This window comes from Bartonella vinsonii subsp. berkhoffii ATCC 51672, from assembly GCF_902825225.1.
Lineage (GTDB): Bacteria > Pseudomonadota > Alphaproteobacteria > Rhizobiales > Rhizobiaceae > Bartonella > Bartonella berkhoffii.
The window spans coordinates 173014-217356 of the sequence record NZ_CADEAK010000002.1; the positions used below are offsets into that span (position 1 = coordinate 173014).

At 39.9% G+C, this 44343-nt stretch carries 35 protein-coding genes, 1 tRNA gene and 2 pseudogenes (1 of these 38 only partly in view); 9 read left to right on the forward strand and 29 right to left on the reverse strand.

What is annotated here, in order from left to right; translation table 11 throughout:
* Positions 1-1512: the 3' portion of a cobaltochelatase subunit CobT gene (cobT, locus tag J7R10_RS01750; protein WP_010705875.1), read on the forward strand. 387 nt of this gene lie to the left of the window's left edge; the window shows 1512 of its 1899 coding nt (coding positions 388-1899); its start codon lies off the left edge, out of view; it ends in the stop codon at positions 1510-1512.
* Between the two features lie 122 nt (positions 1513-1634).
* On the opposite strand, the gene J7R10_RS01755 is transcribed toward cobT, so the two are convergent.
* Together J7R10_RS01755 and rpmB are read right to left on the reverse strand one after the other, a co-directional pair.
* Positions 1635-2321, reverse strand: a complete 687-nt coding sequence (locus J7R10_RS01755) for a VUT family protein (protein ID WP_010705876.1) — start codon at positions 2319-2321, stop codon at positions 1635-1637.
* Between the two features lie 121 nt (positions 2322-2442).
* On the reverse strand, positions 2443-2748 hold the full coding sequence (gene rpmB / locus J7R10_RS01760) for a 50S ribosomal protein L28 (RefSeq protein WP_010705877.1): 306 nt from the start codon (positions 2746-2748) through the stop codon (positions 2443-2445).
* A gap of 272 nt (positions 2749-3020) precedes the next feature.
* Between rpmB and J7R10_RS01765 the strand changes: the two genes are divergently transcribed.
* Positions 3021-3806 (forward strand): SURF1 family protein, encoded by a 786-nt coding sequence (locus tag J7R10_RS01765; protein WP_010705878.1) that lies wholly within the window; start codon positions 3021-3023, stop codon positions 3804-3806.
* Between the two features lie 813 nt (positions 3807-4619).
* On the opposite strand, the gene J7R10_RS01770 is transcribed toward J7R10_RS01765, so the two are convergent.
* The 5 genes from J7R10_RS01770 to htpX all read right to left on the reverse strand — a co-directional run bounded on the left by J7R10_RS01770 (position 4620) and on the right by htpX (position 10910).
* The gene (locus tag J7R10_RS01770; RefSeq protein ID WP_010705879.1) at positions 4620-4772 is read right to left on the reverse strand and encodes a DUF1127 domain-containing protein; all 153 of its coding nucleotides are present in this window, start codon (positions 4770-4772) and stop codon (positions 4620-4622) included.
* 145 nt (positions 4773-4917) lie between these two features.
* Positions 4918-6534 carry a bifunctional phosphoribosylaminoimidazolecarboxamide formyltransferase/IMP cyclohydrolase gene (purH, locus tag J7R10_RS01775; protein ID WP_010705880.1) on the reverse strand — a complete coding sequence of 539 codons (1617 nt, stop codon included), beginning with the start codon at positions 6532-6534 and terminating at the stop codon, positions 4918-4920.
* 164 nt (positions 6535-6698) lie between these two features.
* Positions 6699-8414, reverse strand: a complete 1716-nt coding sequence (locus J7R10_RS01780) for a heparinase II/III family protein (protein WP_010705881.1) — start codon at positions 8412-8414, stop codon at positions 6699-6701.
* A gap of 46 nt (positions 8415-8460) precedes the next feature.
* Positions 8461-9828: an RsmB/NOP family class I SAM-dependent RNA methyltransferase gene (locus J7R10_RS01785; RefSeq protein WP_026501437.1), complete on the reverse strand. Its 1368-nt coding sequence runs from the start codon at positions 9826-9828 to the stop codon at positions 8461-8463.
* Between the two features lie 41 nt (positions 9829-9869).
* Positions 9870-10910 (reverse strand): zinc metalloprotease HtpX, encoded by a 1041-nt coding sequence (htpX, locus tag J7R10_RS01790; RefSeq protein ID WP_010705883.1) that lies wholly within the window; start codon positions 10908-10910, stop codon positions 9870-9872.
* Between the two features lie 83 nt (positions 10911-10993).
* Here htpX and J7R10_RS01795 point away from each other — a divergent pair, with 83 nt between their 5' ends.
* Entirely contained in the window at positions 10994-11209 is a 216-nt protein-coding gene (locus J7R10_RS01795; protein WP_010705884.1) for a DUF1674 domain-containing protein, read from the forward strand.
* 111 nt (positions 11210-11320) lie between these two features.
* Here J7R10_RS01795 and rpsP read toward each other — a convergent pair whose 3' ends face one another.
* From rpsP to J7R10_RS01815, 4 genes are all read right to left on the reverse strand, one after another.
* The gene (rpsP, locus tag J7R10_RS01800; RefSeq protein ID WP_010705885.1) at positions 11321-11686 is read right to left on the reverse strand and encodes a 30S ribosomal protein S16; all 366 of its coding nucleotides are present in this window, start codon (positions 11684-11686) and stop codon (positions 11321-11323) included.
* 33 nt (positions 11687-11719) lie between these two features.
* On the reverse strand, positions 11720-12028 hold the full coding sequence (locus J7R10_RS01805; protein ID WP_010705886.1) for a chorismate mutase: 309 nt from the start codon (positions 12026-12028) through the stop codon (positions 11720-11722).
* Between the two features lie 24 nt (positions 12029-12052).
* The gene (gene ffh, locus J7R10_RS01810) at positions 12053-13621 is read right to left on the reverse strand and encodes a signal recognition particle protein (protein WP_010705887.1); all 1569 of its coding nucleotides are present in this window, start codon (positions 13619-13621) and stop codon (positions 12053-12055) included.
* A 249-nt stretch (positions 13622-13870) separates the two neighbouring features.
* Complete coding sequence (locus J7R10_RS01815) at positions 13871-14515, reverse strand: carbonic anhydrase (RefSeq protein ID WP_010705888.1); 645 nt, start codon at positions 14513-14515, stop codon at positions 13871-13873.
* A 256-nt stretch (positions 14516-14771) separates the two neighbouring features.
* Between J7R10_RS01815 and J7R10_RS01820 the strand changes: the two genes are divergently transcribed.
* Positions 14772-19460 carry an NAD-glutamate dehydrogenase gene (locus J7R10_RS01820; RefSeq protein WP_010705889.1) on the forward strand — a complete coding sequence of 1563 codons (4689 nt, stop codon included), beginning with the start codon at positions 14772-14774 and terminating at the stop codon, positions 19458-19460.
* Between the two features lie 187 nt (positions 19461-19647).
* Here J7R10_RS01820 and J7R10_RS01825 read toward each other — a convergent pair whose 3' ends face one another.
* From J7R10_RS01825 to J7R10_RS01840, 4 genes are all read right to left on the reverse strand, one after another.
* A complete protein-coding gene (locus tag J7R10_RS01825; protein WP_244427528.1) occupies positions 19648-20634 on the reverse strand; it encodes a DUF2125 domain-containing protein in 987 nt (328 codons plus the stop codon).
* Between the two features lie 216 nt (positions 20635-20850).
* The gene (locus J7R10_RS01830) at positions 20851-21597 is read right to left on the reverse strand and encodes a glutamine amidotransferase (protein ID WP_010705891.1); all 747 of its coding nucleotides are present in this window, start codon (positions 21595-21597) and stop codon (positions 20851-20853) included.
* A gap of 134 nt (positions 21598-21731) precedes the next feature.
* Complete coding sequence (locus J7R10_RS01835; RefSeq protein ID WP_010705892.1) at positions 21732-23255, reverse strand: heme biosynthesis protein HemY; 1524 nt, start codon at positions 23253-23255, stop codon at positions 21732-21734.
* Positions 23256-23266: 11 nt separating this feature from the next.
* Positions 23267-24448 (reverse strand): membrane protein, encoded by a 1182-nt coding sequence (locus tag J7R10_RS01840; protein ID WP_010705893.1) that lies wholly within the window; start codon positions 24446-24448, stop codon positions 23267-23269.
* A gap of 382 nt (positions 24449-24830) precedes the next feature.
* Between J7R10_RS01840 and tsaD the strand changes: the two genes are divergently transcribed.
* The 3 genes from tsaD (at position 24831) to J7R10_RS01855 (ending at position 27600) form a co-directional block, all read left to right on the forward strand.
* Entirely contained in the window at positions 24831-25925 is a 1095-nt protein-coding gene (gene tsaD / locus J7R10_RS01845) for a tRNA (adenosine(37)-N6)-threonylcarbamoyltransferase complex transferase subunit TsaD (protein ID WP_010705894.1), read from the forward strand.
* Positions 25926-26157: 232 nt separating this feature from the next.
* Positions 26158-26619: an EVE domain-containing protein gene (locus J7R10_RS01850; protein WP_010705895.1), complete on the forward strand. Its 462-nt coding sequence runs from the start codon at positions 26158-26160 to the stop codon at positions 26617-26619.
* Between the two features lie 297 nt (positions 26620-26916).
* Positions 26917-27600 (forward strand): response regulator transcription factor, encoded by a 684-nt coding sequence (locus tag J7R10_RS01855; protein ID WP_010705896.1) that lies wholly within the window; start codon positions 26917-26919, stop codon positions 27598-27600.
* Between the two features lie 298 nt (positions 27601-27898).
* Here J7R10_RS01855 and J7R10_RS01860 read toward each other — a convergent pair whose 3' ends face one another.
* The 5 genes and pseudogenes from J7R10_RS01860 to argH form a co-directional block, all read right to left on the reverse strand.
* The gene (locus tag J7R10_RS01860; RefSeq protein ID WP_035000854.1) at positions 27899-28663 is read right to left on the reverse strand and encodes a class I SAM-dependent methyltransferase; all 765 of its coding nucleotides are present in this window, start codon (positions 28661-28663) and stop codon (positions 27899-27901) included.
* Between the two features lie 248 nt (positions 28664-28911).
* Entirely contained in the window at positions 28912-31347 is a 2436-nt protein-coding gene (locus tag J7R10_RS01865; RefSeq protein WP_010705898.1) for a TIGR02302 family protein, read from the reverse strand.
* A gap of 390 nt (positions 31348-31737) precedes the next feature.
* A complete protein-coding gene (gene lysA, locus J7R10_RS01870; protein WP_010705899.1) occupies positions 31738-33012 on the reverse strand; it encodes a diaminopimelate decarboxylase in 1275 nt (424 codons plus the stop codon).
* 8 nt (positions 33013-33020) lie between these two features.
* Entirely contained in the window at positions 33021-33200 is a 180-nt protein-coding gene (lptM, locus tag J7R10_RS01875; RefSeq protein ID WP_010705900.1) for an LPS translocon maturation chaperone LptM, read from the reverse strand.
* A gap of 94 nt (positions 33201-33294) precedes the next feature.
* Positions 33295-34656: pseudogene (gene argH / locus J7R10_RS01880) on the reverse strand (argininosuccinate lyase).
* A gap of 33 nt (positions 34657-34689) precedes the next feature.
* On the opposite strand from argH, the gene J7R10_RS01885 reads away from it, so the two are divergent.
* The gene (locus J7R10_RS01885) at positions 34690-35355 is read left to right on the forward strand and encodes a TlpA disulfide reductase family protein (RefSeq protein ID WP_010705901.1); all 666 of its coding nucleotides are present in this window, start codon (positions 34690-34692) and stop codon (positions 35353-35355) included.
* 1 nt (position 35356) lies between these two features.
* Here J7R10_RS01885 and J7R10_RS01890 read toward each other — a convergent pair whose 3' ends face one another.
* The 7 genes from J7R10_RS01890 to J7R10_RS01920 all read right to left on the reverse strand — a co-directional run bounded on the left by J7R10_RS01890 (position 35357) and on the right by J7R10_RS01920 (position 42018).
* Positions 35357-35851 (reverse strand): YaiI/YqxD family protein, encoded by a 495-nt coding sequence (locus J7R10_RS01890; RefSeq protein WP_010705902.1) that lies wholly within the window; start codon positions 35849-35851, stop codon positions 35357-35359.
* A 13-nt stretch (positions 35852-35864) separates the two neighbouring features.
* Positions 35865-36719 carry a YihY/virulence factor BrkB family protein gene (locus J7R10_RS01895; protein ID WP_010705903.1) on the reverse strand — a complete coding sequence of 285 codons (855 nt, stop codon included), beginning with the start codon at positions 36717-36719 and terminating at the stop codon, positions 35865-35867.
* 251 nt (positions 36720-36970) lie between these two features.
* Complete coding sequence (locus J7R10_RS01900; RefSeq protein WP_010705904.1) at positions 36971-37903, reverse strand: prephenate/arogenate dehydrogenase family protein; 933 nt, start codon at positions 37901-37903, stop codon at positions 36971-36973.
* A 344-nt stretch (positions 37904-38247) separates the two neighbouring features.
* Positions 38248-39288, reverse strand: a complete 1041-nt coding sequence (gene holA, locus J7R10_RS01905; RefSeq protein ID WP_010705905.1) for a DNA polymerase III subunit delta — start codon at positions 39286-39288, stop codon at positions 38248-38250.
* A 4-nt stretch (positions 39289-39292) separates the two neighbouring features.
* Positions 39293-40087 (reverse strand): ABC transporter ATP-binding protein, encoded by a 795-nt coding sequence (locus J7R10_RS01910; protein WP_010705906.1) that lies wholly within the window; start codon positions 40085-40087, stop codon positions 39293-39295.
* Positions 40080-40976, reverse strand: a complete 897-nt coding sequence (locus J7R10_RS01915; protein ID WP_010705907.1) for an ABC transporter permease — start codon at positions 40974-40976, stop codon at positions 40080-40082. The genes J7R10_RS01910 and J7R10_RS01915 overlap by 8 nt, the downstream gene beginning before the upstream one ends.
* Before the next feature lie 64 nt (positions 40977-41040).
* Positions 41041-42018, reverse strand: a complete 978-nt coding sequence (locus J7R10_RS01920) for an ABC transporter substrate-binding protein (protein ID WP_010705908.1) — start codon at positions 42016-42018, stop codon at positions 41041-41043.
* Positions 42019-42213: 195 nt separating this feature from the next.
* Here J7R10_RS01920 and J7R10_RS01925 point away from each other — a divergent pair.
* A tRNA-Gly gene (locus J7R10_RS01925) sits at positions 42214-42288 on the forward strand.
* A 372-nt stretch (positions 42289-42660) separates the two neighbouring features.
* Here J7R10_RS01925 and J7R10_RS01930 read toward each other — a convergent pair.
* Together J7R10_RS01930 and J7R10_RS01935 are read right to left on the reverse strand one after the other, a co-directional pair.
* A pseudogene (locus J7R10_RS01930) lies at positions 42661-43487 on the reverse strand (DNA adenine methylase).
* Between the two features lie 140 nt (positions 43488-43627).
* A partial coding sequence (locus tag J7R10_RS01935) for a phage late control D family protein (RefSeq protein ID WP_208436371.1) occupies positions 43628-44343 on the reverse strand: 716 nt, incomplete at its 5' end.

Consider the following 44343-nt stretch of genomic DNA (forward strand, 5'->3'; position numbering starts at 1 on the left):
CAAAATCTTGATGGAATGCTTGCTGATAAATATCAAAGAGCCCATTATCAAAAGATCAGTAGCCAAAGTGAAGCTCCCATCCAAGAAGCCATTGCACTTTTATTGCGCGAAAAAATAACAAAACGCCCTCCCCCCAAAGAATCTGGACCTGTCTTAGAGTTATGGCGTCAAGAAATCGAACAAAAAGCCGCAGCAGAACTGAACGAATTGACACATCATATTCACAACCAACATGCTTTTGCACGCATTGTTCGTCAAATGCTTTTTGCCTTAAAAATGTCAGTCCAACGAGAAGAAACGTCCGACAACGAAAAAAATAAAATAGTAAAAAACGAGGGTGAACTTCAAAATCAATCAGAAGAAGAAAGTAATAACGAAAAAAAAACACAAAGTGACGAACAAACAACAACAGAACATGAAAGCAATGCGCAAGACGAAAGAAAAACGCAAACAACACAATCAAATGACAATGATAAAACTGACGAAGAACAAGACCTAAGTCCTTGGCAAGAAAAATCGAGCCGATCTAAACGCCTTTTCGCCATTTCAGAACAAATGGAAAAGCTCAACGATTATAAAGTTTTTACCCGACAGTTTGATGAAGTTTTGGAAGCGACAGATTTTTGTTCTGAAAGTGAACTGGATCACCTACGCCATTATCTTGATAAGCAAATCAATCATCTTCAAAACATTGTTGGACACTTAGCAAATCGCTTACAGCGCCGCCTTATGGCGCAACAAAACCGCAATTGGAATTTTGACCTTGAGGAAGGATATCTTGATACAGCGCGACTCCCCCGCCTTATCATTGATCCCACGCAACCACTTTCTTTCAAAATGGAAAGCAACACAAAATTCCGTGACACAGTTGTTTCACTCCTGATTGACAATTCGGGATCAATGCGTGGCCGACCAATTACTGTTGCAGCAAGTTGTGCAGATATTCTAGCACAAACTCTTGAACGTTGTGGTGTCAAAGTTGAAATTTTAGGCTTTACAACAAAAACTTGGAAAGGTGGGAAATCACGCGAACATTGGCTTAGCCAAAACAAACCCCATAATCCAGGACGCCTCAATGATTTGTGTCATATCATCTATAAAAGTGCAGATACCCCATGGCGCCGTGCACGGCGCAATTTAGGTTTAATGATGCAAGAAGGGTTGCTGAAAGAAAATATTGATGGTGAAGCGTTGATTTGGGCGCATCAACGGCTTTTATCACAACGTGAACAACGCCGCATTCTCATGGTCATTTCTGATGGAGCCCCTGTTGATGATTCAACACTATCCGTGAATTCTAGCAATTATCTGGAAAAACATTTACGCGCGGTGATTCGAGAAATCCAGACCCATTCTCCTATAGAACTCATTGCCATTGGCATTGGTCATGATGTCACACGCTATTATCAACGCGCTGTCACAATTATGAACGCCGAAGAGCTTGGCAATGCTATAACAAAACAATTAGAAACGCTTTTTAGCAATAAAAAATCTTCTAAACGAAGAACATGAGATCATATGTAGACATGAAGACAGCTATCGAAAATACCTCCAAGCATAACCCTAAAATGCTACTTTCATAAAAGACACAACACGCAATCTTTTTATCTGCAAAAATAAAAAGATAACGTTTCTTATTTGCTCCCAACAAAGGAGGATTTATCTTTTGCATGACTTTTATAAAGAGGACGTCTGATAGTTTTAAGAATTGTTCCATAAGGGACAAGCATCAAAAAACTCATAATAACTTTTATAGAAAAATCACCAAAAGCAAGCGAGAGCCAAACTGGAATCTCAAGCCCGAAGAAAAACACACTTCCAAAGAGCGAACTATTCGCATAACCTGTCATCTGATCGATAAAAGTAAAAAGGTCACAAAAAGCAAGAGAAAAGAATAAAATTGTATCCAGAGCTGAACCAACCAATGCTGCTGCTAAAGGTGCTTTCCACCATGCTTTACGCCGCAAAGGAGTAAAAACAACAATATCGAGAAGTTGTCCAAATAAGAATGCTAAGCTAGAAGCAATTGCAAGCCGCGGTGTTGCCAAAATCCAAGAAACAAAAACACCAGAACAAAAACCAGCATAAACCACACGCCGCGCTGCTGCTGGACCATAAAAACGATTGGTTAAATCATTGATCAAAAAAGCAATCGGATAAGTAAAAGCACCGTAGGTCAATAATTCATTCAAATCAAACCAATAGACAGGATACTGAACCAAAATATTAGAAGCAGCTACCGTAAAGCACATGGCAAAAATAGAGAAAGCAATAAAGTTTCTCTCTTGCTTTGGAAATAAAAGACTGGGCGCTGAAGACATTTTTTTAACCTGGGATATGGAACCAATAAAATACAGCGATCAAATAAGTAAAAATCCAAAAAAACAACGCACCCTCAGCATAAGGAAGTGTTGATCTCACTCTGTCGATAAACAAAGAGAATTAGGCAGTTTGCTCAGCTGCATATTCAGCTTTTTTCTTAACAATTTGGCGTTTTAACAAACGCGCACGTTGCGACAATTCCTTATCATCGGCTTTGATCAAAAAGCTATCAAGGCCACCGCGATGCTCAACAGAACGCAAAGCACTTGCCGAAACGCGCAAGCGATAACTTTGCTGTAACACTTCAGAAATCAGCGTCACATTACAAAGATTTGGTAAAAAACGACGACGGGTTTTATTGTTCGCATGGCTCACATTATTACCATAAAGAACAGTTTTCCCTGTCAATTCGCAAGCACGAGACATAAACTTCACCCTTAAACTCTAAGAAACTCTTAAATCTCAATAGCCGAAAAACAGAATAAACGCAAAAAGCGCATAACACTCCCTTAAACAGCATTATTGAGAAGTTGTGTTTTAATAGGGTTTCGATAACAAAAGGTCAAGTCTTTTATAAAGCCTTTTGCATCTCCTATTTGCTAATTTTGCATAATTTCCCATGAAAGATATAGAAAATATTTTTTTTAACGCGCAACCGTGCTAAAAGAATATGAGTATTCTAAAAGGAAGCGTTAATCATGAGCAAAACCGTCCCCTCCATGACAGAGCTTCAACAAAAACACATCCGTTTATCTTCACTTTTGTTTGGTATTTTATGTACGTGTTTTTTTCTTCTCTTTAGTGCACTGGGTGTATGGCAAATACAACGCTTAAACTGGAAAACCAATCTTATTACCAGTGTTCATCAGCGTGTTCATTTGCCTCCCATAAAAGCACCACCGCAAAATCAATGGAAGCACGTTACTTTTGAGAAAGATGAATACCGTCCGGTCATCATTACAGGAAAATTTTTGACAGATAAAAATATTTTTGTCACTGCTGTCGCTCAAGATACCACGGGCTATTGGGTTTTAACCCCTCTACAAACAGCCGACAACACACTGACCTTTGTAAATCGTGGTTTTATCCCCATGGATGCACGCCACGACTTTCAAAATGCAGAGCAATCACACACAGATGCCTCTCCTCAACAATATTCTGCGAAAAACACCGAACAAACCACGGTTATAGGTTTGTTACGCATGAGCGAAAAAAATGGATTCTTTCCACGCAAAAATAATCCGGATACCAATTTGTGGTATACACGCGATCTTCCTGCTATGGCACAAAGACTTGGTTTATCCAGCGTTGCCCCTTATTTTATTGACGCCGGAAAAAAAACAGCTCCGCAAAAAAACTTACCCATTGCTGGCTTAACTATTGTACACTTTCGAAATAATCACCTTGTCTATGCCCTTACGTGGTTTACCTTAGCTGCTGGTGTTCTAGGGGGCTCTCTTTTCCTGCTACGACAAAAAAGTTAAAAAGGATACAAAACAAAATCCCCACCTCATGAAACATATGTAGTTAAATGACTTTTCGATACATACACATCTTTTTCTAAAAGCAACACCCTACCATTGATTTTCGAGTGAGTGCTTTTATAGGAAGCAAATAAACAGGTTGATAAGCACTCCTGATATTCAGTCTTCAAAAAAGCATACGTTTCATACCAGAGCATATCTTCACTCTATTTGTTGAGAATTTCACACACCCCTGTGCTTTTTTTCTCAAAAAAAGCGCGTGGTAGAAATTATTGTCAACGCATTAATTTATTTTTAAAGATAAATCATCGTTTTCAACTTCTATCATAACCCTGAATATTGTAAGATTTTCTCCTCTCAAATCCTCTCATATTGAGTCAAGGTAAATCACTTGCTTACACATCACAAGCAAAGCTAGCATCAAATAAAAAAACGTTTGAGATAAGGAGTAAAATGTCTCCTCTGAACAGCCTGAATCCCGCCTTAATTCAAGAACTATCGCAATATTGGGAGCTGAAAAATAGAATATAGAATGATGACACCAGCTTGCACACATCATAAGCGTAAAGATGGTAGCACCCGATAGCTTCACGGTTATACCATTCACGGGCTTTTCGTGAAATGAACTTGAAAACATTGAGAAATATTTCTTTAAAAAAAAGCCCGTGAATTTTAAACAGACAAATGCCCCTCTTACAGGTGCTTTTTTTTAATATACTCAAAATGAAGAAAAAATACCCAACTAAAAACTCTCCCCCTCCTCTCACAAAGTAGCCTCTTAAATGCTCTCACAAAAAATTGAGAAAGCAAATTTTAAAAAGACTTACGTGAATAATACCGCGCAATCGAATTAATATTGCCACGGTAAATGCCAAGATCATTAAGCTCATCTGTTGAAAGATGGCTCAACGCACTAACTGTCCGCCGGTAACGGCGCCAATTACTGTAAGAACGTAGAATACTCATAATTATTACTCAACCTTTAATACAATTTCCCCTAAGAGATAAGGTAAAGCAAATTACAAAAAAGAGTCGTGCTATAACCTCATAACAGATATGCACTTAACACATAAGAAACTTCTCTCATTCAAAAGAAGCAAAATCGCAAACATTAATGGCGAAAATGCCGCACACCTGTAAAAACCATGGCTAAACCATGTGCATCAGCTGCTGCAATGACTTCTTCATCACGCATTGAACCACCCGGTTGAATCACTGCTGTTGCACCAGCTTCAACAGCTACCAAGAGACCATCTGCAAAAGGAAAAAATGCATCTGATGCAACCACAGACCCTTTTGCCGGAGATTCTGTTAAGCCTGCTCTTTGAGCGCTTTCTTCAGCTTTACGCGCAGCAATTTTCGCAGAATCAACACGGCTCATTTGGCCAGCACCAATCCCAACAGTTGCGCTATTTTTTGCATAAACAATAGCATTTGACTTCACGTGCTTCACCACCCGAAAAGCAAATTGAAGATCACGCATTTCCTCTGGAGTTGGTGCTCGCTCTGTCACCACTTGCAGTTTGAGATCATCAACCACCATATTATCACGCGACTGCACTAACATACCACCAGAAAGCGTTTTAGCAATGAAACCTTCGCAACGTGGATCAGGCACACCCCCTGTTACCAACAAACGGAGATTTTTCTTCCTAGCAATAATTTCACGTGCCGCCATTGTTGCATCAGGAGCAATAATCACTTCCGTGAAAATTTTGACAATCTCTTCTGCACATTCTTCATCAAGGGTTTGATTTAACGCAACAATTCCACCAAAAGCCGAAAAACTATCACACAGAAGAGCTTTCAAATAAGCCTCTTTCAAACTTTGCCCTTCTGCAACACCACAAGGATTTGCATGTTTAATAAGAGCAACAGCAGCAGTTTTTTGAGGATCAAATTCTGCGACAAGTTCAAATGCCGCATCCGTATCATTCATATTGTTATAAGAGAGTTCTTTGCCTTGCAAAAGTTTGGCTGTTGCAACGCCAAAACGTTTTTCTCTATTACGATAAAATGCTGCTCGTTGATGCGGATTTTCCCCATAACGCATAACGCTTTTAAGATGACCCGAAAAACTTTGCCACGATGGCACTTCAACCTTTAACTCCTGTGCAAACCACGCCGCTATCGCTGCGTCATAAGCAGCTGTATGTGCATAAGCGCGCATTGCTAATTGACGTCGCATAAACAAACTTAAACAGCCATCATGCTTCTTTAATTCCGCAAGAACCAAATCATAATCACGCACTGCTGTAACAACACCCGTATAAGCATGATTTTTTGCCGCAGCGCGAATCATTGCCGGTCCACCAATATCAACATTTTCCAGTATTGTTTGTCCATCGGCTCCAGATTGAGAAATCTCTTCAAAAGGATAAAGATTAACCACCAGAAGATCGATTCCATGGATAGCATGCTTTTCCATAGCAGCAGCATGACTAGGATCTTGTCTTACACCTAAGAGAGCTCCATGAATTAAAGGATGGAGTGTTTTAACACGCCCATCCATTATTTCCGGAAATCCAGTCACTTCAGCAACATCTTTGACAGCTAAGCCACCATCCATTAAGGTTTTCGCTGTTCCTCCTGTTGAAATCAATTCAACGCCATAAGCATGAAGTGCTTGTGCAAATGGAACCAAACCCGTTTTGTCCGATACGGAAAGAAGAGCACGACGAACCCGATGAAAATCAGGTATGGGAAAATTTTTTGCAACAATACCCATAAGAGGAATCCTAAAAATAAAAACGGTGATCATTCGAGAAAAACGCGCTTAAGTCATATAGCACATGCCTTTATCAAAATACACTAAAAGAAAAGAATATCTTTTTTAACGCACAAAGAATGACTTTATTTTTATTCGTGTAAAGAATCGCATCATTGTTTTCATTAACGACATGTAAAACGCCAACGAACTTTTTCTTGGAATGCAGGACGAAAATACAAAACGATCTGTTGTGTGCGCTGTGGACCTATAAGTTCAGCAAAATCAATTGAATCTTCAAGAAAAATATCAGCGTCAGGTGATATAAAATACCACTCCTGTCCGCTTTTAGCAGCTAAACATACGCCATTGCCATCATAGTTGACTTCAATGTGCGGATGAAGATGAAACCGAACAGCAACATTATTCTGCTCATTTTGATCTAGCTGATGTCTTTTTGAAAGCCCCTTTGGTGGTGTAAAAAAGCGATCAAAACCCTCTATCATTGTCCCATCTGTTGCTAAAATAAGACCACGCTCATGAATAAAATTAAAAGATTGCACATAGCCATCATGGCTTGCAATAAAACCAGTTTTCTCTGAATCCTCTAGACGGCGTACTTTAACATTCGTTGGTCCGTTAAGCAAAAGTGAAGTGCCCCGTTTCCTTTTTTTATGAAAAACGCCCACCGAACAATCATTAAGTGTTGCCGTCGAATGTGCTGCGGTAACACGTCCTAAATGTCGATATTCCTCACGCCCATAAGGATTAACACCCGTATTAATAATAAAGCGGCTTCCTCGTGAAGACATTTCAAAAGATAAACAGCCAGACCCAGCATGTTGCGCAACAGAGCGTGGTGGAAATTTTCCTGTATCGGCAAGCACTGTCGTTTGATTGGCTTGTAAACGCTGAAACCCCGAATAACGTGCATAACTAAAAGGATGCCCAGCTGTTTCATCAAGCGCTAAAACTGTCGATAACCGTTCAGAAACCAGTGGTCCAACCCCATTAAAATGCGCCAATGTTTGGTCTTCATGGATAAAAAACCGTAATGCTGGTAACATACGCTCAACAGAATCAATGAGAAGTTGCGGTGCTTTTTCATGACTATGCATAAAAAGATGACGTAAAGACAATAAATCCGATAACAAGTCGAGTAAGAGAGCAGGACTACGTGATATATGACCACCATCAATCAAGATCTGACACGAAAGTTCTTCTATAAGAAAGGTCTGCACCTTCTTTTTCATTCGCGCAGAAACAGGCAAAGCAAGAGATGCAAATGTTAAAGCAACAGCGGCTTGTAAACGTTGTTCATTGTTTTCCATACTACAAATCGTTATGCGCAAATAACGAAATTGAAAACCAAGTGCACGCAAAAAGCGTTTTTCAAACCGCTCACTTGCCCCTTGCAACAACATTTTCGAATGACAAATCCACGAAATTAAACGCCGTGCCACAACTGGAGCACTCCAAGCAAGCCCTTTGACTTTTTTGCCACCATGGTCAAGCCAATCTTCTAAGAGAGAACGCGCATGTGCTACAGCTAAATCACTCTCCGCTGCCGCCATATGCCTCAACCAATGAAAATCATGAAGAGCTTCCTCCCATTCCGGTGTTGGTGGTACCAACGAAAAAGGTGAATCCGCACCAGCGTGAACAACATGACCAGCAAAAGCAAAACGACCGTGATAAAACTCGTGTGCCAGCGTTGGATTCGCTAAATGCAAATCAATGGGATGCGCTAAAATTTTTTGGGGAAGAAACCCCGAAAACCGCCAACGAAACAGGGGACCAACCGATAAACGCCGTACAAATTGGTGTATCATATACACAAAGTCTGACGACTTTGCCTGAGGACCTTTTAACGCAATCGCCACAATCTCATCTCCGTACATACCGAATCGTGGACAATCTCAGCCATTTTAGTAAATGAACCGTTAATTAAGCTACTTTTCGTAAGCGCGCTGCAAAAAAACCATCCATACCTAAAAACATGTTTTTCTCAACGTTAGAATTTTCATAACAAAAATCTGCAGGCGTTGTTCGTAAAGTCCCCTGAAGTGAGAGCAAATGAGCCAGTGGGCCCATTTCTTTCCTATCAATAGGCTCTAAAACAACATCATCCCGTTCTGATAAAATTTTTTCAATGAGATCTTCACCTTCTTCTCTTGCTAGGGAACAATTGGAAAAAACAATAAGCCCTCCCTTTTTTACCAAAGTAATTGCCGCTACAAGAAAATCATATTGCAATGCCGCCAATTTGGCGATACTATTCATTGATTTTGTCCATAAAATATCTGGATGACGACGTATTGTTCCAGTAGAAGAACAAGGAGCATCAAGAAGAACAGCATCAAAAAGCTGTTCGGGTTGAAAATTTCTTACATCTCCCTGCCGAATATCAACTGAAAAATGAAGCCGCTCCATATTTGCCTTTAAACGCGCTACCCGATTAGCAGAGAGTTCAATTGCTGTCACTTCAGCCTCTTGCAAAGCCAGTTGTGCTGTTTTTCCCCCAGGGCTTGCACAAAGATCAGCAACCTTTTTACCCCGTATATTTCCAAGTAAACAAGCAGGCAACGCCGCAGCAAAATCCTGAACCCACCAAGCCCCTTCGCTATAACCTGGTAAATCAGTAACAGAACAATCCAACTTGCTTAACCGAATGGAATCATTAGGCAAAATAACACCCCCAAGCCGTTTAGCCCACCCAACACTATCGGATTTTACTGTCAAATCGAGAGGAGGCTCAACACTTTGAATGTCCACAATTTGATCAGCTTTTTCTTTTCCGTAAGTTGAAACCAAAAGCTGTCCAAACCATACCGGTACTCCTTCAATGGTGGGGACTTGTTGACGTAAAAAGTCTGCCTCACGTGCAACATTTCGTAAAAGAGCATTCACCACCCCTGAAAAACAATGCATTCGGGGATCAAGTTTAGCCACACGCACGGCTAAATCAAGCGCAGCATGATCAGGAACATCAAGGTAAAGAATTTGTGCTACACTGATATGCAAAAGATGCTGAAGTGAAAGTGCCTGAGAGGGCAAAGATCGCTTTAAAAAGCGTGATAAAGCAGCTGTAATCTGCCCCCGATGACGCAATGCTGCTACCAAAATGGCTCGGCATAATAAGCGATCTCGATGTGAAAGTCCTAAATATTGTGGATGTCCATGTTCATTATCCGTTAAACCAGAAAGAGACGCATGCTTATCAAGCACAGCTCCTAGAAGACGAACACACAACTGCCGAACAGCCAATCCGGGAACATTTTTTTCGGACACACGCCCGGCTTTCCTGTGGTTCAAAACAACACCTTTATGCTTTTGCTCTCTTAAGAGCTGTATGATCACGATCTCTTTTTATCTTCATAACGAAGCCAAGAAGGGCGTTTTGTAACGCGCTGAATAGCATTTTTTTCCAGACTCTCTGAAACATCAGCTGGAGCACTCTGACAAAAATCTCCATAATCCAAGCCTCTGCTTTTTTCATACAGACCGCCCTCTTCATTCCATCCCATAGTTTTAACCATGTTTCCCTTCATCTCTTCTGCTTGCCGATAAAGAGCGGCAATGCGATTTGCTGTCGCCGGATGGGTAGAAAAAAGGCTATCGGCTCCTTCTCTGCTTAAGGGATTGATAATAAACATATGTGCTGTTGCTGGATTATGCTCTGCCTTTTCATTGTATACCCCATGTCCACCATCGGCAATTTTACGCAATGCCGAAGCCAACCATAATGGATTACCACATATTTCCGCTCCCCGACGATCAGCAGCATATTCACGCGTGCGACTAATAGCCATTTGCACTAGCATTGCTGCAAAAGGTGCCACAAGCAGAGCAATCACACCGCCAAGCCCTCCACCATGAGAATGTTCTGAAGAATCACGCTGCCCCCCCATAAAAAAAGCGAAATTCCCAAGCATAGAAATTGCTCCCGCAATTGTTGCAGTCAACGTCATTGTTAAGGTATCACGATGTTCAATATGTGCTAGCTCATGTGCCATAACGCCGGCAATTTCCTCTGTACTCAATTTCTCCAACAATCCGGTACTTGCAGCAACAGCCGCATTTTGAGGATTGCGCCCCGTAGCAAAAGCATTTGGCTGTGCGCTCTCGATAACATAAACTTTTGGTTGAGGAAGAGAAGCTTTTTTAGCTAAATCGCTTACGATTTTATAATAAATCGGTGATGAATGCTGGTCAACTTCACGCGCACTATACATGCGTAAAACAATTTTATCCGAATTCCAATAAGAAAAAAAATTTAAACCGCTTGCCATCAAAAATGCAATGATCATACCCCCGCCCCCTCCAACAAGATAACCACCTCCCATAAAAAGAGCGGTCATAAAAGCCAAAAGCATGGCCGTACGCATTATGTTCATTACTCAAAAAACTCCATGATAAAATACAATTTATATTATATGATGGGGTTTTCTTTCTGCTTCTTCAATAGAATAAGGATAAAATGACGAAAAAAGACCAACAAACGAGCAAATCAAAAGCAACAGTTAATAAACAGCAATTCCTCTGCGCCGCAGCACAACGTGCCTTAAACGAAGCTGAAGAAAGACGTAAAAGTGAAACTCACGAAGAAAAGCTTGTAGAAAATGGTGGACGCGGCGGCAAAGACCCTTCACGCTATGGAGACTGGGAAATTAAAGGCCGCGCTATTGATTTTTAAAAAAATCAAACACCCTTCAAAGAAGTTCCGTTTTTGAGAAACAAAAACGGATAACAATCACTCTTCTTTATAAAAGCTTTTAAAGGCACAATTGATTATATTTTACAATCATCACGCTTCTTCTGCTCCTGCAGCAGTAGCTTCTTCAGCAGCTTGCTTTGCAGCAGCTATACGTTCTTGTGCTTTTTTGCCAGGCTCACCTTTGCGCGGATTATTGCGCGTTGGACGCTTTTTCAAGCCAGCTGCATCTAAAAACCGTAAAACGCGATCTGTTGGCTGTGCGCCTTGTTCAAGCCAATATTGGATACGTTCTTCATCAAGTTTTACACGCGGCCCATCTTTAGGCAACATCGGGTCCCATGCACCAACACGTTCAAGAAAGCGCCCATCACGCGGACTACGAACATCCGCAACAACAATATGATAGTAAGGACGTTTTTTTGAACCTCCACGGGACAAACGAATTTTTAATGCCATATTTTATCTCCTATTGTCAGTTCTGGCTTTCGTTTAAATTGATTTACTTTTTTGTCCTTCAGCAATAATTTCATGCTGACGCACAACCTCTTTAATGACAAACTTCAAAAATCTTTCAGCAAAATCGGGATCGAAATGGCTCTCTTTCGCCAATTTTCGCAACCGCGCGACTTGGCTCTGCTCACGCAGAGGATCAACTGTAGGCAAATCATAACGAACTTTTAAGTGCCCAACGGCTTTTGTACAACGAAACCGCTCTGCCAAAATATGAATCAACGCTGCATCAAGATTATCAATGGATGCTCGCAAATGCGCTAATTCATCCAATATTTTTTCCTGCATTATCTTTCCTTCCCTCTTTGCATCTTATTTTTTCTTGGGATGCTGAGGAAAATTTCCCCTATCTGCACTGCCACTGGAAAGACCAGGAAATGTAAGTCCACGCCCTGGAAGACCAGGTAAGACCTTGCCTCCATTACCACTTTCAATTTGTTTTTGAAGTGCTGAAAATTGCTTTGAATCAAAACCCGATAAATCAGGGAGTGCTCCAGAATCCCCGCCAACAGCTCCCATACCACCAAGTCCCATTTTAGAACCAAGTGCTCCGAACATTTTCCCCATCAAACCACTCTTGCCTTTACCTCCTATGGCTTTGACCATATCAGCCATTTGGCGATGCATTTTCAAAAGCCTATTAATATCAGCAGCACTTGTGCCAGATCCTTTAGCAATCCGTTGCTTACGGCTATGTTTTAAAACTTCAGGATGAGCGCGCTCTAAAGGTGTCATAGACGAAATAATAGCCAATTGACGATTAAACAAACGGTCATCAAGTCCCGCAGCAGCAATTTGATCTTTTACCTTCCCTAAACCCGGCAACATTCCCATAATACCGCCCATTCCGCCCAGTTTTTTCATTTTCTGCAATTGTTCTGCAAGGTCATTGAGATCAAATTTTCCAGCCTGCATTTTTTTTGCAAAAGCAGCGGCTTTTTCATGATCCATTGTCTCAGCAGCTTTTTCAACCAAAGAAACAATATCGCCCATTCCAAGAATACGATCGGCAATACGACGAGGATGAAACTCCTCCAAAGCCTCTATTTTTTCACCGATTCCAATTGCTTTAATAGGTTTTCCCGTAACAGCACGCATTGAAAGAGCAGCACCCCCGCGGCCATCACTATCCATACGTGTTAAAATAATACCTGTGATTCCCACACGCTCATCAAAAGAACGGGCAAGATGAACAGCGTCTTGTCCCGTAAGACTATCAGCAACCAACATAATTTCATGAGGAAGGGAACAAGCTTTAATTTCAGCCAATTCAAGCATTAAAGCTTCATCAATATGGTTACGTCCCGCTGTATCAAGAATCAGCACATCATAACCACCCAATTTTGCTGCCTGTACAGCACGTGACGCAATATCAACGGGAGACTGCCCCGCAATAATAGGTAAACTTGCAAGTTCTGCCTGTTCTCCTAGTTGGCGCAGTTGTTCTTGCGCCGCAGGACGGCGTGTATCCAATGACGCCATGAGAACTTTTTTATTATTTTTGTCAGTTAACCGCTTTGCAAGTTTTGCTGTCGTTGTTGTTTTTCCGGAGCCTTGCAAACCAATCATCATGATAACAACAGGTGCTGGTGCATTTAAATCACTTAGAACGCCTTCATTTCCAAGGACATTAACCAATTCGTCATGAACAATTTTAACAACCATTTGGCCAGGTTTAATTGATTTAACAATTTCGGCTCCAACAGCTTTTTCACGAACCCTATCGGTAAAAGAACGTGCAACATCAAGTGCAACATCGGCTTCTAACAAAGCACGACGAATTCCGCGCAAGGCTTCTGTTACATCCTGATCTGACAAAGCTCCACGCCCTGTCAAATGAGACAGTATGGAACCAAGCCGCTCTTGTAAGGATTCAAACATTCTCTACCTCATTGCTGCATAACAAACAAACCAAAATGACATCCGAGAACGCACCGCGCCGTCGGATGTTGACCTCTGAGATCTCTTTATACCCTTCAACTGGGGTCTCAGTCGGTTGCTCCAAATTAATTTGGTCACTGAAAACTTATTCTTTCAAACAATAAAACCCTACCTTTGTCAAGATTTATCATATAATAGCTTCACTTTTAAAGTTATTTTACTAAAGAAAGAGAAGGTTACACTTCAAAATTACCAAACCTCAACACGCACAAAACAACCTGTTTTTTGTTCTATACTCCACAATTCACCGCTTGAGATATCGAACCAAACCCCGTGTAATGTCAAAACACCCTGATCTTTGCGCGTCTTTATCCACGGAAATGTCTCTAAATTTTTTAACGAATGATGAATAGAAAGCTGCTCTAATGCGATCTGCTGTTCTGGCATAGCGAGTAATTTATTCCTTACAACCGTTTGTGCAGCTGGTGCCAAAAGATCAATCCATTGACCAATAAAATCTTTTGATGATAAAGACTTATACGTCTCTTTAAGAGCAGTACTCACCCCTCCACAATGAGCATGACCAAAAACAACAATATGTTTAACTTCAAGCAATTGTACAGCATATTCAAGAGCTGCAGATGTTGCATGATATTGGTTATCAGGAGAAAAAGGCGGAACCAAATTTGCCACATTGCGCAGTGTAAAGATTTCACCAGGTTTGGCATCAAAAATCGTTTCTGGTACCGCCCGCGAATCACAACATGCAATAACCAAAACTTCAGGTTTCTGCCCTTCAAGCGCCAATTGTTGATAATGTGTCCTTTTATATGAAAAGTGATTTTTTATAAAGGACCGGTAACCGCTTAAAAGTCTTTCTGGCAAACGCGTCATTCTTTACTTACTTTCATTGTGTCTCTTTTGAAAAACAAACTCTTAACATACAAAAATATTAAAAATATCCTTTCATCTATGCACAATGACTCCTTTAAGATAACAGATTATTACTATACAATAGAACAAACAAGTTTACCCTTTCTCAGAAGAAATAACTATTCTCTTTGGGCAGAAGATGTTACAGTGGAAAAAATGATATAATGGTCTTCTTCCACGAAGAAAAGACTCTAAAAAGCAAAAAGGGAAGGTTATTGTGTTACAACAAAAAGCAGCAGAAACAAAAAACAATCAAGATAAAATAGAACAAATCCTTTTTGCTCATACCGATAAAGAAGATATTGCCTGTTACGTAAACGATGAACTCAAAAAAGCTACAACCACTGCCATTAAAGCTTTTAATCTCCATCAGGCAGGAAAAACAATCATTTGCTTTGAACAAAATTTAACGCGTAACAATAAGCCTATAACTATTATTACGCTCGTAAATGATAACAAGCCCTTCTTGCTCGATTCTATTTTAAATGTCTTCAATCAGAACAAAAACCATATTTATTTGATTGCACATCCTGTTCTTGATTGTGTCTCCGGACAACGCATCAGCCTCATGCAAATTCACATCGAGTCCTTAAATGAACAACAAATACAAAAACTCAAAGGGGAGCTCACTCTCGTCCTTGAACAGGTCAATACAGCTGTACAAGACTGGAAATCTATGCTTGAAGAAATTAAAAAGCATATCCGCGCCTATCAAACAAGCCTCCCACAACACTACAAACAAGAAGGTGAAAAAGCCATTGAATTTCTTAACTGGCTAATGGACAATAATTTCATCTTCCTTGGCATGCGCACTTATCATTTCATCAAAAGTCAAGAACCTACAAAAGCCTTTATAGCAAGTGATATTGAACTTGGTATTCTCACAGATGCCTCAATCCGCATTATCGGTGATTCCCGTGTAGAAGAACCTTCCCAAGAAATCTTATCCTTTATGGAAAGTGATAATTTGCTTATTGTCACAAAAGCAAACAGTCGTTCAAAAATTCATCGTCCTGTTTGGCTCGATTATATTGGACTTAAAATCTTTGATAAAGAAGACAAGCTGTGTGGAGAATTACGCATTGTAGGATTGTTTACCTCCTCCGCTTATACGCGTTCTATTTTGCAAATTCCTTTCTTAAAAGAAAAAGCCAAAACCATCATTCAACGCCTTGGATATAACCGCGCAGACTATTCTGGAAAAGCACTCATTAGTGTTTTGGAAACCTATCCAAGAGATGAAATGTTTCGTTCCGACGTTGAAACATTGACAGAAAATGCCAAACTTATTCTGCAATTAGATGAACGCCCTCGTTTGCGAGTCCTTGCACATACTGATTCTTTCGGACGCTTTGTTTCTATACTTGTCTATGTACCCCGTGATCAATACAGCAGCAACATTCGCGAAAAAATTGGCGAATATTTTGTTGAAATCTACAAAGGCGATTTCTTTGAATCCTATCCGTTATTTTTAGAAAGCACACTCATCCGCGTTCATTATATCATCCATTGCAAAGGAAGCGAAAGCGCCCCTGTCATTGAGCGCATGACACTTGAAAAAAACGTTCGTTCCATAGCACAAAGTTGGGAAGACAGTGTTCAAACCATAGCTCAAACCCGCAAAGCGACAGACCAACAAATGCGTTTGGCGAGCCAATTTCCCAACAGCTACCGTGATTTATTTTCAACGGAAGATGCCATTGAAGACGCAGGACATATTTTAAGCCTTGATGATAAAAAGCCTCTTTTTGTTACTTTTTATCATACACACAAAAAAGAAAAACGAAATATTTCTCTCCGGCTTTTTCACCGCCACGAAGCTCTTGCCCTTTCTAAACGTGTACCACTTCTTGAAAATATGGGGTTTCGGGTCATTGCTGAACAAACGCTTGAATTACCAGATGGCAACGGACACTCTGTGTATCTTCATGATATGCAACTGGAAAGCGCTTTCCAACTCTGTATCGATTTTGATAAAAACAGTCAAAAGCATGCTGAAACATTCGAAGCCATTTGGTCTCAAAATGCGGATAATGATGCCTTTAACGCTTTAACTCAGACAGCAGAGCTTGATTGGCGTGAAATTTTTATTTTGCGCCATTATGGACGTTATCTCCAACAAGCTGGAATTCCTTATTCACAAGACCGCGTTGCCCAAACTTTAAACGCTTACCCTGATATTACACAAGATCTTTATGCTTTGTTTCATTTGAAATTTCATCAAAGCCATACAGAAAAAGAACGGGAAAAAAACCAGCAAGTTATTCAACAACGCATCGAAGAAAAATTACAGAACGTCTCAGGGTTAGATGATGATCTCATTTTACGCCGTTATCGTAATCTTATTGAAGCAAGTTTACGAACCAATGCCTTTACTCCCCTAGCAAATAGCACCGCACGGCGTATTTTAGCAACCAAGTTAAACCCGCGCCAAATTGAAGGCTTGCCTGAACCACGTCCCTATCGGGAAATTTTTGTTTATGGGCCAGAAGTTGAAGGGGTTCATTTGCGCTTTGGTCCTATTGCCCGCGGCGGAATCCGTTGGTCTGATCGTGCACTCGATTATCGCACTGAAGTTTTGAGCTTAGTTAAAGCCCAACAGGTTAAAAATGCTGTCATCGTTCCCGTTGGTGCAAAAGGGGGATTTTATCCTCATCGCCTTCCCCAAACAAATGATCGTGCTGTCATAATAGAAGCTGCACGACAAGCTTATATTGACTTTATCACAGCGTTGCTTTCCATCACCGACAATCTGGTTAACGGCGAAATAAATACTCCTCACAATATTATTTGTCATGATGGTCATGACCCCTATTTTGTTGTTGCTGCCGACAAAGGCACAGCAACATTTTCTGACACAGCCAATACACTCAGCCAAGCAAATCACTTCTGGCTTGATGATGCTTTTGCCTCTGGAGGTTCAGCAGGCTATGACCACAAAGCCATTGGAATTACCGCAAAAGGTGCGTGGGAAGCCGTTAAAAGACATTTTCGAGAATCCTTTAATCACGATATTCAAACAACCCCCTTCACCTGTATTGGTGTTGGTGATATGTCTGGTGATGTTTTTGGCAATGGAATGCTTCTTTCCAAACAAACAAAACTTATTGCTGCCTTTGATCACCGCGATATCTTTATCGACCCAAATCCAAACATAGCTGAAAGCTATGCAGAACGTATGCGTCTCTTTCAACTTCCTCGTTCAAGTTGGCAGGACTACGATCAAACAAAATTATCAAAGGGTGGTGGTATTTTCTCACGCACAATGAAGACCATTACCCTCTCACCCGAAGCAGCACAAGCTATTGGTTTTGAAAAACAAACAGGAACTCCCTTTGAAATTATCTCTGCACTTCTCAAAGCACCTGTTGATCTTTTATGGTTTGGTGGTATTGGCACTTATATCCGTGCAACAACAGAAACGGATGCGCAAGTAGGGGATCGCGCAAATGATGCAATACGCATTACGGGTGATCAAGTTCGTGCAAAAGTTATTGGTGAAGGAGCCAATCTTGGTGTTACCCAACGTGGGCGAATTGAATATGTCTCAAATGGTGGACGCTGCAATACCGATGCCATTGATAACTCCGCAGGTGTTAATTGTTCAGATGTTGAGGTCAATATCAAAATTGTTCTAGCATCAGCACTTCGAGCAAAAACGCTTACGCGCGAAGCCCGTAATGAACTCTTGAAAGAAATGACTCCACAAGTTGAACAATTAGTTCTACGCAACAATTATCTACAACCCCTTGCTCTTTCTTTGGCTGAAAACCAAAGCATTGCGGATTTGCCTTATCAAATACGCTTTATGCATGATTTAGAACAGAAAAAAATTCTCGATCGGAGAGTGGAAATTCTCCCTGATGAACAAACTTTGCGGCAAAGAACAACACAAGGCCAAGGACTTCTCCGTCCAGAACTCGCCGTTCTTTTTGCATATGCTAAATTAACTCTCAAAGAAGAAATCGTCCATAGTCCCATTGTCGATGAACGTTATTTTGATGCAATCTTGTTACATTATTTCCCAACGCAAATTCAGACAAACTTTGAGAAAGAAATCATTCATCATCAGTTACGTCGTAATATTATTGCAACCCTCATTGCCAATGATATTGTGAATCGCGGTGGACCTACTTTTGTTAGTCGCCTCCAAGATGCAACAGAACAAAAGATTGAAAATATTATTCGCGTTTTCATCGCACTGTGCGATGGTTTTGAAATACCCCAATTGTCTGATCAAATTGATAAGCTGGATAATAAAATACCAGGTCTTGTCCAAAACAAATTTTATGCAGCCATTACGTCAATGCTCTTTGAAACAACAAATTGGGGATTACACAATATGGATCTCTCGATTCCCTTAGAAGAGCTTGTGAAAACAATGAAGCAAGCCCGTACGGTTATTGAAAAACTGCTGTCATATTCCACTGATAAGGATATTAATCAGAAAATTAAAGAAAAAACGACATATTATAGAGAAGAAGGAGCGCCTGAAGCTTTAGCAAAACAATTGGCTCTCCTGGAAGCTGCTCCCATAATTTGTGACATTTCTTTGATTGCAAAACAAAGCAACAGCGACCTTATTAAAACCGCAGAAATTTATTTCTCACTTGCTCAAATCATCCGGATAAACCGCATTAATGAAGCAAGTCAAACAATTCCTGTCCTTGATTATTATGATAGTATGGCCTTAAGCCAAGCTAAAGAAAATATTGCTGAAAGCTTACGAAAAATTGTTATGAAAATCCTGAAAGATTACGGAACAAAAGAAGATCCGTTCGCAACTTGGAGCCAAACAAAAGAAGAACAAATTCATAATGTAACAAATCGCATTGGTGCACTCATTGAAAGTGATCTTAACATTTCTCGCTTTACCTTTGCAGCAGGAATGATTGCACAACTTTAAAATACACCTCAGACTGAAAAGAGAGCAAGACAGTCAAGTTTTAAAAACCCTCATTTTTCCACTCAGGGATAATCACCAAGGGGAGAATGAGGTTTGCCATCTGCACTGTTAGGCATAGCATAGCACTTAAAAGACTCTATCTTAGCAGGTAGATTGATGGCATAATTTTAAAACTCAGCTTGCAAACTTAAAGCGGTGGAAAGCGGCCAAGTTTTAAAAACCCTAATTTTGCCCATCCATGATTAATGACCAAAGAGAGAACGGGGTTACCATCTGCACTTTTAGGCATCACACCTAAAACAAAAAACAAAGCCTGCAGATTGTTAGCTTGCTCGGGAAACAAGCGTTGCATGGTCGTAAGAAGCTCCATATGCCGAACAAAGACAAGCTCAAAATTTGCTGTCAAATATCCTTCATTATCGAAAGAAAAAGGTCCACTAACACGCAATACACCCCCTGTATGAAAAATCAATTCACCGTGCTCTAAAAGTCCATTTTTCCCATATAAACGCTTTTTCCAACTGTCTTTTCCATTTTCAAACAGATGATCTACATCATTGAAAATCCATTTCAAATCGCCATCAATTTTTGGAAAATCAATAAAATAAGGTGCAAAAAACAGAGAAGAGTCAAAATCATCGAAAGTAAGATGCCCCGATAAATGATTTTTTTCATGTTTAAGATCAAGACGCAAAAATTCTGCTGTTATTTTTTGCAGCACATTTTTTTGATCTAACGGAGGAAAAATCACATCCTGAGCATCTTTCAAAGATGCTTGTTCTCCAGCCTCCTCCTGCATTGCCCTTTTGTTTTTCGTTTGTGGTTCTAATTTTCCTTGAAATTTTTGTTCTTCAAGAGGTGAATTTATAGTAGAAATTTCAAGTCCTTCAACCATAAGTTTAAATGTCTTACCCGCTTTCCAATAAGGTTCCGTTTCAATCACCAGATTGCGCCACTGTGATGCGATAAGCGCTTTCCCGGCCAAAACAATTGATGTAGGGGAATGAACATTAAACTCTACAAAACGAGGGGCATAAATTGATGCACCAACCGTTAAACGCTCCGTTGATAAGGAAATCCCATGCAAAGGCCAAGCAAACTGAAATTGATCACAAACAACACCAATACGTAAGGGATAACCATTCTTGTGGAAATGCTCGCACACAAGCGTCATATCATGAGCGGACGCCCTAGCGAATAGATTGGAAATATGATCCTCTATTTTACGTGAAAAAAAAACCAGAGTGAGGTATAAATAAGTATCAGAACAAGACAAAAGAGCCCGCCAAGCAAAGTGCTCAAAGAAAGGCTTTTTCGCAATGATGTCAAGTAAGAGAGCATAGACAAAATGAAAGCTTTCCTTATCTCAAATGAACAAATTTCTTAATTCTCACGCATGTAGAACAGGTGCACAAAAGATTTTTTGCAATGCATTTTCAAACCATTGACTTAAAGCCTGATCATAGATCAAACGACCTTTCAAATGTGCAGAAGCAGGCTGAGCACCTTTTTCGGTCAATTTATGTGCCGAACGAACCACTAAACGCCGCATCATAGCACGCGTGAATTCGGCATGAAATTGCAAACCCCATGCATTTTTTCCATAACGGAACGCTTGTGTAGGATATGTATGTCCTGTTGCTAAAAGCAACGCCTCCTTAGGTAAATCATAAATCCCTTCATCATGAAAATGATAAACCATTTCTGGCCAATCCATCAATGCCTTTCCTTGTGAGGTGGCTTCTAGTGGATACCAACCAACTTCGACAATTCCATCACTTCTTGTACCAACACGCCCTCCTAGATTTCGTGCTAACATTTGTGCGCCAAGGCAAATACCCAAAAAAGGTTTATTTTCCTTCAATGATAGGGAAATCCAATCAATTTCCTCACCAATATAGGCTTCGTTGTCATTCACACTCATCGGGCCCCCTAAAATAACAACACCAGCATAGTGTTCTAATGTATCAGGAAGTTTTTGTCCCAAAAGAGGGCGGTAAATATCAAGCACAAAACCACTTTGTTGCAAGAATTTTCCCAAACGACCAGTATATGTAGAGTGACGATGCATAACCACTACAATTCTTGGTTTACACTTTCCTTGCTTTTTATCAAGACACCTTTGATGTAAAAACATTTTTTAACCAATCACTTCTGCAATCAAATAAAATTCCATTTTTCAAATACAAGAAAATAATTTTAGCAAATAATATTCACTACGACTTTCTTCATTTAAAAGAAACGAAATTTCTTTCTCGACAAAAATGCACCTTATTCTTCTGTTTTAATCCCTGGATCATCAACATTTAAGTGAACTTTATTGAATATCTTGATATCCTGATCTTCTGTATCTTGTTTTTTTACTTGTGGATGATGCAAAAGAGTATCCTCTACAGGAGGTAATTCTTCAAGTATCTTAACTTCAACATCAGCACTTTTTTCCACAATATCTTCTTCATCTTGTTTTTTGGACACAATATCGGTAGCCTCCAATGTAAGAGGAGGAAGGTAGGGTGGCGCTTTCCACTCAAAACAGCCCAAACGACCACTTATTGGAGAAACCACTGACCAAGAAGGGAAGACAACCCCATCACACATCCACACCGGATCACGTTCAGCACGAAGTGCCAAAGAAAGCAATTGACGCACTGCTCCCTGATTATTTTCTTGTGCCTCTTCAATGTCTGCCAACAATAAATAAACACTTTCCCGTGGGTGATATTGAAGTGCTTTTTCTGCCTGTTCCTTTGCCAATACTGTTTCACCAGCATCCAAAGCAGCTTTGGCAATAAGGAAAGCCGCTTCAAATGTATCTTTATTATAAGAAGCAAGTGTTTTAGCCCTTTTCAATCGCCCAACAGCTCCTTTCTCTCTTTCAAGATAAAGCGCTGCTAAATCAGGATGTGGTTCCTTTTTCCAAGCTGTAATAATCATTTTATCAGCTTTGCGCATTTCATTGAGTTTATAAAGAATATCAGCAGCGATAACTATGATTGGAACAAAATCAGGTACCAATTTATGTGCTTTCAAAATGGCTGCACGCGCTGCTACAGGGTGTGTTTCAAACAAATGAAGCGCCTGCCCACTGAACAGCAAAGCCTGTATATGTTGACGCTCCGCAGTTGAACGAGTTGAGCGCGGTAAAGCTTTTTGCGCGCGTTCAAAAACAGCCAGTGCTTTATCCCACCGACCCTCAACACTCAATCGATCAAGCACAGCTTGATGCGCCCACAAAAGTGCTGGTGATAAAGCCAATGCTTCTTCTGCATATTGTTGCGCTGCTTCATAAGCTTTGCTCTTGAGAGCTTCACGAAACAATCCATAAAGCCCCGCCAATTTTGTTGACGTCTCTTTTCTCATCTCCTCATAAAGACTGATGGCAGAAGCAGAATTATTTTGCAAAGATAAGGTTTGAGCTTGTAAGAGTTTTGCCAATGGTTCCTGTTTGCCTGCAAGATATTTGGCAACACGTGCCTCCATTTGTTGTGCCAAAACACCATCGCCCGCAAAAACAGCAAGAATCCCCTGTGAAAGAGCTTGATAACCACGCTTTTGATGACGTTGATAAAAATAATGAGATAAAGCACTGGGTACTAAAAAAAGGACAGACAAAAACCACCATAAAAGCGCTAAAATTCCAAGAAATAAAATAAGCGCGCACAAAACTGTTAGAAATGAAACAGAAAACCGCAAGTGCAAAAATGTTATGACAAAGACACCGTTATGATTAGCAACCCACCCAAAAGCCAGTCCGATCACACATACAAAAAAACAATAAATAAAAACACGTATCATCTTAAGCCTATTTACCTCTTCGTTGCCTTAAGAGATCCCTGTTGCACAGAAATCAGCAACTGTTGAAGAAGTTGATGAACAGCAATATGTCTTTCAAGTTGATGAACAAAATCCACCGAAATATCTTTTGCATTTTGAGGTAATGTTTGCCATTCACTCAAAGCTTTTTCGTAATCACCAGCTTGAATAGCAACTTCCATTCGTGCTGCAATTGCTCCCAGCGTCATGCCTTTAACATTTCCAACAGGACGTGACACAACTAAGCCTTTTATCCATGCCAAAACCCTTTCAGAAAAACCGGCATCTGAAGCAACTATATTTTGCATACGAACAATTTCATCTGCAACATTAGCAAAATTCGCAGCAAGTTGTGCAGAACTTGGAAAACCTATAGTGGCTCTTTCTTGCAATAAATCAAGTCCATCAAATGAAGGAGATAATTTCTGTACTGTTTTCAATTCATTGCTATAAGATCCCCCACGCTCTACAGCATTTTTTAGAGAACTGATTGCAATAAATAGCGCAGTGTTGTTTTCGTTTTTCTCACTATTTTTAACAGCAAGTTCTTTTTGCAGAGTTTCTAAACGTTGCTTTAAAACAGCAAGAGCATTTGCATTATTCTGTCCAACGGACAAAGCCGTTTTTATATCTTTTGATACTTCAACGAAAGATTGCATAGATTCTTCAAGACTTTTCACTTTTTCTTCTAAAGCAGTTAAAGCTTTTCTGCTTTCTTCTTGCGATATTTCATCAGTTTGAATTGTTTCAACCTGTTGTGATAAAAAAGAAGAAAATTTCGTTTTCAATGTATCAATTTCTTGAAGCACATGCGCCAATTGCTTTATTGTTTCTTCACCTTGACTCTTTGCAATTTCAGCAATTCGCAAAGCTTTTTCTCCTCCAACACGATTTTCCACGAAAGAAGAAGGAAGCACACGCGCCCATTGCAACCCCATGAAAAGACTTAAAGCAATGAGACCACCTAAAATTCCTGAAAGAAACAAATATAGCCAAGTCATAGGGGATATGGATTGAAGCTGCATATTGTTGTTCTGCTTGTCTCTTGCATCCAATTCTACTGAATTTTTTATGTGTTCTGAATCAGGATGCACAGTTTCATGCTCAATCACAGGCTTTTTACGGCGGGTACCAACATAATGTGGTTTAACTTTTGGTTTTGAAGAATCTACCATTTTAGTCACTTTTTGAGCACATTTTCATATAACGATAAAAGAATAAAATAAAAAAAGTTTTAAAAATGAAGTTTTTCTCAAACATCATAGCTTGTTTTATAATCTTTTTACAAAGAATATAACTTTACAGAAATTTTCAACACTACATTTTTATCCGCAACATTTATAAATATATACTTTAACCAACAAATTTTTAGAAAAGTCTTAACATTTTATACTGAAAAATACAGCATCCCTTTTTGGTGAACAGTGCTTTTCATATAGAGAAAGCATTACAACGGATTTTTTATAGAGGTATCAACTCCAAGAGAATTTCTTTGCATCTTTTCCTATCCATGATACGCAGACAACAAAGAAACTTCAACATAAGGTTTTGTTTGAAATGCATTTGTTGGGAATAGAAACAAGTTGTGATGAAACTGCTGCTGCTGTTGTTGAATACAACAATGAAGAAAGCAGCCGAATTCTTTCGAATATTGTTTGGAGTCAAATTGATCATCATGCACCCTATGGCGGTGTGGTTCCTGAAATTGCCGCCCGTGCTCATGTTGAAATTCTTGATAGTTTAATTCTAAAAGCACTCACAGAAGCAAACACACCATTAGAAGATATTGATGCCATTGCTGCTACAAGTGGTCCTGGTTTGATAGGAGGACTTTTAGTAGGCGTTATGAGTGCAAAAGCACTCTCTCTTGCCATGAGAAAACCTTTTATTGCCGTAAACCACCTAGAAGGGCATGCTTTAACAGCCGTACTAACGCATAATGTCCATTTTCCCTATTTACTGCTGTTGGTTTCAGGTGGACATACACAAACAATTCTCGTCCACGGGATAGGCAATTACCAGCGTTTAGGAACCACTATTGATGATGCATTAGGAGAAGCTTTTGATAAAACAGCTAAACTTTTAGGACTTCCTTACCCTGGTGGCCCAGCACTTGAAAAAATGGCTCTCTTGGGTGATAAAAATCGTATTCCTCTTCCACGACCTTTAAAAGGTGAAAAACGATTAGACTTTTCTTTTTCCGGCCTTAAAACCGCTGTCCGGCAAGCCGCAACAGCTATGGCTCCTCTTACAGAAAGGGATGTTGCTGACATTGCAGCAAGTTTTCAAGCAGCTGTTACCGATACCGTGCATGATCGCATTCATTTAGCTCTACAATGCTTTACTCACCATTATCCACTCTCTCATTACCAAGGGCGCCGTCCTCCTGCTTTAGTTGTTGCAGGCGGAGTTGCTGCCAACCAAGCTATACGATCGACATTACAAGAACTGGCACATCAACATGGTTTTGAATTTATAGCTCCACCTCTTTCCTTATGTACCGATAACGCTGCAATGATTGCTTTTGCTGGTGCACAAAAACTTGCACGAGGGGAAATAAGTTCTCTTGACATTGCTCCTCGTTCACGCTGGCCATTAGATGAAAAATCCCCCCCCTTAATTGGAATGGGACGCCGCGGAACAAAAGCATAAGAAAAACAAATTGGCTGCTTTTGTTATTCACACAGCGTTTTCACGCACCCTATGAGGTAAAAAAATTACCCATTTTTCTATCACAAAATGTGTCTCTAAAAAAGGAAATAAATTGATAATGCAATTCTTTACCCCATTTTAAAAATTACTCTTGATGGTGTGTTATACAGAGGCTTATAAAAAGATGTACATGACTTGTAAAAAATATCAAAGTTCATAAAAAGGAGAGCTTATGGCTTATTGGCTTTTTAAGTCTGAACCCCATAAATGGTCATGGGATATGCAAAAGCAAAAAGGTGCTGTTGGTGAACAATGGGACGGTGTGCGCAATTATCAAGCCCGTAATAATATGCGCGCTATGAAATATGGTGATAAAGGTTTTTTTTATCATTCAAATAAAGGATTAGAAATCGTAGGCATTGTAGAAATATGTGCTGAAGCACATCCTGATTCCACGTCTTCTGATCCACGCTGGGAATGTATAGATATCCGTGCACTCTGCGATATGCCAACACCTGTTTCATTAAAACAGATTAAAGCAAATCCAAAACTGAAAAATATGGTACTAGTTAATGCCTCTCGCTTATCAGTACAACCCGTGTCAGAAGATGAATGGAAAGAAATCTGTTTGATGGGCAACCTTAAAGAAACATTCCTCGTTACTCCCAATTCCATTTCACAACAGCACTCGTGAAGGATATAGCACAACCGAACACGGAAAAAACGGTAGGAATTACAGAGAAATCCTTCTAAAACGCATATGTGCTAGAAGCGTTGTACCATCTCCTTCGCGCTAAAACACAAAAATGGTTCTCATCAACTTACAAAATACTCCGTCCGCAATTCCCTACCTGTCAGCAAATAACCAGAGAAACAAAAAATTTCGTTTTTAAAAAGTTTTCTTTCTTAATTTCTCTTGCATGAAATCCCATTTTTCATGAAACTAACTCTTCACCAACTGGTGCATCAATATATTTCTATAAGGAAAAAAATGAACTGCTATACCCTTTTAATTGTTGAAGAAGATGATGATCTGCGCGCTATTTTGGTAGAACAACTGCAAATACATAAGGAATTTGAAGTCTTACAAGCAAAAACAGCTGAAGCAGGAATAATAATAGCCCAAGAGAAACATATTGATCTCACTATTTTTGGTATTGAATTTTCTGATCTTGATGGTCGTACCACTGTTAAAAAATTACGCTCCCAAGAATTTCGTGCTCCCATCATCATGATTACCAATCATGACACAAATTGCGATACTCTTTTAGATCTTGAAACAGGCGCCAATGATTATGTGACAAAACCCTTTCGCTTTGCTGTGTTATTGGAAAGAATCCGCACGCAATTGCGCCAATACAAACAAAACAATGATGCAGCTTTTCACATTGGTCCCTATAGCTTTAAACTAAAACAAAGGCTCCTCATTGATCAAGGCAATAACAAAACGTATCTCACAGAAAAGGAAGCCGCGATTCTTAAATATCTCTCTTCCACCCATGATAAAATTGTGAACCGTAAAACACTGTTAGAACAAATTTGGGGCTACAATGAAAATATTGTCACACATACCTTAGAAACCCATATCTATCGTTTGCGACAAAAAATCGAAAAAGACCCTTCCAACGCACAAATTCTCATTACCGATCAAAATGGCTATCGCTTAAACCTTTAAAATTTCTCTCACATGAGCTGGTTCAAAAACGATTTTGATACCCTCAATTTTTACTCTGAGACCCCCAAATAGAATATTTTGTGACTTAGTAAAGAGCATTCATCACTTTGCGCTTTGAATACGCATTCTGAAGAGAGCCATGTTTCTCATTATATACCATATACCCATCTTATAATGGATTAAAAAGTTGCCTGCACACCACAAGAAAGAAGCAACATGGAAAACAAGCCAAAGAGAATGACAACGCCACTTGACCATTACATAAGAAAAAGTTTTTCCTCTTGGATTTTGAGATTCTTCAGGAACGGCGTCGTGAAAGGGGAGTAGAAACAAAATAAGAAGCATTTTCATAAGCTTGTGGCGATAATGCAGGAATAAAAACACGCCGTGATTGACGACGCTGTACAAGCAAACCTTGATAAACACGTTTTTGTGCCTGACACATTAAGAGCCCACCAAAATAAGGCAAAAGATAACGTGCAAACGGCTCATAAAAAAAAGAGAATAACCGTGAAGCATAGCCCGAAGAAGGCGCATAATGTACAACTTCTTGCACTGGTCCAGCAATAAAATTTGTTTTTTCAAACAAACGAGCGATTTGTTGCCGACTATAAGGTTCACCGTAACCAAAAGGTGTACAGGCATTGCGCGCCCAAAATCCAGGGCGATGAGGAACAATAACAATTAAGTTCCCATTGGGTGCTAAAACGCGCCATATTTCATTCAGTGTTTCAAATGAATTTTCTGTATATTCAAGTGCATGAACCAATAAAATACAATCAATTGAAGCATCAGGAAGCGGCAAATCTTCTTCAAAAACAAGAGCCGTAGCAACCTTATCATTACAAGGCCAAGGCGAAGCACCCTGAGCTGCTGGCATGAAAGCGAAACATTGTTGTGCACGTGCACGCAACGCAGAAAGATAAGGAAGCGCATATCCTAACCCCATAACCCGTTTATCAGCAAGATCAGGCCACCATAAGTTTAATTGCTCACACAACGTTGCCTGAACGCGCAGTCCAAGGGCAGAATCGTAAAAATCTTTCAGTGTGACTATATCCAACTTAACATACCGTGTAGAAAAAAACTTCAAACATCACAAACTTTCATATCCCCCACTTATATGGACTTCTCCCTTTTCTCCGCAATAGCAAAAGCTCTCATATTTCATATTTAAAACCCAAAGAACAAAAAACGGCACAGAATATTTTTCATAATCCCTTCATAAAAAACACTTCATCACGCTTGTTATCTCAAGCCCTAAAAAATTTCTCATATGCTCTTTTCAACATTAGACAAAAGAAAAAGCGATTAATGAAAATGAAGCAACCTTTCAAGATAGTTTTTTTCTTCTTCCAAAATATGCTCCTTACTAAGGCGTTTACGAATTTCTTCTAAAATCCGCCGCGCATGCATTTGATCACTTTCTTGTGGTAGTGCTATACCTTCTTGCCCTTCTTGATCTGGCTTTGAAGAAAGTGAACGCCCTAATGGATCTTTAGGATCGCGCGTAGCATTTTGACTGTCGCCGGATTCTTTAAGTATTTCACGCATTTTTTCTAAAACATTTTGTGCGCCTTGCCGCAAAGATTCTAAAGCATCTGACTGATTTTGTATGGATTTCTGATTGTTTCCATGTTCAAGAGCATCTTCTGCAGAGTTCATTTTCTCTTCTGCTTTTTTGAATGCATCACTTGGTTCAAATCCTTGTTCTAACAATTCTTTTTCTAACGTTGATAATTCAGACTGCAATTCGGATTGACGTTTTTGTAAAGATTTTTTTTGCTTTTCTGGTACATTTTCTCCCCGTCGTTGTTCCATTTCTAATTGGTGTGTTTCATTGAGAATTTCCTGTTGACGACGCATTAAATCTCCAAGCTTATCCATCTTTTCTTTCATTTGTGCAGATTGACTCTGATTTTGCTTGGAACCTTGATTGCCTTTTTGAACTTGTAAATGATCAAGAGTCTGTTCAATTTCAGCCAACAACTGTTCAGCTGCTACAGAGGAACCCGTCTTAGCCATTTCTTCAATTAAATCCAGCTTTTTTTCTAATGAATCCTCTGAAAGATTGGAACGACTAAGATTATGATTGCTGGACTTGCTCTTGTCTTGTGCTTTTTCAGCCAAAGCATGAATATAATCATCCATAGCTTGGCGCAAATCTGCCATAAGCCTTTCAATTTCTGTATCTGGAGCACCATAACGAAGAGCATCACGCAAAGCCGCTTGCGCTTGTTTTAAATTTTTCTGAACGGATTCGAGTTGATTATCTTCAATACCCAACGCAATCTGCCATAAATAATCGACCACATTTCGTAAGTCATCCTCTGTTTCTGCCATAGAAAGTCTTGTCCATGCACTCTGTAGAGCAAGAAAATGTGTGATATTTTTAAGCCCATCTTCTGGACGCACAAGCAAAGCAGAAAGCATATCGAGTACACGCTCTTGTGCTAAAGCATCAAGAGCCAACAAACGACGCAATTCACTCACTGCGCGAGCAACAGGATTCGAAAAAACGCGTTGTGGTAAGGTCATAACAAAAGTTTTGCTCCGCCCTTTCTGTCCTGCACCATCTTCTGCCACCAAAGTAATTTTGACTTCTGAACCAGCCCATGGATGGGCCGATACATCTTGGACCATTCGCATTTTACCTTTTCCGCCACGCGGTAGAAGAAGCTTTATTTCAGGTGCCTTATAAAGAGAAGAAGCGCCTTTACGCTGATTACAAAAAGGCTTTATTTCAACAAAAGCCTTTGTCACTCCATAATCATCATCCAGCTCATACTGAAGTTCTAATGAACCCGTCAAAATCCGCCCTGGTTTTTCTAACCAACGAATTGTTGGGACCTGATCTTTAATCATTTGCAAATGCCATTGCTGTTTTTTATGCCGCGATGACACTTCTAAATTCATTGAACGTTCTAAGCGTGTTTCAAACTGAACGATAGGATCATTCAAAGCTATCTTTTCGTTTTTCTTAGAAAACAGAATTTCCTGTGCATCCTCTTCAGAGTTTGCTTTTACTGTAACGCCGGCACCATTAACAACACGTACAACCACATTACTTCCTTCAGGAACTGCAAATTGTGTTGCCTCACCTTGTGTTAAATAAAGAGGTGCAACACCCGTATAAGCAGGTGGCGTTACCCACGCATCAATACGGATTGATGTTTCATCGACCAGAGGGCGTAAATCGAACGCATCTGCCAAATGTCCTCCTAACGAGCCAAAAGAAAAACTAAAAGCACATACAAAAAGGAGAGCACATAAAGCTCTAAGAGCCAGAGGATCACAAGTTGCACTATTAGGATAGATAAATCCGGTTTTTAAAGAGTATAATTGTTCTGCCATACGGCGTTGATGTTCACGCCAAACAAAAGCACTAAAATCTTCATCATTCTCAAGACACAAACGATCTGTTTGAACGCTTAAAGGTTGATTTTTAAGACCGTTTGCTTGTTCAAGACGCTGATTCACTTCTCTCGTTGTAGGAAAGCGAAAATGAATAAGAAAAAACAAACTCCCTGCAGCCAAAAAAAGCATAATCCCGAGTAAAAGCAAATGTAGCCAATAACCCAGAATTCCAAAAATACCCAACCAACTAAGCGAACAAAAGAGACTGAGAACTAAGAAAAACGGTAACAACCGTATCCATATCCGCTCAAATGAGAGGATAGACCACATCAAAACGCGCGCATACAAAAGTTTTATCTTTACAAAACTTTTGATGTTTTCATTTCTCATAGACAAACATGTGTCCCCTTTTACAACGGTGAACTGAGATCTTAATCTCCTCCTCACTTTAAAGGATGAAGATTCTTAACCAGCACCCATCTGTAATCAGATTGGTTTTTCTCGAGAGAAGTCCTACCCGCTGATCACTTATGTGACTCATAATCCTTCTGAGCAAATCTTACCCTGAATATTACGTTCAACTTTATGCTTTTACACTTGGTTGACGCAAAAGAAAACTGAAATCAAACAGAAACAACGTTGTATTTTTACCCTGCATGAATACACCTTATTATTGTACTAAAAAAATATTTTATGACACTACCGATAAACCACACACAAAATAATTTTCAGACACGAAACTGTTTCACCAAACTTTAGTAAAAATAAGACCAAGAACGCTCAACAATGTTCAATCCAATCCGGAATATGATCACAACCTATCAATTGAGCATAATCAAGACGCGGACGAACAACCGCATAACGCATATGCTGAACGAGAACTTCTGGTACCAAAAGTCGACTATTGTAGGTATTCGACATCACTGCACCATAAGCACCTGCTCCCGTAATGACTATAAAATCGCCCGCTGCAACAAGCGGCATAGAGCGATTTAATGCCAAATAATCCCCTGTTTCACAAACAGGGCCAACAACATCTACATTGATCAATGGAGCATTCATCGCTGCTTTCTCTACCAGTATCACATTCTGCCACGCATCATAAAGTGTGGGACGCATAAAATCATTCATTGCCGCATCAACAATAACAAAATTGCGTCCTTCACCTTTCTTTAAATACAAAACAGATGTCACCAACACACCAGCGTCCCCAATAATACTGCGCCCAGGCTCTAGGATAATATGAATCCCTAAGGGAGCAATATGTTTTTTTACCAGTGCCGCATAATCAAAAGGAGAAGGTATTGGATGCTGCTCATGACCATAAGGAATACCAAGCCCACCCCCAATGTCGACATGGGTTATTGCATAACCACCATTCCATAATTGGCGCACAAAATCTGCGGCAATCACAAATGCATCTTCAAAGGGTTTTAAGTCACAAATTTGGCTACCAATATGAAGATCAACACCACAAACATCAAGACCAGGCAATTGGGCTGCTTTTTTATAAGCATCCCAAGCCAACGACAACGGAATACCAAATTTATTCTCAGACTTGCCAGTTGTAATCTTCTTATGGGTTTTAGCATCCACATTGGGATTAATGCGCAAAGAAACACGTGCTGTTTTTGAAAGAGCAACCGCCCGCGCTGATAATTGTTCAAGTTCTGGTTCTGATTCAACGTTAAAACAACAAATATCTTGTGCAAGCGCAAAATCCATCTCTTCAACTTTTTTACCCACACCAGAATAAACAACGCGATGAGCAGGAATACCAACAGCAAGAACACGCCGTAATTCTCCTTCTGAAACCACATCCGCTCCCGCTCCATGATTCGCTAAAAGCCGTAAAACCGCTTGATTGGAATTTGCTTTAACCGCATAAGCAATCAAACTAGGCATATCTTGAAATGCATTCTGATAGTCTTTAAGATGTGCAAGGAGTGCATTGGCTGAATAGCAATAAAAAGGTGTTCCAACATCCCGTGCAAGTTGCAAAAGTGAAACACCTTCAACGTGGAGCACATCCTGACGATAAGAAAAAAAATGCATAAAAACCTCTATTGTATCAGCCGATCAAGAACAAAAGGTTTATCTGCTTTGCTTTGAGAAATGGAAGCTCCTTGCAAAGAATCCATCACTTTCGCAGGAGGCAATTCTAATGCCCCTTTGCGCCCACACCCAATGATCATAACACTCCCCAAAAGAACAATTGTTAAATTCTTCAAAATGATTTTCATACGCCCTCTTCCCTCCTATCGATATTTCTTTTATTTTTTGAATTTACAATCCAACCATTCAGGCGGTTATAAGGCGTTTTTTCCAATAAGCAATTTAATAAAGCACTTCTGAAGGCGCCGTACCACCAAAACTTTTACGGCTTTTAACGGATTTTTCAACCGTCAAAACATCAAAAAGTGCTGCATGAATCTCTGGACAGATTGTTTGAAGTTCAACCAATGATAAATCATTCAAACTGCATTGTTTTTTTCTGCTAGTGCGACAGCCCGCCCAGTAATATGATGTACTTCACGAAAAGGAATTCCTAATTCACGTACAAGCCAATCGGCAAAATCTGTTGCGGTAGCATAACCGAAAGCAGCCGCTTGTTTCATGGCATCTTCATTGACTTGCAAATCACCAAGAATCCCTATCATTGCTTCCGGTGTTAATTCTAGACTCAAAGCTCCATCAAACACATATTCCTTATCTTCTTGCATATCCTTCGAATAGGAAAGAAGCAGTCCTTTCATCACCGTTAACAGCCCCATCAATGCACCATTGAGTCGTCCCACTTTAGCGCGCACAAGTTCCGCAGCATCCGGATTTCTTTTTTGTGGCATAATAGATGAACCCGTTGAAAAAGCATCTGATAAACGAATAAAATGAAATTGTTCACTTGACCATAGGACAATTTCTTTGGCTAAACGCGAAAGATGCGTTGCACAAAGAGCACCAGCGCTTAAAAATTCCAAGGCAAAATCACGATCAGAAACACTATCAATCGAATTGCGTGTTGGTTCTCGAAAACCTAATACTTTTGCGGTCATAAAACGATCAATCCGAAAGCTTGTTCCTGCCAAAGCAACAGCTCGCAAAGGAGATTCATTCATTCACTCAACCGCATCACGCATTCGCGATAGATCTCGACCAAACATTCCAACATAAACCATCATATAATGCAAATGTTACAGGCTGTGCCGATTGTAAATGTGTAAAATCAGGCATAAAGGTCTCAATAATGCTGTTCTGCTCGAACAAGCAATTGCTCTATCAACCTTTTTAAAGTTTGTGCGATTCTCTGTGATGCTTCACGCACCCACAAACGAAAATCAACAGCAACTTGATCATTGCGGGAACGCGCCGTGTGCAAACATCCTGCTACAGGACCAATCAATTCGTTCAATCTTGCTTCAATATTCATATGAATATCTTCAAGTTTTCGTGAAAAAATAAATGTACCGTCCTCAATTTCTTGTTGAATACATTCTAAACCATGAACAATTTTTCATAATCTGATTGTGAAATGATCTTTGTTTATGCCAACATTGCGGCATAAGCAAATGAACCTTCAATATCCTGCCGATAAAGTTTTTGATCAAAATCAATAGAGGCGTTAATTTCTTCCATAATGGCAGCAGATCCTGCCATAAATCGGCCACCCCACATTTGGTTTTTTAATTTCTCATGCGTCATACTCTCAAAGCCCCCAGTGAAAAGGACAAAATTATGTTTCCTCAAATTTTTATAAGAAAAAAAAGGCAACGTTTCCTTCTATTTTCTATTATTTTTCCCTCTTTTATTATTGCCTTGAGTATATACGCAACAATAACCCACTCTCATAAGAAAGTACAAGCAATAAACACCGATAAAGCACGAGCCGAACAAATGATGGCGATCAAAAAAGCAGCAAAAGGCTTTTTTACCCACATGCGATTTGCAGATACGCTCTCTGATATGAAAGAACTCTCTTTCAAAGATATTCAAGGGAAAGACTACAAACTTAACGACTTTACCGGAAAACCGATGCTGGTCAATCTGTGGGCTATTTGGTGTGCACCCTGCCGCACAGAAATGCCAGAATTGGCGCAATTAAAACGTGAACTTGGTGGAGAAAACTTTGATGTCATAGCTATTAATATTGATAAAACTGCTTCTCCTGAAAAAATTCAGAAATTTTTACAAGATATTCATGCCGATAATTTGCTTTACTATCGTGATGAAACAATGGATATTTTCAACAATGTCAGAAAACAAGGGCTTGCTTTAGGGCTACCCGTTACATTTCTTATCGATAAAAATGGATATCTCATTGCTTCTTTCAACGGTGCCGCTCCATGGGCGGATGACGATGCTAAAGCGCTTATAAGAGCTTTTATAAAAGAAGCACTCTAACCTAATAACCGCGCCTTTTTAAACGTTGTATAACGAGGTCCAGTGCTGACAAAAAAGCCGAACGATCTTTGTGACAAAAAGGACGCGGACCACCTGTTATATTCCCCTGTCCTCGCAAATCTTCCATAAAATTGCGCATTGCCAAAGCTTGACCAATGGAATTTACATCAAAAATACGCCCCGTTGGCGAAAGACAAAAACCTCCCGCCTTCACAACGCGTGCAGCTAAAGGAATATCACTGGTAATAACGACACTAGCCTCATGCACATGTTCTACAATCCAATCATCAGCACAATTGAACTCTCCAGAAACAACCACCCTTTCAATGAGGGGTTCATCTGGAAGAGGAAAAAACCGATTCGCCACAACAAATGTTTTAAGCTGATAACGTTGCATCACACGATAAACTTCATCTTTTACAGGGCAAGCATCGGCATCAATCAATAAAGTAATGGCAGGCTTTATGGGAATATTTGTACCTTGACTTTCACACAATAACTAAATTCTTTCAATCTTCTGAATGTTGCAAATGCTTACGATAAAACATTATCGCCGCGTTTATTTCTGCTCCAAAAATAAAAATTGCGCTTAATATGTAAAGAAATATTATGGCAACCATAACAGATGCTAACCCCGCATAGGTAGAAATATAATCAAACATTGTCAAATATTGTGCAAAAGCAATAGAAGCCATAAACCATACCAACATTGTGACAACGATTCCTGGTAAAATCTCTATAAATTTCCGTCGCTCTGCTGGTAGCCATTTATGAACAATCAAGAGACTTACAAAAAGAACAACTGCTGCAATTATGTAACGCCATAAACGAATAACACCAATATATTCAGTCATGAAAAAAGAATGATTTTGCATAATCTTGAGGAGCAAAGGTGCTAAAATCAACAAAAAGCTGATCACAACAAGACCAACAGCTCCAAGAATTACAAAAAACAAACTTTGAAAACGACAAAACAACAAGCTACGCCGTTCAACAACGCGATAAGCTTTATTTAAGGCTGTTCGTAACGCCTCTATCCCATTAGAAGCAAAATAAGCCGCTCCAATGACAGAAATCGTTAACACTCCCCGACGCTGAATGGTTAAAACATTGACAATTTCCGTAGATAGAGGCTCTACAATGACATCTGGTAATAGCTGTAGCAAAGCTTTGATTTTTTGCGGTGTGTATGTAAAAGCGCCAATAAAACTAGCAAGAGATGTCCCAAAAATAAAAAAAGGGAAAAATGCTAAAAGCCCTGAAAGAGCGATATGACTAGCAAAAACACTGCCATTATCACGCCAATAATGACTTACTGCATCAACAAGAATACGATAGCTATACCAAAAGATATTTTTTAACAAATCTTAATACTTTCTGGTAACACCCTTTCTTAATCACTCCAAGCTTTACAAAAATCACCAAAACTTAAAAAAAAACTTTTTCACTATAAGGAGCAACGATCAATATAGTCAAGCTTCACTCTATACCGAAACTGTAAAGAACAACACAACAAAATAAAAAGCCAAAGATGAATACATACAAATATCAATATGTCGATAAAATAGGTAACGCATCTCTAAAAAAAACCAGCATAATTTAATAAAACACTTTTTTACTCACCCTTTTTAGAAACATTATGACGCCCAAAATCAGGAGCATCAATTTCCTGTCCAGCTTCAATAATATTACGACGCACAGCGCGCGTACGCGTAAAAAAGTTAAACAATGTCTCACCATCCCCCAAACGGATGGCTTGTTCCAAAGAAGCAAGCCCTTCACTAAAACGGCTCAACATTTCTAAAATAGCATCTTTATTATGCAAACAAATATCGCGCCACATAACAGGATCAGAAGAAGCCAAACGCGTAAAGTCACGAAAACCTGACGCGGAATAAGCAATCACTTCGGAATTTGTCACTTTTTCTAAATCACTAGCCGTTCCAACAGTATTATAAGCAATCAAATGCGGCAAATGGGAAACAATAGCCAAAACAAGATCATGATGTTTCGCGTCCATCTTCTCGACTCGCGCACCACAAGCTTCCCAAAACGCTGTCAATTTTACTACAGCCGCAGCATCACTTTCAGCAAAAGGCGTTAAAATACACCAGCGATTCATAAACAAATCAGCAAAACCAGCATCCGGCCCTGAATATTCTGTTCCCGCAATCGGATGACCAGGAATAAAATGAACGGATTTTGGTAATAAAGGCGCCATTTCTGCAATGACCAACGCTTTTGTGGAACCAACATCACTCACAATCGCCCCTGGCTTTAAATGATCACGAATGTTTTTTGCCACCTCCGCACTTGCCCCAACAGGAACAGAAACAATCACTAAATCTGCTCCTTCAACAGCTTCTGCATTATCAGTTGTATAAAAATTCCCAAGTTCCAACTCACGTGCTCTCTTCAATGTCTCTTGCCGCCGCGTTGCGATAGAAATTTGAGCTGCGAGATTTTTCTTTTTAATCACTCTTGCCAAAGACGAGCCAATAAGACCAATCCCAATGACTGCTATTTTTTCAAATTGGATATGGAGCATCTTTCACCTTTAAAGACCTTTAATGGCAACAAAACCGCAATTTGCCTCTCTGTTTATTCAAGATCTATGTATCAAACATTTTAAAAACCACAACCGGCAAAAGAAGAAATAATGAACGTCACACGCCCCCCAATAATCGCTTAAGCAAACCACTAACAGATCATTTTTACCTGAAAAATGCACCAAAAATAAATGATAGAAGAAACCTATGCCCCATTCACCATTTTAAGAGCACCCCTTTTATTTTTCAAAACAACAAACAAATTTTATAAGAGAACAATATTTATTTCATAAAATTTTTAAGCTCTTCAAAGTAAGTGTCTTCACAAATACAACGGAAGATCTTAAGCAGCCATTTGGCGTCGTGCAGCAATTGTAAGGCCCAGCAAAACCTGACGAATGATAGCCTCTCCTAAAGACGAATTTTTACGGCTTTCTAAAACAGCACTTTGAATTCTTTCCATTGCATAGGAAATATGTTCTAACTTCCAATATCTTAAAGCTTGCTCCACTGTTCTTTTGCGTTGAAAAAAAATAGGAGGGCGCGCTTGAGAAATCACTGTAGAAGGGGATTTTCCTTCAACCTCCACTTGATAACGCAAGAGTTGTAATTGCTGAAAATGCCTTTGTGCTGTACTCAAAACAAAAAAAACTGTACCGTGCATTGCGGCATATCGGCTAAAATGGGCTTCAAAACCCGCGATATCCCCCAAGAGAAGTGCATCAACCACTTCATCGAGAGAAAGAGCACTCACATTGCTGACAATCGCTTTCACATCTTCAAGAGTCATATGGATATCAGAAGCGTAAAGACAAAGCTTTTCCAATTCACTGCGTGATACAAGACGGTCCCCTCCCAAACTTTCGTGCAACCACTTTCGTGCATCCAAAGAAAGGGTTTTCTTAAAATGTCCCAAAACCTCATCAATCAATCCATCAAGAGAACGAGCATCATCTGCAAAACAGGGAAGAGCCATTGCTATTGATGCCGTTTCAACAACATTGCGCAATCCTGTTCCTTTTTTCAAATCTCCTGCTTCAATGAGAATAAAACACGCTTCTGGTGGTTCCTCAATTAAAAGCTTTAAAGCTGTAAGAAAACCTTTTTGGTTAGCACCATTAGAAACCCATATCAAACGATCACCCCCGAAGAGTGACAAAGTACGCGCTTCATTTCCCAAGCGAGCAGGGTCTTTATCAATCTCAGCGGCATCCAAACGAACCGTTGAAAAAGGATCTTCTATTGCCACCTGCGTAAGCTTAGCAAAACGCTGTGCGCGTTCACAAACAAGACCACGATCTGGTCCATAAATGAGAATGATAGGAAAAGCACGCGAAAAACGCGCTAGGAAAGGGTCAACTTCATGCGCTTTTTTCTGAGCCAAAATATCAATCCATTAAAAGTTCATCATCATCAAAGGCTTCACCACGAACTTTTTGGAACATGCCTATAAGATCACTCACACCCCACCCTTTACGTTCTTCTTGACGCACATCCAAAATCACTTTTCCACCATGCAACATCAGTGTCCGATCTCCATGATCAAGAGCCTGACGCATAGAATGTGTGACCATAATAGTGGTTAATTTCTTCTCTTCAACAATTTTTTCGGTTAACTGCATCACAAAATCAGCCATTCCTGGATCTAATGCTGAAGTATGTTCATCAAGCAATAAAACATCTGCGTGCGCTAAAGTCGCCATAACAAGACAGACAGCCTGACGTTGTCCTCCTGATAAACTGTCCATAGGATTATGAATACACGACTCAAGACCAATACCTAATTGGGCAATTTTATCTCGAAAAAATTGTCGTTTCTTATGATCTAAAGCTGAACGCAAGCCACGACGACTACCACGAAGAGCAGCAAGAGCCAAGTTTTCTTCAATTGTTAAAGAACCGCAACTTCCCACTAACGAATCTTGAAAGACACAAGCAACTTTTCCAGCACGCTCGCTTATTGATTGTCTGGAAACATTTTGCCCATTGATGATCACTTTTCCTTCTGTAGGAAGAACTGCACCTGCTAAAACACTCAACAAAGTTGATTTACCAGCACCATTTGAACCAATAACCGTCACAAAACTTCTCTGATCAATCTTAAGATTAAGATCAATGAGAGCCTGTTTTTCCAAAGGCGTTCGTGGTTTAAAAGTAACCCCAACATGCGCAAATTCAATCATGTTTACGCCTCCCCAAATAACGTGGTACAATAAGCGTTAAAACAACCAAAAGGGCAGTGATTAATTGGAGATCTGTTGATGTATTAATACCAATCCCCTGTGCTTCAAAAGCAAACTGTATGGCAACGCGATAAAGAACAGATCCCACAATACAACTGATAATAATCCAGAAAATATTGCGTGTACGAAAGAGAGTTTCACCGATAATCACTGCTGCTAAACCGAAAACAATGGTACCAGTTCCACCAGTAATATCTGTAGCAATTGCGGTTTGAATATAAAGGGCACCTCCAAGTGCAACGCATGCATTTGAAAGTCCCATACCAAAATAAATTAATGCTGATGTATGAATCCCTTGCGCTGTAGCCATTCGTGGATTAGCGCCCATTGCTCTCATAGCAAGACCTATTTCACTTTCCAAAAAGCGCCAAATGAAAAATGCTACAACCAGCAAAACTGAACCAACAAAAAGAGGACGCACAAAAATATCAGGGAGACCAAACACACCATAAAAAGGTGTTAAAGTGGTATCGGCAAGTGCCAAATTAATATTAGACCTTCCCATAATCCCCATAATACGGAGATTAATCGTATAAAGTGCTGACATTGTTAAAATAGAAGCCAAAAGATTTAAAATGCCAAAACGCAAATTCAGCAAAGCTGTTAGTAAACCTGCTGCCATACCTGCACAAAAAGCACATGCCATAGCCGTCCATGGATTAAAATCTAAAAGAATCAAAACACCACAAACGCACGAACCAAGAAGAAATGAACCATCGACAGTTAAATCAGGAAAATCTAAAACGCGAAACGAGAGATAAACCCCAAGAGCAACGAATGCGTAAATAAGACCTAATTCTACAGCACCAGAAAACGCAAATATATTCATTCAGAATCCCACTTCACGAAAACCTAACGTATTATTATTGTATCGATATCATATCAATAAAAGTCTACTGAATGATCTTTGTTGCGCGTTCCATAACTGCCTGTGGAATGATGATACCAGCTTTTTTAGCCGCTTTCATATCAATTCGGATATCATTATTCGCTGCCTGCATAATATCCATATCACCAGGCTTTTCACCCTTTAAAATACGCACGACCATTTTTCCAGCTTCAAGGCCTACATCATAGAAATTCACGCCTTGCGTCATAAAAGGACCACGTCCAATAGAGTTAGAATCAACAGTAAATAAAGGCGTATTCGTTTCCTCTGTAACCTTTACTGCTCCCTCTAAAACAGAAAGAACAGTATTATCGGCGGGAATAAAAATGACATCTACTTTACCCACTAAAGCCCGTGTTGCTGCTTGCACATCAGAAGGTTTAGGCACCGATGAAGGTATGATTTCGATTCCAGCTTTATCTGCTACATCCTGTAACATCTTCAGTGTTGAAATCGAGTTTGCTTCAGAAGCATTATAAAGGTAACCAAGTTTTTTCAAATCTGGTTTTACTTCCTGCAAAAGCTTAAGGCTTTGTGCCACATCTATACGGTCAGAAGTTCCCGTTACATTACCACCGGGTTTAGTAAGCGAAGACACGATTTTTGCTCCAATAGGGTCAGAAATCGCAGCAAAAACAACAGGAATTGTTCTCGTAGCCGCAAGCACTGTTTGTGCTGAAGGCGTACTGATAGCAACAATGACATCAGGTTTATCACCAACAAACTTACGTGCAACTTGTATTGCTGTAGAAATATTTCCCTGTGCGGATAAAAAAGTGAGTTCGAAGTTTTCACCTTGTTTATAGCCATTTTCCGTTAGCGCATCTATCACCCCTTTACGCACCGTATCTGCAGCAGGATGTGCCATGATTTGCGTTATCGCAACTTGAACGTATTTACTATGATCATCTGCTTTTGCAAAATTATTCATAGCAAAAACAGCTGCAATGGCAACTCCTAATAGGCTTATTCTTTTCGACATTTGGCTCCGCCCCTCTTTTGTAACAATTAAAAAGTGAATAATTTATTGCTGAAGAAACTTTCAAAATCAATCTTTATTTGCTTTTTTGAACCGTACGTAAAATAAATCAAACTGAAATGTTATTTTTTTGTTGCAATTCGCAAAAGGCTACGCCATACAACAGCATCTGAAGCAGAATATGTTTCGAATCGGTGAGCGGGTGTAGCTCAGGGGTAGAGCACAACCTTGCCAAGGTTGGGGTCGTGGGTTCGAATCCCATCGCCCGCTCCATGAATTTTGTATTCAGTTGTAGCTTGCCTGTAGCTTGCCATCAGTGTAGCTTGCCAGCAGGTTTTGTATAATTTGACAGTAGGTTTTGTACCAATTTATTTTTTTCAAAGGCTTTTTTAGGCGGTTCTCAGAGCCGCTTTCATGAATTTTGTTTTGCTCTGCCCAGAATCACAATTTAAGATGATTCATTTCTTCCAATAATCCCATTATTTGACAGCTAAAATCTGTAAGATATGCATGCAGAGACCAGCAAATTTTGTCTAATTCGCATCATATTTTGTAAAAATGACCTCCTTTTCAAAGGATTTTCATTTTTTCAAAGGGTTCTCAAAGGGTCTTCAAAGACCTTTCAAAGGTCATTTAAAGACCCTCTCATGGGTCTTTTTCTGCTAAATCACAATTGGTGATGATCAGTTCCTTAGCGGGAGAAGAGCAATACGAATAAATCGTTCTCACTTCTTTTAATGTAAATTGACTGAAGGTTTCTCGTATCTCTGGCACATCATTGAGAGAGAGAGAAGAAACTTCCCTTTTAATTGTCCAAGAAGCACAGACATCGTCTGGTAATCCTCTTGCTTAAACAAATCCTTCCCATAGTAATCCTCAGCACCCCAATAAGGCGGGTCAAGGTAAAACAAGGTGTTTGTCCGGTCATAGCGATGGATAAAATCAGACCAGTCTAAATGTTCAATGGTAACATTGGATAACCGGCGATAAAGAGGTTCTAATAACGATTCAAGTTTAAGAGGATTAAACTGTGCACTACGATTAGGATCAACTCTAAATGTACGTTTGGCCACCTGACCACTAAAACTTAACCGCTGTAAATATAAAAACCGCAAAGCCCGCTCTAAATCTGTAAGGGTTTTGGGATCTTGTAACGTAAAATGTTGAAACGTCTCACGGCTACTAATCTGGAACCGCAAAAGATCCATAAAAGGATGATAATGGCGTTGCAATACCCTAAAAAAATTTACCACATCACCTGAACGATCATTGATAACTTCATATAAGGGGATCAATTTTCGCCTAAAAAATATCCCTCCCATCCCAACAAACGGCTCAGCATAAATTTTATGCGGGGTGTCTTCAATGATTTTGGTAATGGTTTTGGCTAACCTGCTTTTGCCACCAATATAAGCAGCAGCTGGTGTAATGGGATCGACAGATTTTAACGTTTCCTTGTAAAGTGTATCCATAATTTTTTAACACTCTTCCCTCTATAGTAGCCATCTTCTCATTGCTTCAAGTGATAAGAAGTGGCTGCGATGTTAAGTTGTGTTACATCGGACGGGTGTGTCTCAAACTGTTCCCGTTGGCTGGGCAACCAGCCCAGCCTCTATTCTTCTTTGTTGCTTTCCTTTCCCTTCTCTGGTGCCTCTAAGGTAATTTCTGTAGTATAGCCGCTTTGTTTCTCATAGCGGTGGGTCACGGTTTCAGCTTTCCATGGTCCATTGATTTGCTCCCGAAACCCTTGCAAAATGAGAGGTTGATCGGCCATGATTTCTGGACGCCCCTCTAAAACCAAAGAACCACTGCCCATGCTACGGCACAGCCGATCTGATTCTGATGCGGCAGCAGCTAAAGCTTCTTCTCTGCAGGTGTAGCAACCACGCAAACGCCGTGTAGGACCTTGGAGGTTTGTACGATATTTGACAGACAGTTGCTTTCCTTGCGAGCGATCAAAGTAGGTTGATTCAACGCTGCCATATTGGGTGCGTGGCTCGAGGGTAAATTCCCAACTGGAACAATCATGCTTGGCAAGAGTGATTGCCGGTAAATTGTTGCCGCTTAAAAATAAAAACTTATTGTCTTTGATGAGAAAACGTGCCTGCATACGCTCAGCAAGGCGGGTTAAAAAATCAACAGCCGATTGATCTGTACGAATCACATAAGGTAAAGTTTTGTGCGTGAATTCTGGACTGACCTTTGCTTGATAACCATGGCGTTTGGCCAGGGTTTCAACAATCTCGCCAACGGTTTTGTGATCAAAATGTTCACTTGTTTGTTCTTTGAGTTCTTTACGCATTGAGGCGCTTTTGCCACAAAGGCGCA

Coding starts and splice junctions, on each gene's coding strand:
- J7R10_RS01755 (WP_010705876.1), bottom strand. CDS start 2,321: ATGTCTTCAGCGCCCAGTCTTTTATTTCCAAAGCAAGAGAGAAACTTT.
- rpmB (WP_010705877.1), bottom strand. CDS start 2,748: ATGTCTCGTGCTTGCGAATTGACAGGGAAAACTGTTCTTTATGGTAAT.
- J7R10_RS01765 (WP_010705878.1), top strand. CDS start 3,021: ATGAGCAAAACCGTCCCCTCCATGACAGAGCTTCAACAAAAACACATC.
- J7R10_RS01770 (WP_010705879.1), bottom strand. CDS start 4,772: ATGAGTATTCTACGTTCTTACAGTAATTGGCGCCGTTACCGGCGGACA.
- purH (WP_010705880.1), bottom strand. CDS start 6,534: ATGGGTATTGTTGCAAAAAATTTTCCCATACCTGATTTTCATCGGGTT.
- J7R10_RS01780 (WP_010705881.1), bottom strand. CDS start 8,414: ATGTACGGAGATGAGATTGTGGCGATTGCGTTAAAAGGTCCTCAGGCA.
- htpX (WP_010705883.1), bottom strand. CDS start 10,910: ATGAACATAATGCGTACGGCCATGCTTTTGGCTTTTATGACCGCTCTT.
- J7R10_RS01795 (WP_010705884.1), top strand. CDS start 10,994: ATGACGAAAAAAGACCAACAAACGAGCAAATCAAAAGCAACAGTTAAT.
- rpsP (WP_010705885.1), bottom strand. CDS start 11,686: ATGGCATTAAAAATTCGTTTGTCCCGTGGAGGTTCAAAAAAACGTCCT.
- J7R10_RS01805 (WP_010705886.1), bottom strand. CDS start 12,028: ATGCAGGAAAAAATATTGGATGAATTAGCGCATTTGCGAGCATCCATT.
- ffh (WP_010705887.1), bottom strand. CDS start 13,621: ATGTTTGAATCCTTACAAGAGCGGCTTGGTTCCATACTGTCTCATTTG.
- J7R10_RS01815 (WP_010705888.1), bottom strand. CDS start 14,515: ATGACGCGTTTGCCAGAAAGACTTTTAAGCGGTTACCGGTCCTTTATA.
- J7R10_RS01825 (WP_244427528.1), bottom strand. CDS start 20,634: ATGACGCTTGTGTGCGAGCATTTCCACAAGAATGGTTATCCCTTACGT.
- J7R10_RS01830 (WP_010705891.1), bottom strand. CDS start 21,597: ATGTTTTTACATCAAAGGTGTCTTGATAAAAAGCAAGGAAAGTGTAAA.
- J7R10_RS01835 (WP_010705892.1), bottom strand. CDS start 23,255: ATGATACGTGTTTTTATTTATTGTTTTTTTGTATGTGTGATCGGACTG.
- J7R10_RS01840 (WP_010705893.1), bottom strand. CDS start 24,448: ATGGTAGATTCTTCAAAACCAAAAGTTAAACCACATTATGTTGGTACC.
- tsaD (WP_010705894.1), top strand. CDS start 24,831: ATGCATTTGTTGGGAATAGAAACAAGTTGTGATGAAACTGCTGCTGCT.
- J7R10_RS01850 (WP_010705895.1), top strand. CDS start 26,158: ATGGCTTATTGGCTTTTTAAGTCTGAACCCCATAAATGGTCATGGGAT.
- J7R10_RS01855 (WP_010705896.1), top strand. CDS start 26,917: ATGAACTGCTATACCCTTTTAATTGTTGAAGAAGATGATGATCTGCGC.
- J7R10_RS01865 (WP_010705898.1), bottom strand. CDS start 31,347: ATGAGAAATGAAAACATCAAAAGTTTTGTAAAGATAAAACTTTTGTAT.
- lysA (WP_010705899.1), bottom strand. CDS start 33,012: ATGCATTTTTTTTCTTATCGTCAGGATGTGCTCCACGTTGAAGGTGTT.
- lptM (WP_010705900.1), bottom strand. CDS start 33,200: ATGAAAATCATTTTGAAGAATTTAACAATTGTTCTTTTGGGGAGTGTT.
- J7R10_RS01885 (WP_010705901.1), top strand. CDS start 34,690: ATGTTTCCTCAAATTTTTATAAGAAAAAAAAGGCAACGTTTCCTTCTA.
- J7R10_RS01900 (WP_010705904.1), bottom strand. CDS start 37,903: ATGCTCCATATCCAATTTGAAAAAATAGCAGTCATTGGGATTGGTCTT.
- J7R10_RS01910 (WP_010705906.1), bottom strand. CDS start 40,087: ATGATTGAATTTGCGCATGTTGGGGTTACTTTTAAACCACGAACGCCT.
- J7R10_RS01915 (WP_010705907.1), bottom strand. CDS start 40,976: ATGAATATATTTGCGTTTTCTGGTGCTGTAGAATTAGGTCTTATTTAC.
- J7R10_RS01920 (WP_010705908.1), bottom strand. CDS start 42,018: ATGTCGAAAAGAATAAGCCTATTAGGAGTTGCCATTGCAGCTGTTTTT.